This is a genomic window from Pseudomonas sp. NPDC089392 (genome assembly GCF_044749595.1).
GTDB lineage: Bacteria > Pseudomonadota > Gammaproteobacteria > Pseudomonadales > Pseudomonadaceae > Aquipseudomonas.
Genome location: NZ_JBIVIF010000006.1, coordinates 160,177 through 214,982, shown reverse-complemented (window position 1 = coordinate 214,982; position 54,806 = coordinate 160,177). Strand labels below are relative to the sequence as shown.

General features: G+C 61.8%; 45 protein-coding genes (1 of these 45 running past the window's edge). 12 read left to right on the top strand and 33 right to left on the bottom strand.

The window, feature by feature from the left end:
- Nucleotides 1-162: 162 nt before the first annotated feature.
- Nucleotides 163-2,127 carry a bifunctional tRNA (5-methylaminomethyl-2-thiouridine)(34)-methyltransferase MnmD/FAD-dependent 5-carboxymethylaminomethyl-2-thiouridine(34) oxidoreductase MnmC gene (mnmC, locus tag ACIP1G_RS08870; protein WP_400735577.1) on the bottom strand — a complete coding sequence of 655 codons (1,965 nt, stop codon included), beginning with the start codon at nt 2,125-2,127 and terminating at the stop codon, nt 163-165.
- A gap of 215 nt (nt 2,128-2,342) precedes the next feature.
- Between mnmC and pap the strand changes: the two genes are divergently transcribed.
- Complete coding sequence (gene pap, locus ACIP1G_RS08865) at nt 2,343-3,836, top strand: polyphosphate:AMP phosphotransferase (RefSeq protein ID WP_400735575.1); 1,494 nt, start codon at nt 2,343-2,345, stop codon at nt 3,834-3,836.
- 338 nt (nt 3,837-4,174) lie between these two features.
- Here the strand turns inward: pap and ACIP1G_RS08860 are convergent, their stop codons facing one another.
- Nucleotides 4,175-5,887, bottom strand: a complete 1,713-nt coding sequence (locus ACIP1G_RS08860) for an FAD-dependent oxidoreductase (protein WP_400735573.1) — start codon at nt 5,885-5,887, stop codon at nt 4,175-4,177.
- Between the two features lie 195 nt (nt 5,888-6,082).
- On the opposite strand from ACIP1G_RS08860, the gene ACIP1G_RS08855 reads away from it, so the two are divergent.
- The 3 genes from ACIP1G_RS08855 to ACIP1G_RS08845 all read left to right on the top strand — a co-directional run bounded on the left by ACIP1G_RS08855 (nt 6,083) and on the right by ACIP1G_RS08845 (nt 8,898).
- Entirely contained in the window at nt 6,083-6,859 is a 777-nt protein-coding gene (locus ACIP1G_RS08855; protein WP_400735571.1) for an IclR family transcriptional regulator, read from the top strand.
- Nucleotides 6,860-6,999: 140 nt separating this feature from the next.
- The gene (locus ACIP1G_RS08850) at nt 7,000-8,052 is read left to right on the top strand and encodes a Gfo/Idh/MocA family protein (RefSeq protein WP_400735569.1); all 1,053 of its coding nucleotides are present in this window, start codon (nt 7,000-7,002) and stop codon (nt 8,050-8,052) included.
- Between the two features lie 30 nt (nt 8,053-8,082).
- Nucleotides 8,083-8,898 carry a sugar phosphate isomerase/epimerase family protein gene (locus ACIP1G_RS08845; RefSeq protein WP_400735567.1) on the top strand — a complete coding sequence of 272 codons (816 nt, stop codon included), beginning with the start codon at nt 8,083-8,085 and terminating at the stop codon, nt 8,896-8,898.
- Between the two features lie 521 nt (nt 8,899-9,419).
- Here ACIP1G_RS08845 and ACIP1G_RS08840 read toward each other — a convergent pair.
- The 17 genes from ACIP1G_RS08840 to tssB all read right to left on the bottom strand — a co-directional run bounded on the left by ACIP1G_RS08840 (nt 9,420) and on the right by tssB (nt 28,518).
- On the bottom strand, nt 9,420-10,745 hold the full coding sequence (locus tag ACIP1G_RS08840) for an MFS transporter (RefSeq protein WP_400735565.1): 1,326 nt from the start codon (nt 10,743-10,745) through the stop codon (nt 9,420-9,422).
- A 281-nt stretch (nt 10,746-11,026) separates the two neighbouring features.
- Nucleotides 11,027-11,440, bottom strand: a complete 414-nt coding sequence (locus ACIP1G_RS08835; protein ID WP_400735563.1) for a histone-like nucleoid-structuring protein, MvaT/MvaU family — start codon at nt 11,438-11,440, stop codon at nt 11,027-11,029.
- A gap of 335 nt (nt 11,441-11,775) precedes the next feature.
- A complete protein-coding gene (locus tag ACIP1G_RS08830; RefSeq protein WP_400735561.1) occupies nt 11,776-12,033 on the bottom strand; it encodes a PAAR domain-containing protein in 258 nt (85 codons plus the stop codon).
- Entirely contained in the window at nt 12,030-12,923 is an 894-nt protein-coding gene (locus ACIP1G_RS08825) for a DUF6708 domain-containing protein (RefSeq protein ID WP_400735559.1), read from the bottom strand. Before ACIP1G_RS08825 ends, ACIP1G_RS08830 begins: the two co-directional genes overlap by 4 nt.
- A 2-nt stretch (nt 12,924-12,925) precedes the next feature.
- Nucleotides 12,926-15,916 carry a T6SS effector BTH_I2691 family protein gene (locus tag ACIP1G_RS08820; protein WP_400735557.1) on the bottom strand — a complete coding sequence of 997 codons (2,991 nt, stop codon included), beginning with the start codon at nt 15,914-15,916 and terminating at the stop codon, nt 12,926-12,928.
- Nucleotides 15,909-16,844 (bottom strand): DUF4123 domain-containing protein, encoded by a 936-nt coding sequence (locus ACIP1G_RS08815; protein WP_400735555.1) that lies wholly within the window; start codon nt 16,842-16,844, stop codon nt 15,909-15,911. The genes ACIP1G_RS08820 and ACIP1G_RS08815 overlap by 8 nt, the downstream gene beginning before the upstream one ends.
- Entirely contained in the window at nt 16,841-19,009 is a 2,169-nt protein-coding gene (locus ACIP1G_RS08810; protein WP_400735553.1) for a type VI secretion system Vgr family protein, read from the bottom strand. The genes ACIP1G_RS08815 and ACIP1G_RS08810 overlap by 4 nt, the downstream gene beginning before the upstream one ends.
- Nucleotides 19,010-19,100: 91 nt before the next feature.
- Nucleotides 19,101-19,610 (bottom strand): Hcp family type VI secretion system effector, encoded by a 510-nt coding sequence (locus ACIP1G_RS08805; RefSeq protein ID WP_400735551.1) that lies wholly within the window; start codon nt 19,608-19,610, stop codon nt 19,101-19,103.
- 127 nt (nt 19,611-19,737) lie between these two features.
- Nucleotides 19,738-20,607: a type IVB secretion system protein IcmH/DotU gene (gene icmH / locus ACIP1G_RS08800; RefSeq protein ID WP_400735550.1), complete on the bottom strand. Its 870-nt coding sequence runs from the start codon at nt 20,605-20,607 to the stop codon at nt 19,738-19,740.
- Nucleotide 20,608: 1 nt separating this feature from the next.
- Nucleotides 20,609-21,946 (bottom strand): type VI secretion system baseplate subunit TssK, encoded by a 1,338-nt coding sequence (gene tssK, locus ACIP1G_RS08795; protein WP_400735548.1) that lies wholly within the window; start codon nt 21,944-21,946, stop codon nt 20,609-20,611.
- Nucleotides 21,947-21,998: 52 nt separating this feature from the next.
- Nucleotides 21,999-22,793 (bottom strand): type VI secretion system lipoprotein TssJ, encoded by a 795-nt coding sequence (gene tssJ, locus ACIP1G_RS08790; protein ID WP_400735546.1) that lies wholly within the window; start codon nt 22,791-22,793, stop codon nt 21,999-22,001.
- Nucleotides 22,790-23,353 (bottom strand): FHA domain-containing protein, encoded by a 564-nt coding sequence (locus ACIP1G_RS08785; RefSeq protein ID WP_400735544.1) that lies wholly within the window; start codon nt 23,351-23,353, stop codon nt 22,790-22,792. The genes tssJ and ACIP1G_RS08785 overlap by 4 nt, the downstream gene beginning before the upstream one ends.
- Entirely contained in the window at nt 23,350-24,366 is a 1,017-nt protein-coding gene (gene tssG / locus ACIP1G_RS08780; RefSeq protein WP_400735542.1) for a type VI secretion system baseplate subunit TssG, read from the bottom strand. The genes ACIP1G_RS08785 and tssG overlap by 4 nt, the downstream gene beginning before the upstream one ends.
- Complete coding sequence (tssF, locus tag ACIP1G_RS08775) at nt 24,330-26,096, bottom strand: type VI secretion system baseplate subunit TssF (RefSeq protein ID WP_400735540.1); 1,767 nt, start codon at nt 26,094-26,096, stop codon at nt 24,330-24,332. The genes tssG and tssF overlap by 37 nt, the downstream gene beginning before the upstream one ends.
- A gap of 3 nt (nt 26,097-26,099) precedes the next feature.
- Nucleotides 26,100-26,510 (bottom strand): type VI secretion system baseplate subunit TssE, encoded by a 411-nt coding sequence (gene tssE / locus ACIP1G_RS08770; RefSeq protein ID WP_400735538.1) that lies wholly within the window; start codon nt 26,508-26,510, stop codon nt 26,100-26,102.
- The gene (tssC, locus tag ACIP1G_RS08765) at nt 26,507-27,997 is read right to left on the bottom strand and encodes a type VI secretion system contractile sheath large subunit (protein WP_400735536.1); all 1,491 of its coding nucleotides are present in this window, start codon (nt 27,995-27,997) and stop codon (nt 26,507-26,509) included. Before tssC ends, tssE begins: the two co-directional genes overlap by 4 nt.
- Nucleotides 27,998-28,014: 17 nt before the next feature.
- On the bottom strand, nt 28,015-28,518 hold the full coding sequence (tssB, locus tag ACIP1G_RS08760) for a type VI secretion system contractile sheath small subunit (protein WP_400735534.1): 504 nt from the start codon (nt 28,516-28,518) through the stop codon (nt 28,015-28,017).
- 311 nt (nt 28,519-28,829) lie between these two features.
- On the opposite strand from tssB, the gene vasI reads away from it, so the two are divergent.
- Genes vasI through tssM form a run of 3 tightly spaced genes read left to right on the top strand, consistent with a single transcriptional unit; the run spans nt 28,830 to nt 34,542 of the window.
- Nucleotides 28,830-29,474 (top strand): type VI secretion system-associated protein VasI, encoded by a 645-nt coding sequence (gene vasI, locus ACIP1G_RS08755; protein WP_400735532.1) that lies wholly within the window; start codon nt 28,830-28,832, stop codon nt 29,472-29,474.
- Nucleotides 29,462-30,916 carry a type VI secretion system protein TssA gene (tssA, locus tag ACIP1G_RS08750; RefSeq protein WP_400735530.1) on the top strand — a complete coding sequence of 485 codons (1,455 nt, stop codon included), beginning with the start codon at nt 29,462-29,464 and terminating at the stop codon, nt 30,914-30,916. The genes vasI and tssA overlap by 13 nt, the downstream gene beginning before the upstream one ends.
- Nucleotides 30,916-34,542 (top strand): type VI secretion system membrane subunit TssM, encoded by a 3,627-nt coding sequence (gene tssM, locus ACIP1G_RS08745; RefSeq protein WP_400735528.1) that lies wholly within the window; start codon nt 30,916-30,918, stop codon nt 34,540-34,542. Before tssA ends, tssM begins: the two co-directional genes overlap by 1 nt.
- 30 nt (nt 34,543-34,572) lie before the next feature.
- Here the strand turns inward: tssM and ACIP1G_RS08740 are convergent, their stop codons facing one another.
- The 4 genes from ACIP1G_RS08740 to ACIP1G_RS08725 are packed head-to-tail and all read right to left on the bottom strand — an operon-like array spanning nt 34,573 to nt 39,132.
- A complete protein-coding gene (locus ACIP1G_RS08740; protein WP_400735527.1) occupies nt 34,573-36,246 on the bottom strand; it encodes an FAD-dependent oxidoreductase in 1,674 nt (557 codons plus the stop codon).
- Between the two features lie 33 nt (nt 36,247-36,279).
- Complete coding sequence (locus ACIP1G_RS08735) at nt 36,280-36,600, bottom strand: NIPSNAP family protein (RefSeq protein ID WP_400735525.1); 321 nt, start codon at nt 36,598-36,600, stop codon at nt 36,280-36,282.
- The gene (locus tag ACIP1G_RS08730; protein ID WP_400735523.1) at nt 36,585-38,318 is read right to left on the bottom strand and encodes an FAD-dependent oxidoreductase; all 1,734 of its coding nucleotides are present in this window, start codon (nt 38,316-38,318) and stop codon (nt 36,585-36,587) included. Before ACIP1G_RS08730 ends, ACIP1G_RS08735 begins: the two co-directional genes overlap by 16 nt.
- 4 nt (nt 38,319-38,322) lie before the next feature.
- Entirely contained in the window at nt 38,323-39,132 is an 810-nt protein-coding gene (locus tag ACIP1G_RS08725; RefSeq protein ID WP_400735521.1) for a shikimate dehydrogenase family protein, read from the bottom strand.
- Between the two features lie 154 nt (nt 39,133-39,286).
- On the opposite strand from ACIP1G_RS08725, the gene ACIP1G_RS08720 reads away from it, so the two are divergent.
- The gene (locus ACIP1G_RS08720; RefSeq protein WP_400735519.1) at nt 39,287-40,057 is read left to right on the top strand and encodes an IclR family transcriptional regulator; all 771 of its coding nucleotides are present in this window, start codon (nt 39,287-39,289) and stop codon (nt 40,055-40,057) included.
- Nucleotides 40,058-40,234: 177 nt separating this feature from the next.
- Here the strand turns inward: ACIP1G_RS08720 and ACIP1G_RS08715 are convergent, their stop codons facing one another.
- The gene (locus tag ACIP1G_RS08715) at nt 40,235-41,560 is read right to left on the bottom strand and encodes an MFS transporter (RefSeq protein ID WP_400735517.1); all 1,326 of its coding nucleotides are present in this window, start codon (nt 41,558-41,560) and stop codon (nt 40,235-40,237) included.
- An 82-nt stretch (nt 41,561-41,642) separates the two neighbouring features.
- Nucleotides 41,643-42,620: a hydroxyacid dehydrogenase gene (locus tag ACIP1G_RS08710; protein ID WP_400735515.1), complete on the bottom strand. Its 978-nt coding sequence runs from the start codon at nt 42,618-42,620 to the stop codon at nt 41,643-41,645.
- A 235-nt stretch (nt 42,621-42,855) separates the two neighbouring features.
- On the opposite strand from ACIP1G_RS08710, the gene ACIP1G_RS08705 reads away from it, so the two are divergent.
- The 3 genes from ACIP1G_RS08705 (at nt 42,856) to ACIP1G_RS08695 (ending at nt 45,746) form a co-directional block, all read left to right on the top strand.
- Nucleotides 42,856-43,533 carry an RraA family protein gene (locus tag ACIP1G_RS08705; RefSeq protein ID WP_400735514.1) on the top strand — a complete coding sequence of 226 codons (678 nt, stop codon included), beginning with the start codon at nt 42,856-42,858 and terminating at the stop codon, nt 43,531-43,533.
- Between the two features lie 129 nt (nt 43,534-43,662).
- The gene (locus ACIP1G_RS08700; protein ID WP_400735512.1) at nt 43,663-44,856 is read left to right on the top strand and encodes an MFS transporter; all 1,194 of its coding nucleotides are present in this window, start codon (nt 43,663-43,665) and stop codon (nt 44,854-44,856) included.
- Nucleotides 44,857-45,029: 173 nt separating this feature from the next.
- Nucleotides 45,030-45,746 (top strand): IclR family transcriptional regulator, encoded by a 717-nt coding sequence (locus ACIP1G_RS08695; protein ID WP_400735510.1) that lies wholly within the window; start codon nt 45,030-45,032, stop codon nt 45,744-45,746.
- 248 nt (nt 45,747-45,994) lie between these two features.
- On the opposite strand, the gene ACIP1G_RS08690 is transcribed toward ACIP1G_RS08695, so the two are convergent.
- From ACIP1G_RS08690 to ACIP1G_RS08655, 8 genes are all read right to left on the bottom strand, one after another.
- On the bottom strand, nt 45,995-47,242 hold the full coding sequence (locus ACIP1G_RS08690) for an OprD family porin (protein ID WP_400735508.1): 1,248 nt from the start codon (nt 47,240-47,242) through the stop codon (nt 45,995-45,997).
- 195 nt (nt 47,243-47,437) lie between these two features.
- Nucleotides 47,438-48,481: a polyamine ABC transporter substrate-binding protein gene (locus tag ACIP1G_RS08685; protein ID WP_400735506.1), complete on the bottom strand. Its 1,044-nt coding sequence runs from the start codon at nt 48,479-48,481 to the stop codon at nt 47,438-47,440.
- Entirely contained in the window at nt 48,478-49,611 is a 1,134-nt protein-coding gene (locus tag ACIP1G_RS08680; protein ID WP_400735504.1) for an NAD(P)/FAD-dependent oxidoreductase, read from the bottom strand. Before ACIP1G_RS08680 ends, ACIP1G_RS08685 begins: the two co-directional genes overlap by 4 nt.
- A complete protein-coding gene (locus tag ACIP1G_RS08675) occupies nt 49,608-50,966 on the bottom strand; it encodes an FAD-dependent oxidoreductase (RefSeq protein WP_400735502.1) in 1,359 nt (452 codons plus the stop codon). Before ACIP1G_RS08675 ends, ACIP1G_RS08680 begins: the two co-directional genes overlap by 4 nt.
- On the bottom strand, nt 50,963-51,253 hold the full coding sequence (locus ACIP1G_RS08670; protein WP_400735500.1) for a (2Fe-2S)-binding protein: 291 nt from the start codon (nt 51,251-51,253) through the stop codon (nt 50,963-50,965). The genes ACIP1G_RS08675 and ACIP1G_RS08670 overlap by 4 nt, the downstream gene beginning before the upstream one ends.
- Before the next feature lie 14 nt (nt 51,254-51,267).
- Nucleotides 51,268-52,062 carry an ABC transporter permease gene (locus ACIP1G_RS08665; RefSeq protein ID WP_400735498.1) on the bottom strand — a complete coding sequence of 265 codons (795 nt, stop codon included), beginning with the start codon at nt 52,060-52,062 and terminating at the stop codon, nt 51,268-51,270.
- A 4-nt stretch (nt 52,063-52,066) separates the two neighbouring features.
- On the bottom strand, nt 52,067-52,936 hold the full coding sequence (locus ACIP1G_RS08660; protein WP_400735496.1) for an ABC transporter permease: 870 nt from the start codon (nt 52,934-52,936) through the stop codon (nt 52,067-52,069).
- On the bottom strand, nt 52,933-53,952 hold the full coding sequence (locus tag ACIP1G_RS08655; protein ID WP_400735494.1) for an ABC transporter ATP-binding protein: 1,020 nt from the start codon (nt 53,950-53,952) through the stop codon (nt 52,933-52,935). Before ACIP1G_RS08655 ends, ACIP1G_RS08660 begins: the two co-directional genes overlap by 4 nt.
- Nucleotides 53,953-54,201: 249 nt before the next feature.
- On the opposite strand from ACIP1G_RS08655, the gene ACIP1G_RS08650 reads away from it, so the two are divergent.
- Nucleotides 54,202-54,806 carry the 5' portion of an IclR family transcriptional regulator gene (locus tag ACIP1G_RS08650; protein WP_400735492.1) on the top strand. 223 nt of this gene lie beyond the right edge of the window, so only the first 605 of its 828 coding nucleotides appear in the window; it begins with the start codon at nt 54,202-54,204; its stop codon lies beyond the right edge, outside the window.

Here is a 54,806-nt window from a genome sequence, read left to right as displayed (position 1 = left end):
CCACAGGCATAACTGGCCAGAAACAAACGTAGGAGCGGCTTTAGCCGCGAAGCGCCGCGCGGGCGGCGCTCGATCTCGCAGGCGCTGAATGTGTCGAGGCGAACTCTTCGGCGCTCGATCTCACAGGCGCAACAAATCCAACGACATGCACCCCCGACGCAATCACTTCCCCCGAATCAACCGCCGCAACCCAAACCTGTTCGGATGACAAGCCTCAGCCACCGCCCGCGGCAACGGCAGCGGTTCCCCGCACACCCAGGCCGCCACCAGCTCGCCGCTCAACGGCGCCGTGATCAACCCCCGCGAGCCATGCCCGCTGTTCACATACAACCCGCCCAACCAAGGGCAAGCCACCTCCGGCACCTGCCGCGCATCCCGCCCCAGCACCGCATAGGCCTCGGCAAACGCCTGCGCATCCGCCACGGGCCCGACGATCGGCAGATAATCCGGGCTGGTGCAACGAAACGCCGCACGCCCTTGCAACTGCTCAGCGTCCAGCTCGGCAGCGCCCAGGCGCTGGGCCAGATCAGTGGAGATCTCATCCAGCAACGCCAGGTTACCCTGGTGTTCGGCCACCGTCGGCGTCAGTTCTTCACTATGGAAATCAAAGCTCGCGCCCAAGGTATGTTCTTCACCACGCGGCGGTGCCACATAGCCCTCTGCGCACACCACGGTGCGTAGCGCCCGGCTGCTGGCGGTGGCCGGCAAGCGGGTGATCTGCCCACGGATACGCTTGAGCGGCAGCCCTGCGCATGCTTCAAAGCGCCGCACCTCGGCAGCACCGGCCAGCACCACCACCGGCGCACTGGCCAGCAGCCGCTCGCCAGCCCAGGCTTGCCACTGGTCATCAACCTTGCGCAGTTCGAGCACTTCCTGGTGCGTCACCAAGCGAATGCCCGGGTGCTGCAACTGTTGCTGGCACAGCGCTGGCGGGTGCACCCAGCCGCCTTCGGGGTAAAACAGCCCGCCAGCCGGCAAGGCCACCCCGGCGATGGCTTCGGCCTCGCTGCGCGCCAGTGTATGCAGCAGGTCGTAATCGAAGGCGACAGCCAGCTTGCCCTGGCGCTCGGCCTCCTTGTCGTCGAAGGCAAGCTGCAGCACGCCGCAGGCATCCCAGTCACGGCCACGCTGCAGGCGTTCCAGCTGACGCCGCGTGTAGCCGAACCCGGACAGGATCATCTGCGACAACGCCGTGCCATGGGCCGACAGCTTGAGGTACAGCACCCCCTGCGGGTTACCCGAGGCCTCCTGCGCCGGCGCCTCGTGGCGTTCCAGCACGGTCACCTGCCAGCCACGTCGCGCCAGGCTGGCGGCACTGCTGCTGCCGGCGAGCCCGGCGCCGATCACCAAGGCCTCGCGCGGCCCCTTTGCAGCAGGCGGGCGGGTGTACCAGGGGGCTGCGGGACCGGGCAGGGCGCCAACGTAGGCGCCGCTCATTACCTCCCACTTCTTGCCGATGCCCGGCACCTTCTTCATGGCGAAGCCGGCTTCGACCAGGCTGCGGCGTACCCAGCCGGTGGTGGTGAAGGTGCCCAGTACCGTGCCCGGGTGTGACAACCGCGCCAGTTGTGCGAACAGCTCTGGGGTCCACATGTCGGGGTTCTTGGCCGGGGCGAAGCCGTCGAGGAACCACACATCGATCTGCGCATCCAGTTGCGGTAGCTGTTCCAGCACATCGCCGATCAACAGGGTGAGGGTGACCCTGCCGTTGTCGAAGGTGAACTGCTGAAAGCCCGGGTGTACCGCCACGTACTGCGTCAGCAGCGGCTCGGTATAGGCGGCCAGTTCAGGCCACAGGCGTACTGCGCGGAGCATGTCAGCGTGGCCGAGGGGGTATTTTTCGACGCTGACGAAGTGCAGGCGCGCGTCGCTGTGCGCGTGCTGGTCAAACAGCTGCCAGGCGCAGAAAAAGTTCATGCCGGTGCCAAAGCCGGTTTCGCCGATCACCATGCAGGTGTGCGGCGCAAGGTTGGCAAAGCGCTCAGCCAGGCGGGTCTGGCCGAGGAACACGTGTTTGGTTTCTTCGATGCCTTCGTTGACCGCGAAATAGACGTCGTCGTATTGCCGCGAATGGGGGCGGCCCTGGTCGTCCCAGTCGATCTGGGCGTGCTGGAGGAGGGTGGACATGGTTGGCTCGGTTGCAGCGGATGGCGGGATTTTATGTCATCTGAAAGGTTTGCACAGGCTGTTCCGGCCTCTTCGCGGGTAAACCCGCTCCCACAGGATTACCACAGGTTCTAAACATTGTGGGGTCCCTGTGGGAGCGGGTTTACCCGCGAAGAGGCCAGCACAGGCACCCCACAAATCCGCTAGTCTTGCTTATCCATTGAAGGAGCCAGTGCATGTTCGAATCCGCCGAAATCGGCCACAGCATCGACAAGGAGGCTTACGACGCCGAGGTACCCGCTTTACGCGAGGCCCTGCTCGAAGCCCAGTACGAACTCAAGCAGCAGGCGCGCTTCCCGGTGATCGTGCTGATCAACGGCATCGAAGGCGCCGGCAAGGGTGAGACGGTAAAACTGCTCAACGAGTGGATGGACCCGCGCATGATCGATGTGCTCACCTTCGACCAGCAGACCGACGAGGAGCTGGCCCGCCCGCCAGCCTGGCGCTACTGGCGGGCCTTGCCACCGAAGGGGCGGATGGGCGTGTTCTTTGGCAACTGGTACAGCCAGATGCTGCAGGGGCGGGTGCACGGAGTGTTCAAGGATGCCGTGCTCGACCAGGCCATCACCGGCGCCGAACGCCTGGAGCAGATGCTGTGCGACGAAGGCGCGCTGATCATCAAGTTCTGGTTCCACCTGTCCAAGAAGCAGATGAAGGCGCGGCTGAAATCGCTCAAGGACGACCCGCTGCACAGCTGGAAGATCAGCCCGCTGGACTGGCAGCAGTCAGAAACCTATGACCGCTTCGTGCGCTTCGGCGAGCGCGTGCTGCGCCGTACCAGCCGCGACTACGCGCCGTGGCATATCATCGAGGGCGTCGACCCGAACTACCGTAGCCTGGCGGTGGGGCGCATCCTGCTGGAAAGCCTGCAAGCCGCACTGGCCAACAACCCCAAGGGCAAGCACCAGGGCAACGTCGCCCCGCTGGGCCGCAGCATCGACGACCGCAGCCTGCTTGGTGCGCTGGACATGACCTTGCGCCTGGACAAGTCCGACTACCAGGAGCAGTTGGTCACTGAACAAGCCCGCCTGGCCGGCTTGCTGCGCGACAAGCACATGCGCCGCCACGCCCTGGTGGCGGTGTTCGAAGGCAACGATGCCGCAGGCAAGGGCGGCGCCATTCGCCGCGTGGCAGCAGCGCTGGACCCGCGCCAGTACCGCATCGTGCCGATCGCCGCGCCCACCGAAGAAGAGCGCGCGCAGCCTTACCTGTGGCGGTTCTGGCGGCATATTCCGGCGCGCGGCAAGTTCACCATCTTCGACCGCTCCTGGTATGGCCGGGTGCTGGTGGAGCGGGTGGAGGGCTTTTGCACCCCGGCCGACTGGATGCGCGCTTACAGCGAGATCAACGACTTTGAAGAGCAGTTGGTGAATGCCGGCGTGGTGGTGGTCAAGTTCTGGCTGGCGATCGACCAGCAGACCCAGCTGGAGCGCTTCGAGGAGCGCGAGCAGATCCCGTTCAAGCGCTACAAGATCACCGAGGACGACTGGCGCAACCGCGACAAATGGGACGACTACGTCCAGGCGGTGGGCGACATGGTCGACCGCACCAGCAGCGAGATTGCGCCGTGGACGCTGGTGGAGGCCAATGACAAGCGCTGGGCACGGGTGAAGGTATTGCGCACCATCAACCAGGCGCTTGAGGCGGCGTTTGCCAAGGACAAGAAGTAGCCGGGGCAGGGTTTGAGAGCGTTTGCGCTTGTGAGATCGAGCGCCGTAGGTGTTCACCGAAACATTTTCAGCGCCTAGGAGATCGAGCGCCGCCCGCGCGGCGCTTCGCGGCTAAAGCCGCTCCTACGTTTGTTTCGGGCCAGTCCCTCCTGTGACAGGCGCGCGCGACCGCCTTGTTTGTACGACGCGATATCGAGGCGGGCGCCAAGGCGTTCGCGCGCAAATCCCACAGGCATAATTGGCCCGAAACAAACGTAGGAGCGGCTTTAGCCGCGAAGCGCCGCGCGGGCGGCGCTCGATCTCACAGGCGCTGCAATCCTCTCGGCATACACGGCAAATCACTCATACCCCCGCACCCCGGCAATATGCCGCCCAGCCACATAACCAAAGGTCAGCGCCGGCCCCAGGTTGATCCCGCCCGACGGATACCAGCCACCAAACACACTGGCCATGTCGGTACCCGCCGCATACAAGCCAGTAATGGGCTGCCCAGCCTCATCCAGCACCCGGGCATGGCCGTCAGTGCGCAACCCGGCAAAAGTACCAAAGCAACCAGGCTTTACCTTCACCGCATAGAACGGCCCGTTCTCGATCGGCGCCACACAAGGGTTGGGCCCTTTGTGCTGCGGGTCGCCCTGCTTGCGGTTGAACGGTGTGGAACCACGGCCAAACTCTGGGTCCTGGCCGTTGCGGGCATGGCTGTTGAAGCCGTTGACCGTGGCACGTAACCCGGCTGCGTCGATGCCACAGGCGTTAGCCAAGGCTTCAATCGTGGCGCCTTGCTTCAGGTAGCCACTGCGCACATGCGGCCACACCGGCAGCGGCGCCGGGCGGGCATGGCCCAGGCCGTAGCGGCGCAGGAAGCGGTGGTCGCAGACCAGCCACGAACAAACCTCTTGGTCCTGCGGTACTGCCGCGACCATGGCCGACACATAGTCGTAGTAGCCATGCGCTTCGTTGACGAAGCGCTTGCCGTTGGCCAATACACCAATGATGCCCGGCTTGCCGCGCTCGATGATGTGCGGGAAGTGGCCGACGCTGCCATCGCGGTGCGGCACCTGCGAAACCGGCGCCCAGGCCACCGGTGACTTCAGGTCGGTGGCGACCACGCCGCCGGCCGCCTCGCCCAGGCGCAGGCCATCGCCAGAACAGCCCTTGGGCGGTAAGGACAGGTTGTCGTGGCCGCTGGCATCACGTGGGAACAGCTGCTGGCGGCGGGCGCTGTCGTTGGGGAAGCCCCCCGCTGCGAGCACCACGGCGTTGGCGCGGATCAGTTGCTCACCTTGCGGCGTAGCCACCAACGCCCCGCGTACCTGGCCATCTGCGATCAGCAGGCGTCTGGCCGGTGCCGACTCCTGCAGGTGCACACCCAGGTCCTGCGCCGACTTGGCCAGGCGCGCTACCAGCGCCACGCCATTGACCAGGTGCATCGCCCGGCCATGCCGGGCCAGGTGGTACAGGTGGCGGCCAAAACGTTTGCATACGTGCAGCAAGGCCTTGGGGGAGCGGGTCATGTTGAGGAACGCGGCAAGGTCGGCGCCGGCCATGATCGGCATGCCCATGAACGAGGTTTCGCGCATGGTCTTGCGCAGGCGTGGCAGCAGGGGACCAAGCTCGCGGGCATCATAGGGCGCGGCGATCACCTGGTGCCCGCCCTGGGCCGCCCCCGGCGTGTCGCCATGCATGTCCGGGATGCCGTTGCCGTCTGCAAATTGCAACGCCGTGTGCTTCTCGAAAAACGCCACCATGTGCGGGCAGGCTTCAAGAAAGGCATCGACGCGCTCGGCGTCGTAATGCACCCCCAGTTCATTACGCAGGTAAGTACGTGGCTGCTCGATGTCTTCCACGATGCCGGCCCTGCGCGCCAGCGGGTTGCGCGGCACCCAGGCCCAGCCACCAGACCAGGCGGTGGCACCGCCGAATACCGCCTCCTTCTCCACCACGATCACCTTCTGCCCATGCCAGGCAGCCGTTACCGCCGCAGCCAGCCCGGCGGCGCCAGAACCTATGACCAGTACATCGCATTTGGTTTCGAAGGGAGCGGAAGGCATTGTGTGATTCCTGTATTGTTATTGGAACAAGGTTCCATATTCTTGTCTTCAGCGGGCCGGCCCGCAAGGGCAGGGCGGCCACATCGAGCAAGTAATGGGCGATCACCGGACATTAGCCCTGGCCCAAGCTGCGCTGGCTATCGGCGATGTGGAATCATCTTCTAGAATCCGCAAAAAACTTCAGGGACCTGTGTCATGGCTGGTAGTCAGATCGAACGCGCCTTCAGTCTTGTAGAAAGCCTTACCGGTGAGCCGCAGGGGCTGCCGTTGCAAACCCTGGCCGAGCGCCTGGACATCCCCAAGAGCGCCGCCCACCGCATGCTCACCGAGTTGGTGCGGCTAGGCTATGTGCGGCAAAACCGTGACAACAACCGTTACCAGCTGTCGGCCAAGCTGGTGGCGCTGGGCTTCCGTTACCTGTCCAGCAGCGGTGCCGACGTCATCCAGCCAATTCTCGATCGCCTGGCCCAGGACAGCGGCGAACTGGTGCGCCTGGGCGTGATCGAAGGTGCCCGCCAGACCTGGATCGCCAAGTCCCAGGGGGCCCGTTCCGGGTTGCGCTACGACCCGGACATGGGCCGCGACGCGCCACTGTTCTATACCGCCTCCGGGCATGCCTGGCTGGCCAGCCTGGGCGACGAGCAGGCGCTGCAGATGGTACTGCGCCAAGGCATTGCCGACCCTGCGCAGTTCGGCCCGAACGCACCACGCTCCACCGACGAGCTGCTCGCCTACCTGCGCCGCGCCCGCGAGTACGGCTATGCCTGGGTCGAGGAAACCTCGGCTGTCGGTACCTCGGCCTTGGCCGCCGTGGTGCGCCGCCCGCAAAGTGACGAGGTGATTGGCGTACTGAGCATCGCCGGGCCCAGTGCGCGCATGGCGCAAAGCCGCCTGGCAGAGCTGGCGCCATTGCTGCTGGCGGCAGCGCAGGAGCTGTCGGCAGCCAGCCGGGCAAGCGAGCTGTTCGCCTGACGGTGCATTTCTGGTCGATTACCGCACAGTCTGTTCTGCCGGTTCTTCTGGAAAGCTGAACTTGGTTCTAAATTGCTGAGCGTGGATTGTGGAACTTGATTTCAGAATCCGCACAACAACAATGACAAGAGGACAGGCTGTTGAACGCACCCCTACGTATCGCCCTGATCGGCGCCGGCATCATGGGCCGCCAGCATTACCAGCACTTGCTCAATGTGCCGCAGGCCCAGTTGTGCGCCGTGGCCGACCCTGGTCCGCAGGCCGAGGCATTTGCCGCTGAATGCGGCGTGCCCTGTTTTGCCGACCACCGCCAGATGCTGGAACGCGTGCGCCCCGAGGCGGTGATCGTCGCCAACCCCAACAACTTGCACGTCGCCACCGCCCTGGATTGCGTCGAAGCCGGCGTGCCGGTGCTGGTCGAAAAACCGGTGGGTGTGCACCTGGATGAGGTTCGCGCGCTGGTGGAAGCCTCGCGCCGCCGCAATGTACCGGTGCTGGTCGGCCACCATCGGCGGCACAACCCGCTGATCGCCCAGGCGCATCAGGTGATTGCCGAGGGCAAGCTGGGCCGGCTGATTAACGTCACCGCGCTGTGGCAGTTGCAAAAGCCCGACAGCTATTTCGAAACACCCTGGCGCCGCGAGCCGGGGGCCGGCTTCTTGCTGACCAACTTGATCCACGACCTCGACCTGCTGCGCCACCTGTGTGGCGAGGTGGTGCAGGTACAGGCATTTACCCGCAACGATGTGCGCGGTTTCGCCAACGAAGACAGCGCCGCAGTGCTGCTGCAGTTCGCCAACGGCGCGTTGGGTAGCCTGACCGGCTCCGATGCGGTAGCGGCGCCGTGGAGCTGGGAGCTGGACTCGGGCGAAAGCCCGGTGTACCCGCGCCAGGATGGCCAGCCGTGCTACCTGCTGGCCGGCACCCACGGGGCGCTGAGCATTCCCCAGCTCAAGCGCTGGCACTACGCCGAGGCCGGCTCGGGCTGGCACACGCCGCTGCTACAGAGCGAGGAAGACATGCCCGCAGGCGAGGCATTGACCCTGCAGTTGCAGCACTTTGTGCGAGTTGCCCGTGGTGAGCAGGCGCCGTTGATCGACGCCGCCGACGGTGGCCGTACGCTGGCGCTGATCGAAGCGATTCGCCAGGCAGCCGAAAGCGGCCGGGCCTGCGCGCCCGAGCAGATTGCCTAGTACGGCCTTTACTTTTGTTGGTGACGAATAATGACTGATCGAATTTTCTCCCTTGCCGCCCTGACAGTACTTGAGCTATCCCCGCCGGACATGGTCGAGGCAGCAGCCCGTGCCGGTTACAGCCATGTTGGCCTGCGCCTGGTGCCAGCCACCGAGCAGGAGCAGCACTTCCCATTGGTGGCTGATGGCGACTTGCGCCGGCAGACCCAGGCGCGCTTGCGCGATACAGGTATCAAGGTGCTCGACCTGGAGATCCTGCGGCTGAAGCCGGAAACCTGCGTGGCCGATTTTGAGCCGATTTTGGCGGTGGGTGCCGAACTGGGCGGCACTGAACTGCTGGTGGCTGGCAACGACCCGGACGAAGTGCGCCTGACCGAGCGCTTTGCCGCGTTGTGCGGGCTGGCGGCGGGGTACGGTATTCACCCGCATCTGGAGTTCATGCCGTGGACCGACGTGCGTGACCTGCGCGAGGCCATGCGGGTGGTAGCCAATGCCGACCACGCCAATGGTTGTGTGCTGGTGGATGCCTTCCACTTCAACCGCTCTGGCTCTTCGCTGAGCGATTTGGCGCAGCTGGCGCCGCAGCGCATGCGCTATGCCCAGCTGTGCGACGTTGCTGGCCCGGTACCGGCCGACATGGACGAGATCCTGCGCCAGGCGCGTAACGAGCGGCGCTTCCCGGGCGAGGGCGATGCTGACTTGGTTGGCCTGCTGCGCGGTTTGCCTGCAACCGTTCCGCTGAGCCTGGAAATCCCCACACGGCAGTTGCTGGAGCAGGGCATCAGCGGCGAGCAGCGCGCACGCATGGCGCTGGAGAAGGCCAAGGCGGTGTTGGCCAGGGTCTGACTTGTAGTACCTGAGTCGGGCGCGGTCCTGTGGGAGCGGCCTTGTGTCGCGACAGGGCCGCAAAGCGGCTCCGGATTTTCAGTCTCTGCGCAGATATTGCCGGAGGAGGTGGGGTGAGGGCCTCCAGTTGCATGGCTGGGGGTTTGAGGTGGTGCACAGATCGAGCGCCGCCCGCGCGGCGCTTCGCGGCACAAGGCCGCTCCCACAGTCTGTTTCGGGCCAATCAGTCCTGTGAGGTCACCTCTGTTCGCCTTGTTTGTTCCATTCGATATCGAAGGGGACGCCGTTGCGCTTCATCGATCCCCAGCCATGCACCAAGGGTGCGCGCGTCAAAGGCACAGGAATAACTGGCCCGAAACAGACTGTGGGAGCGGCCTTGTGCCGCGAAGCGCCGCGCGGGCGGCGCTCGATCTCACAGGCGATGAAAATATTGTGACAAGCACCTCGCAGCCAAGATGCCTTATCAGTGCGGCCAAAAAAAGGGCCCGCAAGGGCCCCATAGAGGTAAATGGTTAGCGCGCTCAGGCGCTCTCGACCTTGCGCGGCGCCATGAAGTACATCCACACCAGCGCCAGGAAGTACATGGCCGGGATCATGGTGAACAGCACGGCATAGTTGTTGTTGGTAGCGGTCAGTACACTGCCGACGATCTGCGTCATGAACATCCCGCCAATCGCCGCACACATGCTGCCGAAACCGAATACCGTGCTCACCAGGTGCTTGGGCGTGTAGTCCATCACCAGGCTCCAGATGTTCGCCGTCCACGCCTGGTGTGCGCCCACCGCCAGCGAGATGGCCGCCACCGCAACCCACAGGCCGCTGGCGTTGGCGGCAAAGATGACGCTGACCATGGTGCAGGCGAAGATCAGCATCGACACCAACCGCGCAGTCGTGGCACGTACACCACGACCGATCAGCCAGGAGGACAGGATGCCGCCGCCGATGCTGCCAAAGTCCGCAGTCAGCCAAATGATGATCAGCGGGATGCCCATCTGGGTCACATTGATGCCCAGGCTGTACTGCTGGTTGAGGAACGGCGGCAGCCAGTACAGGTAGAACCAGAACACCGGTGCGGTAATCGCATAGGCCACCGCAAAGGCCCAAGTGCCACGCAGGCGCAGGATGCGGCTGAACGGCACGCGGGTCGGCTCAGGTTCGTCGCCTTGCTGAATGTATTCCACCTCGCTCTGGCGAACGCTGGGGTGGTCTTCAGGGTTGTAGTACTTCAGCACCCACAACACCACCCACACCAGGCCCAGGCTGCCCATGGCGATGAACGCGGCCTGCCAGCCCCACACGGCCAGGATCACCGGCAGCAGGGCCGGGGTGACCATGGCGCCGACGTTGGTGCCGGCGTTGAACAAACCGGTAGCAATGGCCCGCTCACCCGCCGGGAACCACAGGCGCACCGTCTTGACGCATGCCGGGTAATTGGCGGCCTCGGTCAGGCCAAGGATAAAGCGGCAGACCATGAAGCCGGCGGCCGAAGTGGCCAGGCCATGGGCGCCGGTGGCCAGGCTCCACAGCAGCACGGCAAAGAAGAACGCGCGTTTTACCCCGACCTTGTCGATCAGCCGACCTTGCAGCAGAAAGCCGATCGCGTAGCCGACCTGGAACCAGAAGTTGATGTTGGCGTAGTCCATCGCCGTCCAGCTCATTTCCTTGGCCAGGACGGGCTGCATGATGCCGAGGGCGGCGCGGTCGATGTAGTTCAGGGTAGTGGCGAAGAACACCAGGGCAAGCATGCCCCAACGGGTTTTGCCGACGCCGAAGGCGCCGCGAAGCTTGTCGCCGATCGAACCCTGGGACATCCGGGGCGCGGCGGGGGTGGTCTTGGAGTGGTTCATAAACTGCTCGATTCTTGAAATTGTATTCAGCTGCGGTGCTACGAGTACGTGACCGGTTCCCAGGCAGGGGGACACGCAAGGCCGGTGCATGGTGCGCAGTGAAGGCGGCATCGTCAATTCAAGAGACGGGCTACTGTTCGGTTATCGAACGGTTGCGTTGGCCTGTAGGCGAGGCAGGGATCCACCTTAATTGAGGGTAGACGGCATTAACCCTAGTTGCTTGATGACGCAGGTCGGAAGGGGCGGGTGGTGGTCGTTGTGCTTGGCAGAGTATCGGTTGTCTACAGGTGCGGCTTGTGTGCGCAAACAGACCATGCAGTTGCCCAGCTCTCGACCTCGGTGCGGCCGTATTGCTCAATCCACGAGCGCACGGTTTTGTGCAGGGTGCTTCTGGCTTCTACGACTTCACCGGTGTACGGGTTTTTATAGTATTTGCTTTGCCGCGTTCTGTAACGTGGGGGCGGAGTAAGAAGGCGCCGTTGTTGATAGATATCGTCGAATTTGCTCGTGTTTTCGTTTTCGAGAATGGTCAGAGCTTCCCATGGGCTGAATTGATATTCGGCCAGTAAATCGTGGAGTTTGCTTTCGAACTCGAATTCGCGCCTTAGGCGGGGGTCGATTTTTATGAAATGCAGTTCGGACTTTTTGGCGGAAAGTAGCCGTTCAAGGGCGCGGAATTCGGCGAGACGTGACATGGGCTTTCTCCATTGCTTGATGGGGTTAGTGTTAGCGCCCGTTGAGCGGTAATGCAAGCAGTGAAATAATTTGAGAATGATTTTTCCTGGCTACGACGGTTTTAGTTGTTTATGGGTTTGTTTGACTTTAGGCGCCTTGTGTAAGTAAGTTCCTACGCCGCAGGCGTTAATGACTTCAAGAAGTTTCCATGGTTTTTCGTGCCTGTGAGAACCGGATTGCGATTTGGGCCGCGGAACAGCCGAATTCGCAAGCCGGGCAGGCGTTACAATCAAGGGCATCTTTTTGTTCGATTACTGCGTTTAACCGCCTTCGGTCACGTGGTCGGTATTTGCTTTTAATCAACGAGCCAACCTGGGTCGCCCTCGATCAGCGTTCCTCCGTGGTTGGTGGTGTCTCCCTCTCTTGCTGCGGGTTGGCCCTCGATGATTGTGCAGGCAGCCCCAGTTTCGATGACGGCGCCGCAACTGATGCGGTCGCCCACGCGTGCAACGGCCCTGCCATCCACGAACGTTGCGCTTGCGCCGGTTTGCACGGTGCCCTCACCATGGATCGGGCAGCTATGACGATGGCCTACGAGTACGATGGGTTTCATTTGCGCTTCCTTTTGCTTGGTTGAACAGGTGCCATTTCGAAAGCTTCTGGCGGAGGCGGGGCCGCTCGGACGTTAAATAGCCGGCAGACGCCATACCAGCAGATGGCGAGTGTGAGGTTGTAGGGGAACAGCACGGCCCAGAACGGCAGTTGCCAGTTCTTTTTGCCCTGCATTTCGCCGGGTTCGCCGGTTCGCCAAGGGGCGTAGTGACGCCAGGCTTCCGCTGGGGTCAGGCATATGGCGTGCAGTGGCCTGTGCCACCAGTTGGGTTCGCCGGGCGGCGGGAGTTTGTCCGGGCCGTGGTCCATGAAATGGCGGAGGTATTCCCAGACTTCGGCGACGTGTTTGACGCCGGGTTCGGTGGGTTCGTTGCTGTCGACCCAGAGGCAGTCTTTTTGGTGCAGGCTGCCGTCCTCACGGCGAGGGGCGAAGGCGAGGGCGTAGCTGGTGCTGAATGATGAGCCTCCGAATTCAGTGCGTTTGAAGATGCCTCCGCCGGTATTGTTCCAGTCAAAGACTAAAGTCTTGCTCAATCGTTGGTAGTAAATCTTTTGGGATGTTCGGTTGAAGCAGAAGCTTGACAATCCTTTAATGAAGTATATTCGGTAGGCCAGAAATGGTAGAAAGATGAAAGGGCCAAGAATGGTCCCAGCGATCAAGATAGGGCTGAAAGTGTAAGGCCCCCACGCTTCGCTGGTCAATAAGTCAGGATAGAGGACAATCATCAGTGCGATAATCAATGCGCAGTACAACTTTCCCATAAAAACTGAGTCTGTAACCCAGGGGTTTCGCAGGCATAAAGTATTTTCTGATGAATTTGATAGCTGTCCGCTAATGGCGGGTTTATGTCCTGAGTTCGATGTTGTATTGAATAGCCAGATAGTTGACAAATTTAGCGCTCCAGGCGAAATGTTGACTGTGTTTCATTGTCTTCGTCCAGTCCTTGGTTAGCACTGTAAGCTAGATACAAAGAGACATGGCCCTGATTGGATAACGTGTTCTCGAAGTGCAGGACCAAACCGGCAGCTACAAGGTGGCCAGTGGGGGCGATTGGGAATACATCCATTCCTTGAGCGTCACGAAACGTGCTTAAGCTTCCTGACCATTCGCTTACTCCCAATACGAAACCTGGCAGCAGCACTGTAAATTCGGCTGTTGGCTGAGGTGTGGCTACTTCGTTGTGCGTGATGGCAGTCCAGTTTGGCGGTGCCCAGTGATCGTTATCGTGCCATTGCGTGTCTACGCTGCTCACACCGAGTGATAGGGCCTGGTCAGCTGAAAGTAGTTTTGGCCCGTAGTGCTCGTTGTGCCAAGCTTTGATTTCCGCGTCCAACGAAGGGAATGCAGGCACCTTTTTTTCATAGTCCAATGTAATTTCAGGGCGGGCCTCGCCATCGTTATTGCGATTGCCGAAAATACTGCGGACTGCCCAAAATTCAATAGGGTTGTGGAGGTGTTCGTGGGCTTTGGCATGTAGGTAAAGCCCACCAGCAATAATTGCGACCCCTACGAGTACAAGCGCTGCTGCGGCCCATCCGGCGAAAGGCACGACTGAAGTTGCGCCAGCAACTGCAAGTCCAGCCTCAAGGACGACAGCAGAACCAACAGCCATGGTTAAGCCACCCGTCATCGTGTATGCAGCAGCCGCTACATTGCCGTTAGCTCTCTGACTCCTTGCCTTGAAAGCATCAGAAAGGAAACTAAATGCGATTGCCGGGTATCCTGCTAAGCGCGCGTAGAGATTACTGCTTAAAAACTTGATAATCCCGTTACCGAAGGCCATCCCTGGGGCGGTTGAACTTAGCCTCAGCATCACGGCTTTCTGCGTTGCCCGCACGCTCACCAGCGTCGCCGATGCCGCACCGATTACCCCGAAAATCGATGAAGCGAACCCCATCGTGTATTCCGGAGCATCGCTCTGCTGCACGCTGTTGTAGGCGGTCTTGAGCGAAATCACGTTGAACCACAACATACCCGCGTTCAAGCCACCGCCGATGCCCGATGTCAGCATCCCGAGGAAGTTGGGCTTCACGCGCGCGGTGGTGGTCAGTTCGATTGAAATAGTCCGGCTTCCCGAGATACGCAGTTCTTTCATCTCTTCAACCTGCGCCATGCCACTCTTCAAGTACTTCTGTACCTCCTGGCTAAACGGGTTTTCCGCGATGGCCTGCTCGGTGATCCGGTAGCGCGCCGCCAGCAGCCCCAATGCTTTCTCGGCATTGCCCTCACGCGCCGCCAACAGCACCTGCTGACGCAGGCCATGGCTGGCGTCCCAACGGGTCTGGCCGCGCAGGCGCTTGAGCACCACGGTACTGACCGCCTGGGCGGTGAGGTCGGTAATGCCGGCCATGGCCGGGAAGCGGCCGGCCAGGCCTTCGATCACGTTGTCGCTGGCGCCGAACAAGCTGCCGGTCGCATCCGCCTTGTCTTTGAACGGGTTGAACGGCGCCAGGGCGGTGTAGAGCGGGCTGTCGTGCTGATCCAGCCACTGCTCAAGGCGTTTGAGCCGCTGATCCTGTGCTTCGGTACCGGGCGCTGGCTGGCCCATCGGCTGAATCAGCAGCGCCAGTGAAATTTCCAGCCCACGGGCGGACGCGATTTCATCACGGTCGTAACAGGCCAAGGCCGCAGCCAGGCTGTAGGGGTTATCGACATGCTGGGGTTCGGCGGTGCCGAGCCAGGCGTCATGATCGTTGCTGGCTTGCAAGGCCTGGTTGCGCAACGCGATGATCCGACGTTCCAGCTCATCACGCTCGGTGAGGAAGCGCCGATACTTGGCGAGGTCGAGGCGCTGTGCCAGGCGGGCGCCGTTGGGGGAGTAGTCTTGATGGGTGAGCGCCTGGAAACGTGACTCGGACGGCGACAGGGCGGGGCCGCGGCGCTCGGTGCCAAGCCGGAACTCGGCGAGGTCCAGTGAAGGTGCATCCGCGGGGTACAGGCTTTCCAGCGTCTTGTTCAGCAGCATGGCTACCAGGTTGCGATGGTGGAAATCGCGGCTTTGCACGCTCAACTGCTCGGCATCCAGTTGGTAGCACGCCGGCACGTGCTCTTGTTCGGGCCCTGGTGCAGGCTTCGTGTGTTCCAGCTGCTCGGCGGGCATCAGGTCGCGCAGTTGGTGCTGGTAGGCCGATACCGTCAGGCTCAGGTCCAGGGCCATGCCTTCGGCATCGGCGAGCGCCACCACTACCGGTACCTTCGGCTGGGTGTAGGGGTAGTGGCGGCCGATGGCGACGAGGTTGCCGATGGGCAAGGTTTCGTTGATCGGGTCGCTGCTCCAGGTCAGGGGCATGCGCCATTCGGTGGGCTTGAAGTCTTCGACCCAGGTTTGCAGGGCACTGACCGGCAAGACATGGGGCTGGGTTGACGGCGCCTGGTTGCCGGTTATCAGCTCGGCCATGTCCAGCTGGCGCATATGCCGTTTGCGCAGGGCTGGCGAACCGGTGATACGAGCAGTCATGGCGTTGGTCCACAGGTGTGGGCTGTAGCCGATCCACACTTCCTTGGCGGTATCCGGGCAGGTGTCGGCCCACACCCAGCCCATGGTCCGGCTGGACAGGTAGCGATCACGCAGGTGGTAGTCGTCCAGCCCGCGGTAGCGCAGTTCCTTGTAAAGGCCGGCGCCGACGTACTCGTGAATGACCAGCTTCTCGCCCAGGGCGCCTTTCATGAACACGTAGACATAGCCCGGGCGCAGCGCGCGCAGGGTATAGGTGGAGTGTTGCAGCGGCCCGAAGCCTTGTTCCAGGTTGAAGCCTGCATCGGCATAGCGGCAGGCGGGCATGTCGCCGGTGCGTGGCACGATGGCATAGCGCACTGGCAGGATGGGGATGCGTGCACTGCAGGCGGGTCCGGAGGTGGCGCTGCTGACACTGGCGTCATTCATGGGCGGGCTCCTTGCTTTCGATCAAAGCGTGCAGTTCGCGAAGGCGACCTTGAGGTGACTCTTCGAGGTTGGTGTAGATCTTCCCGGCCTCTTCGTTGCTCATGAGCCACATGTGCCCGGCCATCAGCCTGATAAACTGCCCGGCGACTTCCTCGTCGCGAAAGTTGAGGGCTTTCAGTTGCGGCAGCAGGGTTTCAATCCAATGCCTGATATCGGCCAGCGTGTGGCTGTCGTGTTGTGGCAGGGCTAATACCTCGTGGGCCAGCGTGAGCACAAAGTGTTCGTGCATGCCTGCTTGCAGCCGCTCAAGTTCAAGCTTGCTCAGCAGTAACGGGGCTTGCGAAAAGGAGCGGGCAGAGGTCGGGCTGCGCTCAAGCGTTTTCCACTCGTGGGCCGGCCCCCAGTTGACTCGCCAGGCCAGCGAAGTCACAGGCCCGAGCCAGGTCGCCCGATGGTCGCCATCCAGCGCATCCAGCCAGGCTGCAAGGTGGTCCGGTTTGAACTGAAAAGTGGCCAGCCCCTGATCCGCAAGCGAGACCTGTACAAGGCTGGTGAAATGGTCTGCCAACTCGGCAAGGCCAGTATCGGCATCGAGCGCGATGGCGCCACCAATGGGCATCCAGGTGGAGATTGCATGGGCAAGCAGTTCGGGCGCGTCTGACACGTTTACCAGCAACGGCCCAAAGTCATAGCGGTCGTCGTCCACAGCGCTGCGCCGCCACAGCCACGCATGCTGGGTGTTACGGCTGACTTGATTGATAAGCTCAATCACCGAAGGGGCATAGGCCGGGACCAGCTCACCATTTTCGAGTATTTGAGATATTGGCCTATAGGCCCAGTACTCGATCGCGCGGGTCAGGAGCAGCAGAAAGCGCGCGCTGTTCCCGAAATGCGCGCCTGGCAGTGTGTTTGAGGCCGCTGTTTTCATCGGCCTGGCCCTCTGATGCAGCGGCAGTCGGGCAAGGGGCAGGAGCCATCGGGGCGGCGCCCGCACTGACGATCCAGGGGCTTGCCAGTGACCGGCGCGCCACTGATGGAAAAGGGGTTGCTTGCCCCACCGGCCGATTGGAGCAATTGGCCGTTGATACGTATTGTCGGGCTGTCCAGGGTGATGCCTGCTTCATCGATCTGGATGGAGCCGCCAGGCCCCTGGATGATCACAGCTTCCGCCGTGCGCAGCTCATAGCGGCGGGTGCGCCTGCGGATTTCGCCGCGGGCTTCAAGATCGGCATGGCCTTCGACCTGCTGCTCGAGGTTGCCGCCAATGCTTATGTGGTGATTGGCTGTGATCTGGTCGTGGCGGTGATTGCCGATGGTTTCAATACGGTCCTTGGCGATCTTGATGGTCTGGTTTCGACCTATTTCGAGAGCAGCGTCATGCCCAATGCTGACGCGCTCATCATTGCCGACCGTCTCGGTACGGTCATGGCCAATCAGAATCGACTCGTCGTTGTTGACCTGTTCCTTGCGGTCGTTGCCGACCTGGGTGGTCTCATCGTGCTTGACCACAATGTTCTGGTCTTTCTGGGCGTGGATGAAGACCTCTTCCTGGCCCAGTTCATCTTCAAAGCGCAGTTCATTGAAGCCATCGCCCTTGTGGGTCTGGCTTTTGATCGTCATGCGCGTCTTGTGCTGGGGCAGGTCGTAAGGCGGTAGCTGATCACCGCAGTACGTGCGCCCGGTAATCATCGGCTGGTCAGGGTCGCCGTTGACGTAGTGGATGATCACGTCCTGGCCGATGCGTGGAATAGCCATCGAACCCCAACTGCCGCCGGCCCAGCCTTGCGATACCCGTACCCAGCAGGAACTGAATTCGTTGCCCTGGCTCTCGCGGTCCCAAGGGAAGCTGACTTTGACCCGGCCCCATTCATCGCAATAGATCTCTTCACCACGCGGCCCGACGACGGTGGCCATGTGTGGCCCATCGACGCGAGGTTTGTCCAGAGGGGCAGGGCGCCACTCCGTTCTACCGGGGACAAGCTGTGCAACTTGAAAGTAGCGTGTGCTCTGATCGACGCCAGCGGCTTCTTCTTGCAGGCTGGTGAACTGGCTGCCTTCATGAGTGACCGTAGTGACTCGCCAATGCACGTTGAAATCAGCGCGCGGGTGGCCCGCAAGTGTAAAACTCAGGCCGGGCTGCAGGCGTGCATCGTCACCCTCTACTTCGGCGATACGTACATCGTGGCGTAGTGCGGTGATGCGGTTTTCGGTGAATGGCTTGCCAACGGCATCGCGCTTATAGCGGCCTGGGTAATCGAAGCATTCGTAGTCAGCAGACTGATGCTCCAGATAGCGGCCGGAGGCTCTGTGTTCCTGGCGGTAGGCAGGGTGGGTAAAGGTGTAGTCGCGTTGCACCTGGCGTGCGGTACGCACCTGTTCGCTGTAGCACAGGCGTCGCAAGCAGGGGGTTGCCTGGGCGCCACCGCTGTTGGATCGGTACAACACGCTGTAGGCGTTGGCGGGCTCCTCGTCGTTGGCAAAACCTTCATCCTCGTAGAGGGCGGAAGATGGGTGGCATGGGATGTTCCCGAATGTCAGTAGCCGGTCGGTAATTATGAGTTTGTGGTGTTTTTCAGTATGTTCAAAGCGGTAGACAAAGCCTTCTTCAGCCAAGAGACGAGCAAAGAAATCGTAATCGGTTTCTCCGGCCTGGACGCAGAACTCCCGAACCTGATGGTCGAAACCTTTGCCAATTTGGTATTGGCTAATGCCTTGGCGCATCAATATCAGCTCTAGAATTTGCGGGACGGTCTTTTGCTGGAAGATACGCCAGTTCGAACGTAGGTTGGCTCGTGCCAATTGCGGTTCGACGACTGCGCTATAGCGTGTGCGATGAGGGCCGCTATCGGCTTGCTTGAATGTGCTGATCAAGCCATGGACACGGCGCAGTGGTCGGTTTGCGCGCGAGATGGTGAACAATGCAGGCTTGTCGAGTAATTGCCCGAAGTCTACGTCGTGCTCATGGCTGATCAGCTCAAGCTTTAATTGGTAGTTGCTGCTGATACCTTCGTTTAATGTGAAAGAAACCACCTCGAAGGCTAATCGGCTGGCGAGCGGTTGAAAGCTGTAATACAGATCGGATTGGCTAGGCATGATAACTCCTTGTCCGCCGTCTGATGGTTTTCAGGTGTCCGGGCAGCGAGGCTGCCCGGAACATCCCATGCCTTAGGCGAATGCCTGGATTTCAGGATTTCTGCCAGTCATCGGACCCTTCAGTTCCGCAAATTTCGTGGCACTCAGTGATTTTTCGATACGAAAACCAAAGTTCTACCTCTTGATGTCGTGGCGTTGTTGTAATCTCTTGCGCGTGAGGCTGTTCTGTCCTCATTTTAATGATTGTCGCGTCTGTGAGTGTTGTCGTGTAATAGTGCTCGTTAGGGTTTTCGCTGGTGGCGCGGAATTGTTTGATTGTAACTTCCGGAAGCAGCTCTGCCTTGCAGATTGACTCCAGCAATAATGGCTTGGATTTGTTCGTTGTGAAGGTAACCTTGTACGGCCCATGCACGCGCTTGCCTGAAGGTTGGCCGTTTTGTGGGTCGATAGGCGTATTAATTTCGTGTTCAACTTTTTGTAACATGATTTCACTTTCGAACTCGGATTGGTAGATGTTGCCAATCGACTCCACAGTGCTTGCGCCTTCGCTGATATTGCCTTGCACTTTACCTGTGATTTTTAAATAAGCTGGTGATGCCATGATGTACTCCAGTTGCAGTGGTTATGCATGCCCTTTTAACGGGGCATGGCCATCGGGGGCGATGGGCTTGTTGACGAGATGGGTGTCTCGCTATTTTTTATAGAGGTGTTGTGCATGTAACGGATTCTTACTTTTGTAAAATGCCGTTCAGTGTTTCCAGAACCTCGGTGGTGATCAGGTGCAGGCGATAGCTGTAGATCCCATAGGCCACTGCCATGGCAAGAACGGAAATCACCAGAGGGCTCCACCATGGCCATATCCGAGTCATGCGGAAGTTTCGCGGGGCTACATTGGTGTAGGGGTCGCATACTTCTTCCGGGGTTGGCCCGCGCAACTCGCGAAGCATCCCGTGAAGTTGGTGAATGAGCGCTTTCAGTGTTTCTTCACCTTTCGGCGCAATGGCGTATTTGCCCTTCAGGCCCAGGCACAGCGCGAAGTACATGAACTCCAGTACGTCCTGATAACGCGCGGGTTCCTGCATCAGGCGGGACAGCACCGTGAAAAACTTTTCCCCACCCCAGGTTTCGTCGTGGAAGATGCTGAGCAGTGGTTCCTGGCTCCAGCAGCTGTTCTTACCCCAAGGCCTCTCCATCACCGCTTCATCAATGTACAGGCACAAGGCGTATGAATACGCCAACGTCTGGGCGGGCTCGTAGCCGTGTTGGCGCATTTCTTCCTGAATGTTTTCGATCTGGTTGCGCACTTTCCGGTGTACAACTTTGATGTTTGGCAACTCATCCAGCGTGCGCAGGCGTATGACCAGGCCGAACAGCGGGGCAGCAGCATCCAGCATCAAGTTGTCGTAGTTGCCCCGTAGCCTGAATTCCGGATCAGCCGGGTAGCCTTCATGAACGGGCTCAGGATTAGGCTTTTGCTCGGCGGCTGCGGACGTTGTCGAAGCGGGTGGAGCATTGGGTAATGGTGTCTTGAGCTTCGAGTGCAGCCGTGCGCCTTCGCCATTTGCGATATCGGTGGGTGCATTGTTGATCTCTTCCATGTTACTCACTCCGGATTGCCCAGAACTGCAGCTCAAGGCCAGGGAAGTCCCCCGCGATGTGAATACCGAAGCCGTTCGCCGACTTCATGCAAGCCCACGCCGGGTCGCGTCGATCGAGTTCGAAATAGCTGAAGCCTGCATGGAAGGGCAGATCGCGTGGTGCCACCGGTAATGGGGTCAAAGGGATGCCAGGCAGTTGCAACGGCACCAGTTCTTCCAGTGATTCGAGTGAAGTGACTTTGACCTTCTGAACGAACATCTGGCGTAGCACTTGAGGCGGCACTTGGGCACGGACAGCGACGATGAAATCGGCCACATCGATCAGCCGGCGGTCCTCCAGTGTGGTCGTCATCACGCCATAGGCCCGCGTTACCAGTGGCAGCGACACGGCGCGCGGTTGCAGCACCGTACTGAGTGCCCGACGTAGCGTGTCCTCCAGCGGCTTGAACGAAATGCGCAGTGCGGTGTGGTGATAGGCCGGGTAGTCGTGCGGCAGCCGGCTCTCATCAGTGAAGGTCACGAACTCGCCGCAAGCCTGGCTCATGCACAGGTAGAGCTGTTCGGGGTGTGTCTGGGCTTGTCTGGCCAGGTGCTGAAAACATGGCCACCAGCGGTTCATGGCTTGCAGCAGGTTGAAATCGCGGATGTCGGCGATGCCCGACTGGTTGGCACCGCCAATGCGTGCGGCGAGGTTGCGCGCCCGTTCACGTAGGGTATTGGTAATTTCTTCAAGGAAGCGTTGCAGCGCTGGCACTGCCCGCACCGACACGCAGGTGGGGTAGAACGCTTCATCCAGCTGCAGGCTGCCATCGGGGCGGCGTTCCAGAATGCGCGCCAAGGCCAGGCGGGTATAGGCGCTACTGTCGTCGGTCTGGCGTTTGAGTTGCAGGTTGGGGACGGCGATGTCGACCTGCGCCAGGTCGCCATCAGCGGTATGGGTATCTTTGACTTCCTGCGCCTGGGCAAGGTAGCGAAAGTTGGCGGCATTGTCGGGCCAGCTGACCTCTCGGCCACCCTCTGTACGCAATGGCAGGCATAGATATACCTCGCTGTTTCTTGAACCGTCATCGTCGACCTCCAGCGGTGGCGGGGGCGGAAGATCTGCGGGGATATCGAACACAGTGCCGTCCGGCATGACACCCCGTGCCCGGGTGATGGCGATTTTGCCCAGGCTCAGGTATTCGTCGTTCAACTGAAGTTCGCTGAAACCGTAAAAGGCAGCATTGAGGCTTCCAAGGCGTTGATGCAGGGCCGCTTCACTGGCCCGGGCCGCTTGCTGGAAATGCTGCGGTTTTACGTACAGGCCCTCGGGCCAGAGGACAGGGTTACGTGTACTCATGAGCACTCCGTGTCAGCGTGAGCAGGCGAAAAGGGCAGGGCTGGAGACGGCATCAGTCTTCCTCCTTGAGCAGCAGTTGCGTGTCGTTGAGCAGCACCGACAAAATGATCTTGTAGCCACGTGGGGGAATGCGCAGCACTTGGCGCCAGGTCGCGTTGTCCTGGTTTCGGTAGTCGCCGATCACTGCAACGAAGCGGGTCTCTGCCTCAATGGGTGCAAAGGGGATGAACTTGAACTGGCCGGGGCGCAACAGGTAGTCGTCATCACGGATGTAGGAACTGCGCAGGGCCTTGGCGGGGTCTTTGTCCAACAGCTGATAAACGCTATTACGTAGCAGTGAGTCGTCGCGTAACTGCAGGATCTTGATGGCCATGGGCGTAGCGACCGACTCTGTGGCCACGGTCGTCGTGTGCGGCAGAGTCAGCACTACCGTCGGGTCGTCGTAGCTGCCGGGCGTGCTCTCTTCCAGGGCGGAACGAGGCAGATTGCTGCCATTGTCCTCGTCCATCACGACAGGCGAGATTGCAGGAAATTGTTTCTGAAGGTATTCGAATAACGTCCCGACTTTTTCGGTCAGGGCCTCGGGGTCACCCGCACTCAGGCTGACAGCGTAAGGGCTGGGCTCCAGGGCGCTCTCATGCTCGGCGTCGACGTCGAGGCTGTTCGGGTTGCCGTTGAGGGTAGGGCTGGCATTGATGCTGAATGCAACCTCGGTTGGGTGATCCTTGGGCGGCCCAATGGGTAACGAATGATCCATGACCACTTGGCTCATTCTGCTCAGGGACGTGCACCCCGAAAGCCCGATCAACGCGGCCATAAGGGCGACTGCGAACGGTTGCTGCGTCATGAGCGTTCTCCTGATATCAGGCGCTGCAGCGGGTTCTCTCGCTTCAACTCCGCAGCCATCTCTGCATCCAGTGCCACCAAGGGATCCTTGCCTGGGGCCGTTTCAAAGATTGAGCAGATCTCCACGGCAGCCTGTGCGGTTGGAGGTTCGGCTTGCCACGCTTCGGCCGGAACATCGGCTATCAGCTGGTCGAGTACTCTCAGGCCGGGGTTGAACAGATCCGTCAGCGAGCGTGCATCGGTTTGTGAAAACTGAACCTGCAACCGATAGGCGCCGATACACAGTTGGTCGCCCTCAACAAGCCGCCTTGGCGTGAGTGCCCCCAGGCTGAGGGCGCTGTCGTTCAGGTAGGTACGGTTGCAGTGGTCTACCACGCAGAAGCTGCCCTCGATCCAGCGGATTTCGCAGTGGATGGGCGCAACGGTCTGGGCACGGTCATTGATCTGCCAAGTGGCCGCTGCGCTGCCGATGGTGCCGCCTGTGCTATCGAACTGGTGCCGAGCAGTAACGCTGTGCTGCAACTGGTCGAGGTTGGTGATGCTCAAGGTCAATGTACTCATGAGCGCCCCCGGAACCGCACGACGGGGCTGATCTGGCCGTGGCGATCGTTTACAAAGCTGGTCCAACCCAGATATGCACCTTGGCTACGGTGCAGGCAGAAGGGCGAAAGTGCATGTTGCTTCAGGCGCAGTTCCAGGTCGTAGGCCAGGCCATCGCGCAACAGGAAGTCGATCAGCGCGCGCAAGCGGCCAAAATTGATGCCGCTGGGCAGCAGATCGCGCAATTGCGCCTGGTCCAGTTCGCTGATCACGATGGTGAACTTGCTGCTGCGGGTACGCGTGCGGCTGCCGACCATGAAGGTGCGACCCAGTTCGCCGTTGCTACGGCCAAGGCATACGAGCTGCTTCGCTGAAACGGGTACTGAGCGCGTTTCGAATTCCCGGATCTGTACATGCTTGAGGTCGAAGCAATGGGCAATGATGCCGGCCACGGTCCCCGGTGCACGGCTGCGGCTGGCAATGACGCCAGCGAAGCTGAGCAATCGGCTCCACGGCAGTGCCGTATCCCCTCGCAGCTGTTTGTCGTTCAGGCCGAGCAGGGCAAAGATGTACTGTGAGAAACCATCGGTGGCACCGGGTTGAAAGCGGATGTAGTAGCGATATTTACGCCAGATACGGTGCAGCAGGCTGAGCAGGTAGTGATTGAAGAAGTCGAAAAATGCCGGGCGCACACCGATGCCCTGTGCATGCTCGTATGCCACTTGTTCAAGGTAATAGGAGGGCAAGGGCGAGTCGGTACCGTGCAAACCCATGAAGGTGGTGCACACGCGATAGCGCCGTTCTTCGCCGGCCATGCGTTCGGCTTTGTATACGTCCGAAACGGGAAAGGCCAGCCGTGGGTCGCTGGCGAGTCGCACGCGCAACCGGGTGGCCTCACTTGGCCAACGCGGTTCAAGGTCGTCACCGAATAGCCCATGCAAACGCTCCAATAGCTGGAAGAAGTTGTATTGGTGTGCTTCGGCGAGCAGCTTGTCGGCTAGATCAGCGGTTGTTTGCCGGTCTGGATTGGCCATGTGTAATGCTCGTTGTTGGTAGTGTTGATTACTTCCAGCTGATGGAAGGAATTGATGCTGGCGTACAGGGCAAAGAAGTGGGCGAGTACGCAGCTGAACAGGTACAAGTCGCCTTCGCAGAGGAAGGCAGCCTGGTCCAGCTTCAGCTGGGTGTGCAGGCCGCGAACGGGCTGCCCCTTGATCAGCCAATCCAAGGGAGCTGTGTGGATTTCGCGGATGCCGTCCAGTTGCTTGGCGGTGGTGCGTGTTTGCTGTATGTCGTGCAAGGCGACGAAGTCATAGGCACGGATGACCGCTTTCAGTGGCTCGACCGAGAGCAGCGACAGGTAGTTGAGCGACATGTTGGAAATCAAGGCCCACTGCAACTGGCCATCCAGCACCGGACGACAGGGTCGGGTGGGTGCGCAGATGTTGGTGTAGGTAGCCAGGGGCGGCGTGGCTTCGGTTACCACGTTGATGTCATCGACGCTCAACGCCAGCGGCAGGTCGCGGTTGCTGCAGGTCAGGTCGATGGAGGCCGTTTCCAGCTCACCGATGTACGCATTGGCATCGGCGCGCACGAAAGCAATGCGATGCGTGACGCCATCGCCGCTCAGTGAGTCTTCGAGTGTGTAGCGGTAATACAACGCCGTGCGCCCTTGGACATGTTCGATTTCGTGGGCGAACGACTCGAAGGGGCGGAAGGTTCTGAGGTGCTCGCCGGTGCTCCCGTCTGGCGTGGTACGGGTGCTGATAACCTCATCGACGCTGAAGATCTCGTAAGCCAATGGTTGTGCACCTTTGGGCTTGAGCTCGACCTGGGCAACCTCACTGGAAAGGTCGATGGGCTCGGCGCTGTGTTTGAACAGGTTGACTGCTGGTGTGCAGAACAGCCTGAAATCTGCTTTGCCAACACGCAGTGAATCAGGCAACTGGCGGGTGAAGTGGAACTCGATATCCACCTGCTGGCTTTGCTCCGCGGGCCACAGCCTGTCCAGCCCGGTGAGAGTGAAAAAGTGAAACCGCTGCGGGAAAATGAAGTATTCCTGCAGGATCCGGTAGCCATCGAATACGTTCTGCGGATAGGGCAGCAGGGCTTCGTCAGGGCTGAAGCCTGGAAAGGCAATGCTGCTGGCCGGCAACCGGCGAACCTCGCCATTGATGGTTACGCTGACATGCTTGAGGTATTGCGAGAGCCACAGGTACAGCGTGCGGGCGGTGCGGTGATCGCCACTCAGGTGAAGGTCGAGGCTGGCACAGCCCAAGGTATCCAGTGGTCGCTCAACCATGGTTTGAAGGCCGATGTGAACCACGGAACTGTCCAGGGTCTGTGTTGCGCCAACCGCGCCGATTTCGAACGGATGAATGTTTACCGCTGTGCAGGTGCGAAACTCACAGGCGACACCGTCCACGGGTTTTGAGAACAACCTTGAGCCTTTGGGGATTTGTTGTGACTGGCTGAGTGATTGCTTGCGCGGCGTGAACTGGATGTTCGTTACACTGGGCAGCGGCCGAAGGTAGTTGGGCCACAGCAACTGCAGCATGGGGTGCGTCAGCTCTGGCAGGTCGTCTTCCAGCTTGAGCCGTAACTTGGCCGTCAGGAATGCAAAGGCTTCCATCAGCCGTTCGACATCAGGGTCGCTCGCGCCGTTGCCAAGAAACCGGGCAAGTCGCGGATTGTCCTTGGCGAAGTCGTTACCCAGTTCATGCAGGTAACGCAGCTCTTCGCTGAAACGGTCCTTCAGAGACATGTCTCACCTCACTCGGGTATGGCGGTTGTGCCCGTTCACCAGAAGTTCCAGTTGCAGCTGCTCCGTGTGGTTGTTGACCTGCACCTGACAGTCCAGCCTGAAATGCAGCTCCAGCGGTGCGTGGCAATCCGGAACTGCTTTGAGCGCGCGCACCTGAATGCGTGGTTCAAAGCACTGGATAGTGCGACGGATATCAGTACTCACCTGCTCAAGCAGGTCACCGTTGCTTGCGTCATGCCCATTGAAATCAGCCAGGCCCAGCTCAGGGCTGCTCTGCGAGCAACCCTTGCGCGCGTTGAGCAGCGTTTCGAGGTGGCGTTTGATGGCGGCGAATTTGTGTGCTGCGCTCTCCTGCCGAGACGGCATCTGGGCGACTGTCGGATCCGCCATCAAGCGATCAAAGAAAGCACTCATTGCGTGTCGAGCCGCCCGACCAGAGAGATCTCGAAGTTTGCCCCCATGTATTTGAAGTGCGGGCGTACGGCGAGTGATACCTGATACCAGCCTGGATCACCGGCAACGTCCGATACCTCGACCTTGGCAGCGCGCAGCGGGCGACGGCTGCGTACATCGGCAGAGGGGTTTTCCTGGTCGGCGACGTATTGCTTGATCCACGTGTTGAGCTCGGACTCAAGGTCGCGTCGTTCCTTCCAGCTGCCGATCTGCTCGCGCTGCAGCACCTTGATGTAGTGGGCCAGCCGGTTGACGATGAACAGGTAGGGCAACTGGGTGCCGAGCTTGTAGTTGGTCTGTGCTTGCAGGCCTTCAGGGGTCTTGGGGAAGTTCTTCGGTTTCTGTACCGAATTGGCCGAGAAAAATGCTGCGTTGTCGCTGTCCTTGCGCATGGTCAGGGCGATGAAGCCCTCTTCGGCCAGCTCGAATTCCTTGCGGTCGGAAATCAGCACCTCGGTAGGGATCTTGGCCTGCAATTGGCCCAGCGACTCGTACAGGTGCACTGGCAGGTCTTCGACGGCACCACCGGACTGCGGGCCGATGATGTTCGGGCACCAGCGGTAGCGGGCGAAGCTGTCATTGATGCAACTGGCCAGCAGGAAGGCGGAGTTACCCCACAGGTAGTTGTCGTGTCGGCCAGCGATGTCTTCTACGTAATTGAAGCTCTCGATCGACTTTTCTTCTGGGTGGTAGGCAGAACGGAGCATGAAGCGTGGCCCGGTCAGTGCGGTGTGGCGGGCGTCTTCGCTTTCGCGGAAAGCGCGCCACTTGGCATGCCGTGGGCCGGCAAAGATGTCCTTGATCTCCTTGAGATTGGGTAGCTCTTCAAAGCTGCTGAGGTTGAAGAACTCCGGTGAGGGGGCCGCGAGGAAAGGTGCATGTGACATGGCGCCAACGGAGGCCATGTAACTGAGCAGTTTGATATCCGCAGAAGAGGGACCGAAGTTGTAATTACCGACCATGGCAGCAACCGGTTCACCACCAAATTGGCCATAGCCGGCAGTATAAACGTGCTTGTACAGGCCGCTGCATGTGATATCGGCCGCATTCTCGAAGTCATCGAGCAGGTCTTCCTTGTTGACATGCAAGACCTCTAGCTTGATATTTTCGCGGAAGTCCGTCCGGTCGACCAATAGTTTCAGGCTGCGCCAGGAAGACTCCAGTTGCTGGAACTGAGGCTGGTGCAGAATGGCATCCATCTGCTTGCTGAGGACCCGGTCCAACTCTGCAATCATCTGATCGACGCGATGTTTGTTGATAAGTTGATCTGGGTCATTGTCTTTGAGGACTTCGGCGATAAAGGCAGATACACCCTGGCGGGCAATCTGGTAGCCCTCCTGAGCGGGTATCAACTTGGTTTCTGCCATGATCTGGTCGAGTAAGGTAGCGTTGTTCAACGTTTCGCTCGTTGCATCAACGGTTGCAGTAGTGCTGCTTGGCTTCGGCATAGGGACGCTCCGTTGTCTCAGTCTTCTTTTGGCGCCTCAAGCACCAGGTCGAGTTCTTTGGCGAGTTGTCTGCGGGCGTTTTCGTCATTCAACAGGTGCTGCAGTTGTTTGCGGAATGCCGGTACGTTGCCCAGTGGGCCTTTCAGGGCAACCAGCGCTTCACGCAGTTGCAGCAGTTTGTTCAGCTCCGGTACCTGGCGTGCGATGCGGTCGGGCCCGAAGTCGTTGATCGACCTGAACTGCAGGTTGACCGCCAACTCGGCATCTGGGGCCGCGCTGAGCATGGAGGGCACGGACATATCCAGGCGCACCTCGGCGTCGTTCAGGACATTGTTGAATGTGTGCTTGTCGATGCCCATGACTGCACGGTCTTCAAGGGCGCGGTGGTCATCCAGGCCAAAGTCGCCCAGAACAAGCATCTTGTGTGGTAACTCTACTTCCGCCTGTTCATCGCTGGTGGCGGGTACATATTTGATGTTGATGCGCTCTTTGGGCGCTACGGAGCCGGAAGATTTGCTCATGGCCTCATATCCTTTTCTGTTTGCACTCTTTATGTAGGAAGCTTCCTACAAGTCTGCGCTTATCAATAAACGCATGACCGCTTCTGGTTTTCCTTGTGCGTAAAAACCATGCGCTTGAAGTGCGTTGTGAGTCGAGCGGTAAGATGTAAAAAAATATTTGTTTGTATTACCTGTTTGCGATGGACTAGTCTCTGGGCGCTTTCTCTCGGCTTGATGGTTTGAGTGTTGATGGGTGTGGCGGAATGAGTTTGTAGGAAAGTGCGACATGTCACGTAGGATGTATATGCTATTGCAAGGAGGGTGAACTTAAGATGAATGTCCGCTATTCCTGTGCTGTTATCTCGTTGATGTTTTGTCTACCGCTGGCGTTCGCAAACCCGGTACGGGATTGCCCTCGGATCGTGTCTAACGTGGAGCGTCTGGCGTGCTTTGATGAAGCAGCAAACACACCTGCCCATGCAGTAAAGCGGCAGTGGTCAACCCCTGAGCAAGAGGCGCCCAGCGTGCTACGGGTGATGGCAAATGAAACCGCGCGAGGCCCACATGACCTGACCTTTCTCGCCAGTGCCGGTGAAGAAGACTGGCGGACGCACGGGCTGGTGATATCAGCACCGGCAATTGCGTCGGCCGAGCCACGCTCGTACCTGGCAATCAGTTGCATAGAGAGCATCTCGAGACTGCAGTTGATTACCGGAAAACCTCTGGATGCGAGATGGGTAAAGGTTCGGTTACAGGGGATGGATGAATCGCCGATTGCAACGCCCTGGCAGGTAATGGAGAACGGCCAGGTGCTCGATGCCGGCCGAGGGCTGCCCGCCATCGAACAGATCAAGAAACTTATCGGAGCTCAGCGCATACAGTTGCTCAGCGACGACTCTGCGGTTGATGGCCTCATGTTCGATGCCCAGGGGCTGGACCTTTTGATCAGCAAGGCGCGTAGCACATGTCGCTGGTAACCGGGGGGCTGGAAAAGCAGCTCCACCGGCTGCTGATGCCGATTGATCCGGCTGTTCCGGCTGGCCTGTTTGATGTTGAAGATGAGACCTACCAAGCCATTGACCAGGAGATGGTCAAGCTGGGTGGGTTGCAGGAGGCTTCAATTGACTGGACCTACATTGAAGAGGCGTCCTGTCAGTACCTGGGCCAGCATTGCAAACACTTGCGGATCGCCGCGCATCTGAATGTCGCGTGGCTGCGCAGTGGTTGCTGGGAGCGCTGGGCAAGCAGCTTGGCCTTGTTGGCAGGCTTGATTGAGTGCTACTGGGAAACCGCTCATCCAAAACCTGGCCCTAAAGGTTTCCTGGGCAAGCGCAAGTTGGTTGGCCTTGTGCTCAAACGCTTGATCGAAGCGCTGCCGCGCCTTGACCGATTCACGTATGCCCCTGCCTATGCGGCCGCAGCGCAGGAAGCATTGCGGCGTCTGAACCAGCAACAGGCCTTCGCACAACTGGATATTGCTGCTCTGAGCGAACTGGGGCGCTTGCTGCCCAAACACACAGACCTGGCCATTGGTGTGGGCGAAGCTGCCGAGCCGGTTGCCAGCATCCAGCCTGCGCCGCTAGCTGATGTCATTGCCATGCCTGTGCCTCGGGTCTCGATTGGCAACGAACGCGAAACGCGGCGTGCCGTGTTGAGTATGGCCGAGCTCATCAATCAACAGGACCCTTACGACCCTACTGGCTACCAGTTACGCCGCTTCGGCCTGTGGGCCCATGTCCAGGCTGCGCCGGCCGCGAAGCAGCGGCACTGCACGGGGCTGATTGCGGTGCCGCCAGATGTTGTCGCGGGTTACGAGAATGCCGCATCTGGCACTTCGCTTGACGTTGCGTTACTGCACCGCATCGAGAAGAGCCTCACGGCAGCTCCTTACTGGATCCGGGGGAGTTTCCTGGCGGCAACTGTGGCGTCTCAGCTGGCGATGGCCGAAGTTAGCGAGGCCATACGCAGTACGACCGCACGGTTTGTTCAGCGCCTGCCTTCGTTGCAGCAACTGTGCTTCAGCGATGGCACGGCGTTCGTCGATGATCAATGCCTGGCGTGGCTTAAAGGCCGCCAGCAAATGGCTGAGCAGGGTGCTGTCTTTCAGGAGTTCCGCAGCCTGCGCGAGGAACTCATCGCGCAACTGGAGGGCGTTGGTGTCGAGCAGGTGCTGTTGAAGCTGCAGGGCATGCAAGGGGCGCTTCATTCGCCGCGTGAGCGCTCCCACACCACGCTTATCGCCGCTGACTTGCTGGCCGCCCGCGGCGTGTCCTGGTTGGCTCAGGACTTGTGCGCCGCAATAGCGCAAACGATGCAGCAAACCACTGCCGATGCCTGGGAGCCCGAGGTGTTCCAGCGGCTTCAGCAACACGCGATATCCACGGCATTGGCCGATCAGAACAAGGATCTGGAGCCCTGATGAATCCACTTTGGAAGCAACTCAAGCGCTGGGGTTTACCCTTGGCTAACCGTATTGGTCTGGCGATGCCGCTGCTGCTTGCACTTGGCGTCGTGCTGCTGCTTGTCGCCATCTGGTGGCTTGGTCCGCATTGGACGTGGCGTGAGCATCAACCACTGGCCAATGGCGCTTATCGAATTGTGGCGAGCCTGCTGCTTGTGCTGGTATCGCTGTCGTGTTGGCTGCTTGTGTTGCGCACACGCTTTCGCCGCCTTCAAAAAGAGCGCAAGCAGGCAGCTGCCGCTGAGCTGGATCGCACGTTGCCGTTCGTCGACGCGCAAGAGAAGGCGTTGAATCACGGGCTTGAATGCTTCTTCGACAATGCCGGCGGGCGCAGCGCGTTGTACCGATTGCCCTGGTATCTGGTGTTGGGCGACGAGCGTGCGGGCAAGACCAGCTTTATTGATCGCACCGACCAGAGCTTCTCTTTGACCCGCATCGACAGGGCCCAGGCGCGTGGTCGACAAGATGATGCGCTTGCCTACCCGGTGGGCTGGTGGGTCAGCAATGACGCGGTGATTATCGACACGCCCGGTGTTTTCATCAGCCAAGAGGTATCGGCGGGCGTGCTAGCTGAAAATACTGTAGAGCACGACCCGAACGTACCGCCCGGAACCCCGGCGAGGCTGTGGCATCACTTGTTGGGATGGCTGTTGCGCAATCGCAGCCAAAGAGCGCTCAACGGCTTGGTGCTGGTCATTGACCTGCCTGCGCTGCTGCATGGTACGCCCGAGCAACGTATCGCACTGGCTCATGTCTTGCGCACGCGTTTGTATGAGGTAAGTAGCCAGCTAGGTGCGCGTCTGCCACTGTATGTCGTGTTGTCCAAGTTCGACCTGCTGGATGGTTTCGACCAGCTCTATAGCAAGCTTTCAGCCTCTGGACGGGAAAAACTGCTGGGCTTCACGTTTACCCTGGATACGGTCGATTCGTTCGATGCCTGGCTGGTCGAATACGGCGAACACTTCGATCGCTTGATCAGGATGCTATACGAGCAGGTCTTTGACCAACTCGATGGCTTGGGCAGTGCTCCACTCTGTGCACGCCTGTTCACCTTGCATGCGCAGCTGGCTGGGCTGCAGCCGATTTTGCTGAATTTTCTGCGTGAAACACTGGCGAGTGACCGTTTCACCACGCCTGCTTTGGTACGTGGCGTGTATTTCTCATCGGTCGTGCAGCAGGGTGACATGCTTAATGCATTCGTCCGCGAGGCGGCACAGCCTTACACGACAAAGCTACCCCTGCGTGAGGGCAAGGCACAGGGCAAGGCGTCGGCCTACTTCATCCAACAGGCGTTCAGGCGGGTTATCTACCAGGAAGTCGGGATTGCCGGGGACAACGTCCGGGTGGCTCGCAGCAAGCGCCAGTTACTTTGGGTCGGTTCTGGTGTTGGTGTGCTGGCGTTCTGTGTCGCCATTGCCAGTTGGCAACGTTACTTCGAAGTCAATGACACCAGGGCAACCACGGTACTTGCCAAGAGCCGCGAGTACAGCCATCACGAAGTGGAGCGGCGTCTGGACCCGACTGGACGCAACCTGTTGGAGCCATTGGACCAGATACGCGCTGCGGTGTCGGTCTTTGGCGACTATCGCGCTGCGTGGCCGGGCGTTGCTGATTTAGGGCTGTATCAGGGGCGCGCAATCGGCCCTCGCGTCGATGAGGCGTATCTGGATTTGCTCTCCAGACACTTCTTGCCGGCCTTGGCCAGCGGTGTAATCGATGCAATGAACGCCGCGCCCCCCGGCAGCGAGCAGCAAATGGCCGCACTCAGGGTGTACCGAATGCTGGAGAGCCGTCAGAACCGCCGGCCCGGTTGGGTCGAGGAGTGGATGGCCCAGCAGTGGCAACAGGCATTCCCGGGACAAGGGCAATTGCAACGCGACCTCATGCTGCACCTGAAATACGCCTTGGCCTATGCCGATACCGAATTGCCGCAGTACCAGCAGCGTGTCGCCGAAGTGCAGCAGGTATTACGCAAGGTACCGTTGCCGCAGCGGGTTTATGCTGGCCTCAAGCAGCAGGCCGAGGAACAGCTGCATGCCGGCCTTGACCTGCGCCATCAGGTGGGGCCAGCCTTCGATGTGGTGTACCAGTCGGCTTCCGGGTCCACCCAGGGCGATGACGGAATCCTGCTTGCCCCGATGCTCACCGCCAAAGGTTTCAAGGAGTACTTCGAGCCCCACAGCCAGCGCTTCGCTGAAATGGCAATGATTGACCAGTGGGCGCTGGGTGAACGTGGGCAACTCGAATACTCGGCTACCGACCGCGACGCGCTTGGCGAACGCCTGCGCAACCTGTACAGCGCCGATTACATTGATAGCTGGCGGCGTGCCTTGAATGCCTTTGCCGTGGCTGACTTCGGTGATCTGGACCACGGCGTGGCAATTTTGGAGCAGTTGATCGGGCCTGCCGCACCGATGCACCGGTTATTGGAGACGGTCAGAGAAAATACTGCGCTGTGGTCGCCAGCAGCAATCGAAATACCGGCTGAGGCTGATGCCCTGCGGCCAGTCAGCCGCAACCCCGAACACCCGCACGCCTTGGCCATCCAGCGTGCGTTTGCAGGATTGAGTGCCATGTTGCAGGCAGCAGGTGATAAGCCGAGCTATTACGATGAAACCCTCAGCGCGATGACTGCTGTTCACGACTATGCCAAGGCAGTGCAGGACAGCCCGGACCGTGGCAGGGCCGCTTTGCAAGCCGTGCACCAGCGCTTTTCGCTGACCGGGCACGACCCGATCGGCACCTTGCAGCGGGTCGCCACAGGTTTGCCGGAACCGCTCAACCATCAGGTCAGAAAAGTCGCAGACCAGACTGCGCAAGTATTGAACGTTGTAGCACTGCGTGAGTTGGAGCGCCGCTGGGATACCGAGGTTTACAGTTTCTTCCAGCAGCGTCTGGCGGGGCGTTACCCGTTCGTGGTGAGAGCGCCCGATGCTTCCCTGGACGATTTTGAAGCGTTCTTCGGGCCAAAGGGGCGGCTGCAACAGTTCCACGACCAGTACCTGAAGCTATTTCTGAAGGAAAACCTCGAAGCCCTGCAGGCCGGCCAGCAGGGGCAGTCGTTGATCCGCAGCGATGTGATCGAACAGCTGGAACTGGCAGACCGCATCCGCGAAACCTTCTTCGATCAGCGCGGCAACCTGAGTGTGCAGTTCAGCATCGAGCCGTTGGGGCTGAGTGCCAATCAACGCACCAGCCTGCTGGACCTGGATGGCCAGTTGATTTCCTATACCCATGGCCCGAGCCAGATCATCGGCATCATTTGGCCCAATACGCTGGGGCAGCATGTGCGCAGCAACCTGACATTGCTCAGGCAAAACGGCAACAGCAGCAGCCTGGAATACCGAGGACCATGGTCGATGTTCCGCCTGCTAAGCCGCGGCTCGCTCAACGGGCGAACGGCAACCAGCGTGGACCTGAGCTTCAAGACCGGTGATGGTGTCATGCGCTACCGGCTCAACGCAGAAAAGGCTTTCAACCCCATTACCCAGGAGCCTTTCAAAGGTTTCCGCTTGCCACGCGGTTTGCTGCAACAACCACCCAAGGTGGCGCAAGCGCGGCAGTCGGATGAACAACCTTTATGAAAACCAGGGACGGTAAAAGCACTGAGGAGCCTATAGACCACTCAACGCCTGGCCAGCCAGATACCCAAAGGTCATCCCCGGCCCCAAGGTAATACCGCCGCTCGGATAGTGCCCGCCCATCACGCTGTGCATGTCGTTGCCCACCGCATACAGCCCGGGGATCGGCTGCGCCGCGTGGTCCAGCACGCGGGCCGAGGCATCCGTGCCCAGCCCGGCAAAGGTGCCGAGGCTGCCCGGCAGCACTTTCACCGCATGGAACGGCCCGTGCAGCAGAGGCCGCAGAGACGGATTGGGGGCGTGCAAAGGTTCGCCTTGGGCCCGGTTATAGGCCGATACACCACGCTGGAAGGCAGGGTCTTCACCCAGGGCAGCATGGTGGTTGAAGCCATCCACCGTGCGCTGCAACTGCGCGGAATCGATCCCGCAGCGCTGCGCCAGTTGCGCCAGGGTATCGCCGCTGTGCAAGTAGCCGCAGCGTTGATACAAGCGAGTAGGGAAGGGAAAGGGCTTGGCCCAACCGATGCCATAGCGGCGCTGCGCAGCCTGGTCGCAGATCAGCCAGGCCTGCGCCGGCTCACCCTGCGGTGTGGCGACGAACAGCGCGTTCATGAAGTCATGGTAGCAATCGGCTTCGTTGACGAAGCGCCGACCATCGCGGCGCACGGCGATGAAGCCGGGTTTGGCGCGGTCGAGCAAGTGCGGGAAATGACCGAAACTGCCATCGCGGCGCGGTACCCGCGAAACCGGTGCCCAGGCACCAGCATGTACCGCAGTCGTGGAAATCAGGCCACCGGCCTGTTCGCCCAGGCGCAGGCCGTCACCGCTGTTCTCCGTGGGCGCAGCAGAGTAATGCTGGTCACCGTCCGGCGCGTGCGGCATCAGTTGCGCGATACGCTGGCGGTCATGCGGGAAGCCACCGCAGGCCAGCACCACACCGCGGCGGGCATGAATCACCTGGCTATCGGCAAACAACGCGCCGCTGACCCGCCCTTCACCTAGCAGGCGAGTAGCGGGTTTGTCGGTTAGCAGCGTCACGCCAAGATCGAGCGCGCTACGCAGCAGGCGCGCCACCAGTGCATTGCCATTGACCAGTTGCTGGCCGCGACGGTGCAGCAACAGATCGCAACCATGGCGCAGCAGGCGCTTGCCGACATGCAGCGCCGCCTTGGGCGAGCGTGTGGCGTTGAAAAAGGCGGCCATGTCGGCACCGCCGGCGATGCCCATGCCCGCCAGGCTGACAATATCCAGCGGCGGGCGCAGCTTGTGCAGCCACGGCCCGAGCTGGCGCCCGTCGAATGGCAGTGCACACAGCGAACGGCCGCCAGGCGTGCTGCCGTCACCTTCACGCATGTCGGGCATGCGGCTGCCGGATTGGAACTGTACTGCGGTGTGTTGCTGGAAGAACGCCACCATTTCCGGGCCATGGCGCAGGAACGCGTGTTGACGCGGGTCCAGCTCGCTGGCGTGGGTTTGCGCGCGTAGGTAACGCTCTGGGGCATCGTCTGCTTCGACAATGCCTTCGGCGATGGCCAGTGGGTTGCGCGGTATCCACAACCAGCCCCCCGACCAGGCGCTGGTGCCACCCAGTTGGCTGGCTTTTTCCGCAACTATTACCTGCAGGCCGTGATGCGCGGCAGTAACGGCGGCAGCCAGCCCAGAGGCGCCGGAGCCGATGACGAGTACGTCACATTCGAGGGGGGGCATTGTGGGGTTCCGCTCAGGCGTTGAAAGTAGGTGTTACTGCAGCGGTGAAAAGCCGGTTGGCCGCATTAGCCGCGATTGCAGGCGCAGCACGGCGCCCAGTTCGCGGTTGCGCCGTGAAAACTCCGCCCAACGCGGGTCCGCCGCCATCGCTGCGCGACGTGCCATGCGCTCGTCGAGGCTGGTATAGCCCCAGATATGCACCACTTGGTTGACCTCGCCGAACTCGCTGGTGAAAAAGCCGACCAGGTTACCCAGGTGTTCGCTTTGCACTTCCAGCGCATGGCTTTGGTACAGGGCCAGCCAGTCGGCCATTTTCAGTGGGTCGAGGGTGTAGGTTCTCAGTTCGTAGTACATGCCGGGGTCTCCATGTGGTTGGCCGGCGCCTGCAGGCGCGCGGTGATGTGGTTGGCTGCGAGCCAGCCGAAGGTGAGGGCAGGGCCCAGGGTGATGCCGGGGCCTGGGTAGGTGCCCTTCATCAAAGAGTTCATGTCGTTGCCGACCGCATACAGCCCGGTAATCGGCTGGCCACTGCGGTTCAGCACGTTGGCGTCGGCGTTGGTTACCAGGCCGCAGGCCGAGCCGAGGTCGCCGGTATGGATGCGGATGGCGTAGAACGGCCCGCTGGCCAATGGCGCCAGGCACGGGTTGGGGGTGTGTTGCGGGTCGCCCATGTAGCGGTTGTAGCTGTTGCCGCCTTTGCCGAAGGCGCGGTCGATGCCGTTGCGCGCATCGGTGTTGAACTGCTCCAGGGTTTGCGCAAACACCTGTGGGTCGACGCCGATGGCCTGGGCCAGGGCTGCTGCATTTGCAGCCCGGTGCAGGTAGCCAGCGTCGATCAACGCCTGGTTGTTCACCGGCTTTGGCCGCGCCAGGCCCAGGCCATAGCGGTTCATCGCCTCGGCATCGCAAACCAGCCAACAGCTGGCAATGCCGTTGGCGAACATGGTTTGCACGAAGTGGTGGTAGGAGTTGGACTCGTTGACAAAGCGCCGCCCGCTCGGGTCCACCGCAATCACGCCCGGTTTGGCGCGGTCGGTTACCAGGTGCGGGAAGCGTTCACGCCCGCCACTGGCATGTTGCAGTTCGGAAACCGGCGCCCAGAAGAAGTTGGCGGCCAGGCCCTGGCCCTGAGCCGCCGCCACGGCCTGGCCAAGGCGCAGGGCGGCCCCGTCGTTGCTGGCGGGTGACATGGTCAGGTGCGGCGCTTGCTGGGTTGGCCGGTAGCCGGCGGCGAGCGCGCCTGCTGCGAAACCGCCCATGGCACATACCACACCACCACGGGCCAGTACCCGCTCACGGCGCCCCTCGTGCTGCACCACCACGCCTGTCACCACGCCGTGTTCGACGATCAGCTCCAGGGCCTCGCTGCGTAACCACAGCTGCGCACCCTGGGCAAAGGCGCTCGTGGCCAGGCGGGCGATCAGTGCGTTGCCGGTGGTAAGCCGGGTGCCTCGCGGGTGATACAGGCGGTCCCGTGCGTAACGTGCTATCAGCTTCAGGCAATGCCACAGCGACTTGGGCGAGTGGCGCATGCTGAGGAAATGCTGGATATCCACGCGGTTGACCATCATGCCGCCGAACAGCAGCATGCCGGGCGGTGGCATTTGCAGGTCCTTGAAACGTGGGCCGAGGTGCTTGCCGTCATACTCGACCATTTCCAGCGCCCGGCCAGACTGGGTGGCGCCTGGCGCGTCCGGGTAATAGTCCGGCGAGTGCGGGCGCAGGGCGTAGCGCAATTCGGTATGTTGCTCCAGCCAGCGCAGCGCCTGTTGGCCGTGCTCAATGAAGGCGTCGACCAGGGCAGGCTCGTAGCCGTCGCCGATGACATGCTTGAGGTAGGTGCGCATGGCCTCGGGGGTGTCCTTGGCCCCGGCGGCGCGGGCTTGCTCGGTGCCATAAAGCCACACCGCACCGCCAGAAATCGCCGAAGTGCCGCCAAAGTGCTCAGCCTTTTCCACCACCAGCACCTTCAGCCCGCGCCGCGCCGCCGTGGCAGCGGTGGCAAAGCCGCCGGCACCGCTGCCCAGCACCACCAGGTCAAAGCTGTGTTGTGTCTGTTCGAGAGTTGCCATGGCCTCAGATCTCCAGCGGCGTGACGCCCATGAAGGCGCCGAGGTAGCCCAGTTGGGCGAAGGCCATTTCCGGGCCGGTCTGGATCGCACAGCCGACCTGCCTTGCCCGGTTCAGCAGGGGGGTGATCTCGGGCGAGGTGACCACATCGGCGACCAGGGTATCGGGCTGCAGGGTGGCGATCAGGGCAGCAGGCAGTGGCAGCTCTGCGTTCGTCCCCATGCCGACGGGGGAGGCGTTGGCCACCAGGTCGAAGTCTTCCAGGCCATTGAACTGTGTGCTGATGACAAGCCCGGGGAAGGCACTGCCGAGCAGTTCGCACACAGCGCCCATGCGCGCTGTGCTGGGGTCGCTGAGGGTGATGCTGGAGATACCGGCCTCGCCCAGCGCATAGGCGATGGCACTGCCGACGCCGCCACAACCGACTACCAACGCCCGCTTGCCCGCCGGCTCGAAGCCATGTTTGCGCGCAGCGCCGAGGAAGCCGGCGCCGTCCACATTGTCACCCAGCAATCGCCCGTCGAGTTCGCGGCGGATGACATTCACCGAGCCCAGGGCAGCTGCGCGTTGGCTCAGGCCGTCCAGGCAGCTGGCCAGCGCCTGCTTGTACGGTACGGTGACCACGCAACCGCGCAGGTTCTGCCAGCCGCGCAGGGTGTCGGAAAAGGTATCCAGCGCCGCCTCCTGCAAGTCGATGGGCAGCATGGCGAGGTTGCGGTTGTTGTTGGCGAACCAGGTGTTGAAGTTTTCCGGGGACTTCACCTGGGCGATGGGCGAACCGACGATGGCGACCAGTTCAGTGGAACCACGAATCATGCTGACCTCCTTATTGGCGTTGTTGTGGAGGCAAGAGTGATGCAGGCAGGCGTGAGCAACAATGCGCTTACTGGCTGTGTAGTGCGATAATCGCATCATTGATCCGGTTATCGCAGTAATCGGTTGTTTTACTCCCTGCTTGCGAGTCGAATACATGAATACGCCTGCCATCCACCCCCGTGACCTGATTGCCGGCTTGCAGAAAGGCCTGGCGCTGATGCAGCTGTTCAGCACCGAGCAACCACGCCTGAGCGTGCCGCAGGCGGCCAGGTTGTCTGGCCTTACCCCCAGTGCCGCACGGCGCTTTCTGCTGACCTTGGTGCACGAGGGCTTTGCCGAAACCGACAGCCGCGAGTACTGGCTGACGCCCAAGGCCTTGCGCCTTGGCCAGGCGTATGTCGACTCGGCGCAGTTGCCGCGCATGCTGCGGCCCATCGTCGAGCAGGTGGCGCGACAGACCCAGGAGCACGTGTCGGTGGGGACCCGCGATGGTGACGAGATCATTCACCTGGTGCGCAGCCGCTACAGCCATGTGGCCTCGTTGTCGATTCGGCCGGGTTCGCGGGTGCCGATGTATTGCACCGCTGGCGGGCGGGTTTGGCTGGCCTGGCTGGATGAGGGGGAACGGGATGACTATTTCGCCCGCAACCCGCTACGGGCGTTGACGCCTTACACGCTGACGGATCGGGTGCAGTTGGGGGCGGAGTTGCTGCGGGTGAAGGGGCAGGGGTTCTGCATCGTGGACCAGGAATATGAAATTGGTATGCGCGTGCTGGGCGTGCCGCTGCTGGACCGCGCTGGACGGTTGAAGGCGACGCTGACCATCACGACCCATGCGTCGCGGTTGAGTGTTGATGAAATACGCTTGCGCTATTTGCCGACATTGTATGAGGCGCAGGCATTGCTGCGGCCTGTGCTGGATTGAGGCGCCACGCAGCCGAAGCCGGTGCAGTGTTTTGTAGGAGCGGCCTTGTGTCGCGATAGGGCTGCGAAGCAGCCCCGGCAATTTATGCGTCTGCGCTGAAAACCGGGGGCTGCTTCGCAGCCCTATCGCGACACAAGGCCGCTCCTACAACTGACTGTGTTAGCCGACAGCAAATTTCTATTTGGCGCCAGCCACCGCCAACTCAGCCTGTTCCCGCTGGCGCTTGCGGCCAATGACCAGTACCAGCACCCCGGCCAGGGTACACAGCGCTGCCAATGGCATCAGTGCCAGGGCGTAGCTGCCGGTGGCGTCATGAATGGCGCCATACGCGTTGACCATCAAGCCCCCGCCAATCAGGTTGGCCATGGCCCCCACGGCGGCCAGGCCGGCAGCCGCGGTGGACGATGACAGCCAGCCGGACACCAGCGCCCAGAACGGCCCTTTCATCGAGTAGGCACCCACCAGCACCATGGTCAACATCACCACCGTCGCTGGCAGCGAAGAGGTGAACAAGGTCATCAGCAGGCCGGCGGCAATCAGCAGCATGGTCATCGCCGTGTGCCAGCGGCGCTCACCGGTGCGGTCGGAGCTGCGCCCCCAGATGATCATCAGCACCGAGGCAATACCGTAGGGGATGGCATTGACCAGGCCGATCTCCATGGCGCTGAGGCCAAAGGTTTTCAGCAGTTGCGGGGCCCACACGCTCATGGTGCTGCCGGCTGCGGAGGCACCGGAGTAGATCACTGCCAGCAGCCAGATGTCCTTGTGGCGCAGCAGCTTCCACAGCGAGATATGGCCGATGGCGGTTTTTTTCGCGGCCTCGTCGGCCAGGCGCCGGGTCAGCCAGCTACGTTGCTCGTCGGTCAGCCACTTGGCCTGCTCGGGGCGGTCGGTGAGCACGAACAGGCAGGCGATGCCCAGCAGCACGGCCGGGATGCCCTCAAGGATGAACAGCCAGTGCCAGCCGCGCATGCCCATCCAGCCATCCAGGCTCAGCAGCAGGCCGGACAGGGGCGAGCCAATGAAATTGGCCGCCGGGATCGCCACCATGAAGATGGCCACCATGCGTGCACGGTAGGCCGACGGCAGCCAGTAGGTAAGGTACAGCAACACCCCGGGGAAGAAGCCGGCTTCGGCGGCGCCGAGCAGGAAACGCATGACGTACAGCGAGTTGGCGCCCTGGACGAAGGCAGTGGCGGCGGAGATCAGCCCCCAGGTGACCATGATGCGGGCGATCCACAGGCGTGCGCCGTACCGCTGCATGGCCAGGTTGCTGGGCACTTCGACCAGGAAGTAGGCAAAGAAGAACAGGCTGCTGGCAAAACCGAACACCTTGGCCGACAGGGCCAGGTCTTCATTCATTTGCAGGGAGGCCATGCCGATGTTGCCGCGGTCGATGATCGCGATCAGGTAACAGACGATCAGGAACGGTAGCAGGCGCCAGGCGACGCGGCGCATGGTGCTGCGCTCGAGCTCATCCGGCAGGGAGGTAGCTGAATTCATGGTGCTCTCCACTTGTTGTTGTTCTGGAGTGATGTGCTGTGATGGCGCCCTTTCATGTGGGAAAGGGCGCGCAACGGCGCGGTCAGCAATCGATCAGGTGGCGGTTGACCACGCAGCGTGGGTCCAGTGCCTTGCCTGCCCAGGCATCGAGAACCTGGCCTAGGGCAATCAGCCCCACCCGGTCTCGCGCCTCACTGGTATTGGCGCCAACATGGGGTGTGGCGACCAGCGTCGGCAGGCCCCACAGCGGGCTGTCGGTGGGCGGTGGCTCGGGGTTGAAGGTGTCCAGGCCGGCACCGGCAATCTTGCGTTCGCTCAGGGCCTGGACCAGGGCGCCGGTGTCAATCAGCTCGCCACGGGCGGTGTTGATCAGGATGCAACCGGGGCGCATGCGGGCGAACTGGGCGGCGCCGAGCAGGTTGTGATTGGTCTCGGTCAGTGGGCAGTGCAGGCTGATGATATCGCTTTCGGCCAGCAGGCGATCGAAATCTTCTTCGCGCTGCACATGGGCGCGCTCGGGCAGTTGCTTGAGGTAGGGGTCGTACACCTTGACCTGCATGCGCAGCGGCGCCACCAGCTCCATGAGGATGCTGCCGATCGCGCCAAGCCCGACCAGGCCCAGGGTTTTACCGGCCAGCTCGATGCCGTTGGCCTCGCTCTTGTCCCAGTGCCCGTCACGCATGCGCGCATCCAGCAGGGCGGTTTGCCGGGCCACGCTGAACATCAGGGCAAACGCGTGTTCAGCCACGGACTGGGCGTTGGCGCCAGTCGCGATGCACACGGGGACGCCGTGCTCGGCAGCAGCCTGGATGTCGATGGTGTTGAAGCCGACGCCGTGCTTGGCAATCACCTTGAGCTTGGCAGAGGCCTCGATCATGCCGCGGGTCAGTTGGCCCTGGCGAACGATGATCGCATCAGGTTGCTCACTGCGGATGATGGCTTGCAGCTCGTCAGCCGGCAGGTAAGGGGTGGTCGGAATCACCCGCACGCCATGCTCGGCAGCAAGGCGCATGGCCTCGTCTGCGAGTGCGGGGCCGGTAAGCAGCAGGGTTCGGGACATCGTCAGTACCTTGTTCTTGTCGAGGGGCGCAGTCGATCGTGTGACGGCGATGGTGAAAACCCTATCAGAATGAAACGGCGTTGCAAGAAAATATTTTAGTCATCTTATCGTGATGCCTTTTCATCAAATAAGAGGTTAAAAAATTGATTGCAACCATAAAAATGCAATGCCATTCTAAAAAACACATATCGACAGCCGTCGATGGCATCCAATAACACCAAGAGAGGTATGTCACATGAGCATTGGTTTCCAGGTGCTTGAGCGCGCACGCAAGGTTGGGCCGGAATGGGTCGGCAGGTACCGCGAAGTGCCGGTGGCGAACGTCAGCGACTCGATGAACCGCATGACGGCGGGCGGTGCCCGCTTGCGCCCGATGCACCGTGAAGGCGTGCTGGCAGGCCCGGCGCTGACCGTAAAGGCCCGCCCCGGTGACAACCTGATGCTGCATTACGCCATCGACATCGCCCAACCCGGGGATGTGATCGTGGTCGATGCCGGCGGCGACCTGAGCAATGCCCTGATCGGCGAAATGATGGTGGCCTATGCGGTCAAGCGCGGTGTGGCCGGTATCGTCATCAACGGCGCCATTCGTGATGCGGCCAACATTGGCGCGGGCGACTTCCCGATGTTCGCCGCTGGCGTGTCGCACCGCGGCCCGTACAAGGACGGCCCTGGCGAGATCAACGTGCCGATTGCCATTGATGGTATGGTGATCGAGCCCGGCGACCTGGTCATCGGCGACGATGATGGCCTGCTGTGCGTGCCCTACGACCATGTTGCCGAGGTGTATGAGCGGGCCACTGCCAAGCACGCTGCCGAGACGGCGCAAATGGAACAGATTGCCCAAGGCACCAACGACCGCTCCTGGGTCGTGGCGTCGCTGAAGAACAAAGGTTGCCTGCTGCCAGGCTGACCCCGCCTGCACTGCGCACCTGGAGAAGGGGTGCGCAGCCGAGGCTGGATCGGCCATGGGCGCATTCATTGAGGATTCGCATACTTGTCCGGTTCATCTTCATCCGCGCGCAGGCAGTGGCCTACCGCCGTGCGTGCGCTTGCCTACCGCAATTTCCAGATTTACTTCGCCGGCCAAGGCGTCTCTACACTGGGCAAATGGGTGCAGCAGGTTGCGTTGGCCTGGCTGGCCTATCACCTGACGGGCTCGGCGGTATTGCTGGGCTTGATTACCTTCCTGTCGTTGGCCCCGCAGTTGCTGATTGGCCCGCTGGCCGGTGCCTGGATCGACCGCCACGACAAGCGTCGCCTGCTGATCGCGGTGCAATGCGTGCTGGTATTGCAATCACTGGGCATGGCCTTCGCCACACTGGCGGGCTGGATGAACGGGGTGAGCATTGCCGCGTTGGCCCTGCTGCTTGGCGTACTCAATGCCTTGGAAACACCGCTGCGCCAGGCCCTGATCGGCAGCTTCGTCGATGACCCGGCAGACTTGCCCAATGCCTTGGTGCTCAATGCCATGCTGATCAACGCCGCGCGCTTTGTCGGCCCACCACTGGCAGGCGCGTTGATTACCTTCGCGGGGGAGGCGGCCTGCTTTGGGCTGACCGCGTTTGCCTTCCTGGCGTTGCTGGGCGGTTTGCTCAAGGTGCGTGGCACGGTCATGCCCAAGGCTGCCGGCTCGACTGCCCAGGTGTTCCGTGAAGGCCTGGCCTACATGTGGCAGACCCGCACAGTGCGGCAATTGCTGATCAATGTGATCCTGGTCAACCTGTTGGCATCGTGTTACGCCGCGCTACTGCCGATTCTGGCCAAGAGCGTGTATGCGGGCGATGCCCGTGTGCTGGGCTGGTTGTGGGGCGCGGCGGGGGCGGGTGCCTTTATTGCAACACTGCTGCTCGCGGTGGCGGGGGCATTGCCACGCTTGCGGCAATTTACCGATGCGGGGGCGCTATTGTGCGCGGTGGCGCTGGTCGGGTTGTGGTTGGCCGGTGCATTGCCGTCGGCGCTGCTGGCCCTGGCGCTGCTGGGGTTTGCTATCACCCTGAGCAATGTGAGTACCAACATGCAGCTGCAGAGCGGCGCGCCCAGCCAGTTGCGAGGGCGGGTGATCGCTTTCTACATTGCCATGCGTTTTGGTTTTGAAGCATTGGGTGGGATGGCAGCCGGCTTGATCGCGGCCCGTTATGGCGCACCGGTTACCTTGGGCATTGCTGGCGGGGTGTTGGGTGTGGGGTTGCTGAGCCTGCTCATTCCACGCTGGCGTGGGCGGTGCAGCAACTGACGCATTCGCGGGTAAACCCGCTCCCACAGGTACAGCGCCAACTTCAGGTATGGGGTGTCCCTGTGGGGAACATTCAGATTCTTGCAGGTTTGCTCGCTGGCGCGGCGTTATCGGATAATGCTCGCTTCAGCCCTCGCCAAGTACGAGGGCGCCAATAACATGAGGTCTTACTGATGGTGAAGGCGCGGCCGCGTCCAGCGGTGAATGGGGTGGCTTCGGCTGACCGTGTGTTGACCGTGCTCAGCGCATTTCGTATCGGCGATGCAGCGTTGAGCCTGGTGGAACTGGTCGAGCGCACCGGGCTGATCAAAAGCACGATCATGCGCTTGATGGTGTCGCTGGAAGACCACGGGTTCATTACCCGCATGGCCGACGGCCGCTACCAGTTGGCCAGCGAGGTCATGCGCCTGAACGCGGTGTACCAGGAGGCCCTGGACCTGGAGCGGCATGTGATGCCGCGCCTGCAGTTTCTGGCCGAGCAAACCGGCGAGACTGCCTCGTTCTATGTGCGCCATGGCGCGTACCGCATGTGCCAGTACCGGGTCAATTCGTCCCACCGCCTGCGCCTCAACCTGCAGCCCGGTGACATGCGCCCGATGGATGAGGCCGCAGGCGCCCAGGCTTTGCGCGCGCCCTTCGATACCGGCATCGCCCTGGAAAAACCCTATTACTCCTGCGGTGCGACCGACCCGCATGCGGCCTCGATGGCGTTGCCCGTGTATGGCGCGCAGCATGAACTGATGGGGGCATTGGTCATTTCCGGCCCTGCCAGCCGGCTTACCGAAGAGTACGCGCTAAGCCTGCGCCAGCAGTTTTTCGACACGGCCCGCGACCTGATGCGCAGCCTGGGTTACAAGCCAGCCGATAGCGAGCGCGTGTCAGCGGATTGAACCGGTGCGGCCGCGCAGGCTTTTCAGGTTTCAAGACAGTCGTACTCGCAGCCTGGCTTACTGCCGCGACATCGCCGGATCGGCTAACGCGGCCCCTTGGAGGAGCGGCCTTGTGTCGCGAAAGGGCTGCGCAGCAGCCCCGGCAATTTGTGCATCTGCGCTGAAACCCTGGGGCTGCTTCGCGGCCCTTTCGCGACACAAGGCCGCTCTACAGGGGCCGAGCAGGCAAGCCAGTTGCACGCATTCCATCAGAACAGGTTGAGCGGGTATTCGGTAATCACCCGCACCTCATCGATCTGCCCGCCGCGGTCCGGGCTGCGGTAGCTGGCCTGGCGCACGCGGAACGACAGGTCCCGGGCCATACCGGCCTGTACCACGTAACGTATTTCGACATCGCGTTCCCAGGCCTTGCCATCCAGGTCGCCGCCGGTGCCGTTCTTGAAGTCGGTGCCTTTCACATAACGGGTCATGAAGCTCAGACCCGGCACGCCATAACTGGCCATGTTCAGGTCATAGCGGGCCTGCCAGGACTTCTCGTTCTCGTAGTCGAAGTCCGAATACTGTACCGAGTTGGCGAAGTTGTAGACCGCGTTGCCGTCTGGCCCGTACACGTAGTCGCCGGTGCCGGACACTTTCTGGTAGGCCAGGGTGAAGGCATGTGCACCCAGCGTCCAGGTGCCACCCAGGCTCCAGATGCGGTTGTCCAGCTCGCCACTGCGAGCCTGGCCGATGCTTTGCGTGTCGTAGGCGTTGAAGTCCAGCTTCAGCGACTGGCTGGCACTCAGGGGCAGCAGGTAGCGGGTATTCACGTAGTACTTGCGAAAGTGTTCGGCAGTCTTGGCGTAGTACAGGCTGCTGGAAAGCCGCTCGTTGAAGCTGTACACGCCGCCAATGTAGTCCACGGCGGTCATGCGCCCGCTGTCGCGGGACGACTGGTTGCGGTTGGTCAGGCCGGTGAAGTGGCCGGCGTCCAGTTGCAGGTCGCGGATTTCCTTGCTGGTGAGCGAGAAACCGTCGACGGTTTCCGGCAGCAGGCGGCTGTCGGAGGTGGCCAGAACCGGTACCGCCATCACCTGTGTGCCGTATTTGAGTACCGTGTTTGAGGCCCGCACCTTCAGCGCGGCGCCAGCCTTGCTGATGTCTTGCTTGGCGCCGTGGCTGTCCTGCTCCAGCAGGCCAGTGCCACCCCCGGTGCGGCCGTCGCCGGTGTCGAGCTTGAATGCGTACAGGCCGATCAGGTCGAGGCCAAAGCTCACGGTGCCCTGGGTGAAACCAGAATGAAAGGTGCCAATGAAGCCCTGGGCCCATTCCTCGCCATAGTTCTGCCGCGCGCCGCTGGCGCGGTTGTCACGCTGCATGTACATGTTGCGTGCCTTGATCGACAGCTTGCTGCCTGCGATGAAACCCGTCGACTCCGATTGCTCGCTGGCCTGTAGCAAGGGGCTGGCGGAAGACGCCAGCAAGAGGGCTGTTACACCGAGTGTGTTGATGCTCATTTCATGCTCCGGTTGCTTGTTCTAGTTAGGTGGCAGCGTGACGCAAGAGGGTGCCCGAGCCGTTTTGCAGGCGCGCAGAAGCCCTGTCCGCGCCTGTGCAGGGCAGAGCGACTGTGTGGTTAGCGGTGGCTCAAGCGGGGGTTGTGCCCGCCTGCCGGCACGCCAGGTGCCGGCAGGGGGCCAGGGGGCCTCGGCTTATCGCTCGATCTGGCGATTCCAGCGGGCGTTCCATTCCGGGCGCTGGGTGTTGACCTGGTCCCAGTCGATGGTCACCGCCGTTTGCAGGTAGGTCTGCATGGCTTCGACCTGGCCACGGGTCTTGTCGCTTGTCGGGGTGTTGGGGTTGGATGGGATCTGGTCGCCCAGCTCCAGGGCCGGTGCTTGAGCCTCGGGGCTGAGCAAAAACTCGGCAAGCTTCTGCGCCAGTTCGGGCTGGTCGTTGTTGGCGGTGACGCACTCGGCCTGGTTGAGCACCACGGCGCCTTCCTTGGGCGCGGCATATTCCACCGGGATGCCCTTGAGCTTCAGTGCCGTCACCTGGGTAGGGGTGAGCGGGAACAGCGCAGCTTCGTCGGTTTGCACCATCTCCGACAGCTTGGCCGAGTTGGGAATGTATTCCAGCACGTTCGGGCCAACGTTTTTCTGCCAGGCGGTGAAGCCCGGGTTGACGTCGGTATCGCTGCCGCCGTGCAGGCGGTTGTACATCAGGAAACCGTGCAGGCCGAAGGTGGACGAGGCCATCGACTGGAACACCACCTTGTCCTTGAAACGCGAGTCGGCCAGGTCGTTCCACGAGGTGGGTGCTGCCCAACCTTTTTCCTTGAACAGCCGGCTGTTGTAGGCAAGCCCGGTCACGCCCAGGCTGACTGCGGCGGCCTTGTCCTTGATCAGGGCCTTTTCCGGCAGTTGGGCCAGCATCGGGTTGGGCTTGAGCGTGCTGCACAGGCCCATGCCGATGGCGCGGTACATGATGCCGTCATCCAGCACCATCACATGGATCGACGGCTTGTTCGGCGTAGCCTGGACCTTGGCCAGGATGTCGGCCGAGGTGCCGGGGACGATCACCACCTTCACCCCGTTGGCCTGCTCGAATTTTGGCAGAATATTGTCGCTGAACAGCCGCTCCATGGTGCCGCCGTTCATGCCCAGGTACAACGTGGGTTGGGCCATGGCGGGCAGGCAGGCGAACAGGCCGGGCACGGTGCAGAACAGGGCGAGCAAACGTTGCTTGTGCGTCATGACAGGTTTTCCTTGTGGTGGTTGGGCTGGAAACGGTTGATGGAAAAGGCCGCCAGGCTGATGGCCGGCGCGCCGTGCAGGATGCACTGCGCCAGTGCTTCGCCAGCCGCCGGGCCAATCTGGAAGCCGGCGCCGGCAAAACCAAAGCCATGCAGCAGGCCGGGTTGGCGCAGGCTGGGGCCGAGCACCGGTTCGTCATCTGGCAGGTAGCCTTCGGTGCCGCTCCAGGTGCGGATGGCCTGTGCGCCGGCCAATGCCGGGTACAGCTCGGTAGCGTTGCGCAGGATGTCGAGCGCCGCAGCCTGGCCAGGGCGTGCGGTGGTCGGGGTCAGGGCAAAGCCGCGCCCGCCGCCCAGCACGCAGTTGCCGCGCGCCACCTGGCGGGCGTAGATGCCGCCGCCTTCGACCCCGGTGCTGGCGGTCATGAACAGTGGCAGTGGCTCAGTGACCAGCATGGCCGGGTGGGCTGCGGTCAGCGGTACCGGCTCACCGTATTGCTCGGCCAATTGCGCCGACCAGGCGCCGGCGCAGTTCAACAGCCAGGGGGCCTTGAAACACTGGCCGCTGCTGGTACGCACATTGAAGCGCTGGCCGTCGTGGCCGACCGCCAGTACGTTGCACTGCTCGTGCACTTGGGCGCCGCTGTGCCGGGCCGCTTGGGCGAATGCCGGTGACACCAGCCGTGGGTTGGCGTGGCCGTCCTCAGGGCAATACGAGGCCCCGACGGCAATATCACCCACCCACGGGAAACGCTGACGCAGTTCGCGACGCTCCAGCAGTTGCAGGCGCAGGTCGAAGGCCTGGGTGCGCCGGGCATAGGCTTTCAAAGCGTCGAAGTCGGTGTCGCTGCGTGCCAGTTTCAGGTGGCCGCTGCGGGCGTATTCGCCGTCAATGCCGATCCATTCGCACAACTGACCCCAGATGACATGGGCGCGCATCGACAACGGTAGCTGGGCCAGCGAGCGGCCCTGGCGGCGCACGCCGCCGTAGTTCACCCCGCTGGAGTGCGACCCACAGAAGTCGCGCTCCAGCAGCGCCACCTGCTGGCCAGCGCGGGCCAGGGTCAGGGCAGCGCTGCTGCCGACGATGCCGCCGCCGACGATGATGGCGTCCACTTCGATCAGCGTCATGGCTTGATCTCCAGGCCGAAGGGCAGAGGTTTGATCGGCGCCTGGCCGCGCAGGCGGCCGACCTGGTCAATCGGGCGGCCGCTTTCGCAGGCGATCAGTTCGGCGGCAGCGGTGCCGCATACACGGCCCTGGCAACGGCCCATGCCGACCCGGCACATGGCCTTGACTCGGTTGATTTCCCAGTGCCCGGCGCGCACGTTGGCGCGAATTTCGCCGGCGCTGATCTGCTCGCAGCGGCATACCGTGAGCGAGTCCGGGGCCTGCCGGGCCCAGTCCTCGGGGAACGGGAAGGCCTGCTCCAGGCCTTGGCGAAAACGCTGCAGGGTGGCCAGGCGCTTTTCCAGTTGCTGCTGGCGTGGTGGGTTGCCAGGCTTGCCGAGGTCGGCCAGCAGCGTCAGGGCGGCCAGTTCGCCGGTCATTTCGGCGCCTTCGGCACCGAGGATACCGGCGCCGTCGCCTGCCAGGTATACACCGGGGCTGCTGGCCCGGCCCTGGGCGTCACGTACCGGCAGCCAGGCGCGGTTGAGGGTGTTCCAGGCGAACTGGCAGCCCAGCAGGTCGGCCAGCTGGGTTTCACTGCGCAGCGCGTGGGCGAACGCCACCGCGTCACACGGCAGGGAGTGTTGCTGGCCATTGTGCGACCAGCGCACGCCGCTGGCGCGTTGCTCGCCGTCGATACCCAGCAGGGCCACGCCCTGGTGTACCGGCACGCCTTTGGCGGCCAGCCAGGCGCGGTAGTAGAGGCCCTTGGCAAAGGTGCCCGGCTGTAGCAGCAGGCGTGGCAGGGCGCGTACCTGGGCCCTGAAAGGTGAGGTATCGAGCACTGCGCTGACCGTGGCACCCGCCTTGGCGTACTGGTAGGCCACCAGGTACAGCAGGGGCCCGCTGCCAGCCAGCACCACCCGCTCACCGATGGCGCAGCCCTGGAACTTCAGGGCGATCTGCGCGGCGCCCAAGGTAAACACCCCAGGCAGGGTCCAGCCGGGGACTGGCAACACGCGGTCGGTGGCGCCGGTGGCGACGATCACCCGGTCGAACGCCAGGCGGTCGGCCAACTGGCCCTGTTGCAGGGTGTCCAGCACCTGTTGCTCGGCGTTCCACACCAGGGTTTCCGGCCGGTAGTCGATCTGCCCGCGCAGTTGCTCAAGGGTACTGTGCAGGGCTTGCGCCTTGCCCGCCTCGAAACCGTACAACGCTTTGGCCGTCCGGCGAAAGTTGGCCGGTTGCTGGCGGTAGATCTGCCCGCCGCCGCGGCTGGCTTCGTCCAGCAGCACCGGGCGTACGCCGTGGGCCACCAGGGTTTGCGCGGCGCGGATGCCGGCCGGGCCGGCACCGATGATCACGACTGCGCTCATGGCCGGCGCCCCAGGTCGCGGGTCACGCACTGGCCCGGTTCAAGAAAGGTCGAGCAGGCGCGTACCCGGCGGCCGTCCTGCAGGCGTACCCAGCAGTCCTGGCAGGCACCCATCAGGCAGAAGCCAGCGCGTGGTTCGGCGTTGAAGTCGCTGCCGCGCAGGTGCGCGGCATTGGTCAGGATGGCGGTCAGCAGGGTGTCGCCGTTCATGCCCTGGGCTGGTTGGCCGTCGAGCAGGAAGGGCAATGGCTCGCGGTCGTGTTCGGCCACGCGCTTGAACAGGGGCATAGGGGCATTCCTTGTCATTGTTTGCCCACCAGCACGCGGTCCAGGCCGTACACCCGGTCCAGGGCGACCATGGTCATGGCGGTGACGGCGATCACCAGTGCCGAGACGGCGGCCATCATCGGGTCGATGGACTCGGTGGCGTACACGTACATACGCACTGGCAGGGTCTGGGTGGCGGGCGAGGTGACGAAGATCGACAGGGTCACTTCGTCGAAGCTGTTAATGAATGCCAGCAGCCAGCCCCCGGCCACTCCCGGCAGAATCATCGGCAGGGTGACCTTGCAGAACAGCGTGACCCGGCCGGCGCCCAGGCTTTGTGCGGCCTGTTCGGCGCTGCGGTCGATGCCGATGGCCGCAGCCAGCACCAGGCGCAGCACATAGGGGGTGATCACCACCACATGGGCGAACACCAGCCAGGCGAAGCTGCCATTGACCCCCAGCAGGGCGAATAGCCGCAGCAGGGCCACACCCAGCACCAGGTGCGGGATGATGATCGGCGACAGCAGCAGGCCGTTGAGAAAACCCTGGCCAGGGAAGCTGTAGCGGGTCAGCGCCAGGCCCGCCGGCACGGCGAGCAGGGTGGCCAACGAGGCCGCCAGGGCCGCGAGTTTCAGGCTGTTGTAGAACGCATCGAGGAAGTCGGCACGCTCGAACACGGCGCTGAACCAGCGCAACGAGAAGCCGGCAGTGGGCAGGCTCAGGGTGTTTTCCGGGGTGAATGCCACCAGGCACACCACCACCAGCGGGGCGAGCATGAACAGCATCACCAGGGCGTGAAAGGACAGGGCCAGCGGGCCGTTACGGGTCATCGGTTCAGACTCCAAGTGCGCGTTTGTAGCGGCGTTCGACCAGCCGGTTCCAGCTGAGCATCACCAACAGGTTGATCAGCAGCAGGGCGACCGCGATGGTGGCGCCCATCGGCCAGTTCAGCTCCGCCAGGTACTGGTCGTAGATCATGGTGGCGACCATCTTCAGCCGGCGACCGCCCAGCAAGCCGGGGATGGCGAAGGAACTGGCGGCCAGGCCGAACACGATCAGCGTGCCCGACAGCACACCGGGCATGATCTGCGGCAGCACGATGCGGCGGAACACCGTCCATTGGCTGGCGCCCAGCGACAGTGCGGCCTGCTCGGCGGCCGGGTCGAGTTTCTGCAGCGAGGTCCACACCGGGATGATCATGAACGGCAGCATGACGTGGACCAGGCCGATGATCACCGCAAAGGGCGTGTACAGCAGCTTCACCGGTTGCCCGCCGAGGGCGGTGATGCCCTGGTTGACCAGGCCGTCGGCGCCCAGCAGCAAGCTCCAGCCGAAGGCCCGCACCACTACCGAAATCAGCAGTGGGGTGAGCACCAGGATCAGGAAGATCGAACGCCAAGGCGCGCCCATGCGGCTGAGTACCATGGCCTCGGGGATACCGATCAGCACGCACAGCAGGGTGACCACGGCGCTGACCCAGAAGGTGCGGAAGAAGATTTCGTAGTAGTAGGTGTCGGTCACCAGGCTCAGGTAATGGCTGAGGGTGTACTGGCCGGCCTGGATGCCGCTGCTGTATTCGAACGCGTTGAACGACAGCAGCACGGTCAGCCCCAGTGGCACCACCAGCAAGGCCAGGAACAGCAGCAGGGCCGGGCTGCTCAGGCCGTAGCCCCAGGCGCTGCTGCGCAGTTTTGCCGTGCTCATGCCGCCACCTCGCCTGCGTTCAGCACCCGCAGCAGGGCATCGTTCCAGTCCAGGCCGACCTGGGTGCCTTCATCCAGTGGTGCACTGCCGTCGTTGGCGCGCACCACGGCCAGGTTGCCCAGCGCGGTGTCGACCCGGTACAGCCACTGGCTGCCGAGGAAGTAGCGGCAGCTGATGCGGCCTGCGAGCTTGCCGCCGCCGACCGGGCCGAGGCTGATTTTTTCCGGGCGCAGGCTAAGGGTCAGCGGGCCTTGGGCGTGCGCCTGCGGTAGCCCGCCGGGGCCGGTTACGCCACGCAGGCGGTTGGCCTTGCCGACAAAGTCGGAAATGAACGGTGTGCCTGGGTGTTCGTAGAGGCGGTAGGGGTCGTCGACCTGGGTGATGCGCCCGGCCTCCATCACCACCACCCGGTCGCTGATCGACAAGGCCTCGGCCTGGTCGTGGGTGACCATCAGGGTGGTGATGCCGACTTCATTCTGGATGCGGCAGATCTCGAACTGCATTTCTTCACGCAGGTGCGCGTCCAGGTTGGACAGCGGCTCGTCCAGCAGCAGCACCGGCGGCTCGATTACCAGGGCGCGAGCCAGGGCCACACGCTGGCGTTGGCCACCGGAGAGTTCCCGAGGGTAGCGTTCGGCATGCTTGTCCAGGCGCACCAGCGCCAAGGCCTGGTCGACCCGGCGGGCGATGTCGGCATTGGCTACCTTGCGCATGCGCAGGCCGAAGGCGACGTTGTCGCGCACAGTCATGTGCGGGAACAGTGCGTAGCTTTGGAACACCACGCCCAGGCCGCGGCTGGCCGGCTTGGCGTGGGTGATGTCGCGGCCGTCGAGAACGATGCGGCCGCTGGTGACTTCGACAAAGCCGGCAATCATCTGCAGGGTGGTGGTCTTGCCACAGCCGGAGGGGCCGAGCAGGGAGACAAACTCGCCTTTTTCGATGGCCAGTGACGAACTGGCCACTGCCTCCGTGGCGCCATAGCGCTTGCAGAGTTTGTCGATCAAAAGAAAGGTCATGGCTGTGCTCCATCGCAAACGGAACCGGGGTCAACCGGCAGTTTCAGGGTGGGCAGAGCGCCAGCGGCGAAAAGCAAAGCTTTTACGGACGTTGGCGCTCGCTTCTGTGGCGGCGGCCGATGTTGTGATATCGCCCTATGGACCGGAGAGTAGGGCAATGATTAGGATGGCGACAAAGGGTAATTTCACTGAGTGACAGCTATTTTAAAATTATTCCACTGACTGGAATTGTTTGGGGTTTAGCGAAATATGGATTCCGATAAACGAAATGAGCAAGGCAAGGAAGTGGGTGTCAGTGCAGTGTCGCGCTTGTTTGCCGTATTGCGCGCGCTGGGTGATTGCGGCGGCGAGGGCGAGAAGGTCAGCCAGCTTGCGCAGCGGGTTGGCCTGGCGCAGCCCACCACCCACCGCTTGCTGCGCAGCCTGATAGACGAGGGCATGGTTGATCAATGCGCGACCAGTAAACGTTACCGCCTGAGCCTGGATTTCTTTGCCCTGGCGGCCAAGGCCGGGCAGGCTGGCAACCTGCGCGATGTGGTGCGCCCCAGTCTGCTGCGGCTGTCGGCCTCGTTGGGGGATTCACTGTTTCTGCTGGCGCGTTCGGGGTTCGATGCGGTGTGCCTGGACCGCAGCGAAGGGCCATACCCGATCCGTACCTTCACGGGTGACATCGGCGGCCGTGTGGCCTTGGGAGTGGGGCAGGGCAGCCTGGCGATCCTGGCCTTCCTGCCGGAGGAAGAGCGTGACGAGGTGATCCGTTACAACCTGCCGAGGCTGAAGGATTTCCACCATTACGACGAAGTCATGTTGCGTGCCGAAATCGACAATGTGCGCAGCCTTGGCTACGCCGGGCG

Coding starts and splice junctions, on each gene's coding strand:
- tssG (WP_400735542.1), bottom strand. CDS start 24,366: ATGGCCAATCCAGACCGGCAAACAACCGCTGATCTAGCCGACAAGCTG.
- tssC (WP_400735536.1), bottom strand. CDS start 27,997: ATGCCGAAGCCAAGCAGCACTACTGCAACCGTTGATGCAACGAGCGAA.
- tssK (WP_400735548.1), bottom strand. CDS start 21,946: ATGAGTACACGTAACCCTGTCCTCTGGCCCGAGGGCCTGTACGTAAAA.
- ACIP1G_RS08785 (WP_400735544.1), bottom strand. CDS start 23,353: ATGAGTACATTGACCTTGAGCATCACCAACCTCGACCAGTTGCAGCAC.
- pap (WP_400735575.1), top strand. CDS start 2,343: ATGTTCGAATCCGCCGAAATCGGCCACAGCATCGACAAGGAGGCTTAC.
- ACIP1G_RS08675 (WP_400735502.1), bottom strand. CDS start 50,966: ATGAGCGCAGTCGTGATCATCGGTGCCGGCCCGGCCGGCATCCGCGCC.
- tssF (WP_400735540.1), bottom strand. CDS start 26,096: ATGTCTCTGAAGGACCGTTTCAGCGAAGAGCTGCGTTACCTGCATGAA.
- ACIP1G_RS08830 (WP_400735561.1), bottom strand. CDS start 12,033: ATGAAACCCATCGTACTCGTAGGCCATCGTCATAGCTGCCCGATCCAT.
- ACIP1G_RS08740 (WP_400735527.1), bottom strand. CDS start 36,246: ATGCCCCCCCTCGAATGTGACGTACTCGTCATCGGCTCCGGCGCCTCT.
- ACIP1G_RS08660 (WP_400735496.1), bottom strand. CDS start 52,936: ATGAGCACGGCAAAACTGCGCAGCAGCGCCTGGGGCTACGGCCTGAGC.
- ACIP1G_RS08860 (WP_400735573.1), bottom strand. CDS start 5,887: ATGCCTTCCGCTCCCTTCGAAACCAAATGCGATGTACTGGTCATAGGT.
- ACIP1G_RS08820 (WP_400735557.1), bottom strand. CDS start 15,916: ATGAATGACGCCAGTGTCAGCAGCGCCACCTCCGGACCCGCCTGCAGT.
- ACIP1G_RS08685 (WP_400735506.1), bottom strand. CDS start 48,481: ATGACGCACAAGCAACGTTTGCTCGCCCTGTTCTGCACCGTGCCCGGC.
- tssB (WP_400735534.1), bottom strand. CDS start 28,518: ATGAGCAAATCTTCCGGCTCCGTAGCGCCCAAAGAGCGCATCAACATC.
- ACIP1G_RS08655 (WP_400735494.1), bottom strand. CDS start 53,952: ATGACCTTTCTTTTGATCGACAAACTCTGCAAGCGCTATGGCGCCACG.
- icmH (WP_400735550.1), bottom strand. CDS start 20,607: ATGGAAGAGATCAACAATGCACCCACCGATATCGCAAATGGCGAAGGC.
- ACIP1G_RS08690 (WP_400735508.1), bottom strand. CDS start 47,242: ATGAGCATCAACACACTCGGTGTAACAGCCCTCTTGCTGGCGTCTTCC.
- vasI (WP_400735532.1), top strand. CDS start 28,830: ATGAATGTCCGCTATTCCTGTGCTGTTATCTCGTTGATGTTTTGTCTA.
- ACIP1G_RS08835 (WP_400735563.1), bottom strand. CDS start 11,440: ATGTCACGTCTCGCCGAATTCCGCGCCCTTGAACGGCTACTTTCCGCC.
- ACIP1G_RS08840 (WP_400735565.1), bottom strand. CDS start 10,745: ATGAACCACTCCAAGACCACCCCCGCCGCGCCCCGGATGTCCCAGGGT.
- mnmC (WP_400735577.1), bottom strand. CDS start 2,127: ATGTCCACCCTCCTCCAGCACGCCCAGATCGACTGGGACGACCAGGGC.
- ACIP1G_RS08855 (WP_400735571.1), top strand. CDS start 6,083: ATGGCTGGTAGTCAGATCGAACGCGCCTTCAGTCTTGTAGAAAGCCTT.
- ACIP1G_RS08710 (WP_400735515.1), bottom strand. CDS start 42,620: ATGTCCCGAACCCTGCTGCTTACCGGCCCCGCACTCGCAGACGAGGCC.
- ACIP1G_RS08725 (WP_400735521.1), bottom strand. CDS start 39,132: ATGATTCGTGGTTCCACTGAACTGGTCGCCATCGTCGGTTCGCCCATC.
- ACIP1G_RS08705 (WP_400735514.1), top strand. CDS start 42,856: ATGAGCATTGGTTTCCAGGTGCTTGAGCGCGCACGCAAGGTTGGGCCG.
- ACIP1G_RS08720 (WP_400735519.1), top strand. CDS start 39,287: ATGAATACGCCTGCCATCCACCCCCGTGACCTGATTGCCGGCTTGCAG.
- ACIP1G_RS08670 (WP_400735500.1), bottom strand. CDS start 51,253: ATGCCCCTGTTCAAGCGCGTGGCCGAACACGACCGCGAGCCATTGCCC.
- ACIP1G_RS08680 (WP_400735504.1), bottom strand. CDS start 49,611: ATGACGCTGATCGAAGTGGACGCCATCATCGTCGGCGGCGGCATCGTC.
- tssE (WP_400735538.1), bottom strand. CDS start 26,510: ATGAGTGCTTTCTTTGATCGCTTGATGGCGGATCCGACAGTCGCCCAG.
- ACIP1G_RS08735 (WP_400735525.1), bottom strand. CDS start 36,600: ATGTACTACGAACTGAGAACCTACACCCTCGACCCACTGAAAATGGCC.
- ACIP1G_RS08730 (WP_400735523.1), bottom strand. CDS start 38,318: ATGGCAACTCTCGAACAGACACAACACAGCTTTGACCTGGTGGTGCTG.
- ACIP1G_RS08715 (WP_400735517.1), bottom strand. CDS start 41,560: ATGAATTCAGCTACCTCCCTGCCGGATGAGCTCGAGCGCAGCACCATG.
- ACIP1G_RS08805 (WP_400735551.1), bottom strand. CDS start 19,610: ATGGCATCACCAGCTTATTTAAAAATCACAGGTAAAGTGCAAGGCAAT.
- ACIP1G_RS08845 (WP_400735567.1), top strand. CDS start 8,083: ATGACTGATCGAATTTTCTCCCTTGCCGCCCTGACAGTACTTGAGCTA.
- ACIP1G_RS08695 (WP_400735510.1), top strand. CDS start 45,030: ATGGTGAAGGCGCGGCCGCGTCCAGCGGTGAATGGGGTGGCTTCGGCT.
- ACIP1G_RS08665 (WP_400735498.1), bottom strand. CDS start 52,062: ATGACCCGTAACGGCCCGCTGGCCCTGTCCTTTCACGCCCTGGTGATG.
- ACIP1G_RS08815 (WP_400735555.1), bottom strand. CDS start 16,844: ATGAAAACAGCGGCCTCAAACACACTGCCAGGCGCGCATTTCGGGAAC.
- tssA (WP_400735530.1), top strand. CDS start 29,462: ATGTCGCTGGTAACCGGGGGGCTGGAAAAGCAGCTCCACCGGCTGCTG.
- ACIP1G_RS08810 (WP_400735553.1), bottom strand. CDS start 19,009: ATGCCTAGCCAATCCGATCTGTATTACAGCTTTCAACCGCTCGCCAGC.
- tssJ (WP_400735546.1), bottom strand. CDS start 22,793: ATGACGCAGCAACCGTTCGCAGTCGCCCTTATGGCCGCGTTGATCGGG.
- tssM (WP_400735528.1), top strand. CDS start 30,916: ATGAATCCACTTTGGAAGCAACTCAAGCGCTGGGGTTTACCCTTGGCT.